At 39.9% G+C, this 57,671-nt stretch carries 49 protein-coding genes; 21 read left to right on the forward strand and 28 right to left on the reverse strand.

The window, feature by feature from the left end; all coding sequences use genetic code 11:
• Positions 1-353 precede the first annotated feature (353 nt).
• The 3 genes from purT to ACIPUA_RS22910 all read right to left on the reverse strand — a co-directional run bounded on the left by purT (position 354) and on the right by ACIPUA_RS22910 (position 3,679).
• Positions 354-1,532: a formate-dependent phosphoribosylglycinamide formyltransferase gene (gene purT / locus ACIPUA_RS22900; RefSeq protein WP_071548546.1), complete on the reverse strand. Its 1,179-nt coding sequence runs from the start codon at positions 1,530-1,532 to the stop codon at positions 354-356.
• A 102-nt stretch (positions 1,533-1,634) separates the two neighbouring features.
• A complete protein-coding gene (rarD, locus tag ACIPUA_RS22905) occupies positions 1,635-2,561 on the reverse strand; it encodes an EamA family transporter RarD (RefSeq protein WP_042848890.1) in 927 nt (308 codons plus the stop codon).
• Positions 2,562-2,731: 170 nt separating this feature from the next.
• Positions 2,732-3,679 (reverse strand): aminoimidazole riboside kinase, encoded by a 948-nt coding sequence (locus tag ACIPUA_RS22910; protein WP_042848892.1) that lies wholly within the window; start codon positions 3,677-3,679, stop codon positions 2,732-2,734.
• 185 nt (positions 3,680-3,864) lie between these two features.
• On the opposite strand from ACIPUA_RS22910, the gene ACIPUA_RS22915 reads away from it, so the two are divergent.
• Positions 3,865-5,319 (forward strand): glycoside hydrolase family 32 protein, encoded by a 1,455-nt coding sequence (locus ACIPUA_RS22915; RefSeq protein ID WP_449060196.1) that lies wholly within the window; start codon positions 3,865-3,867, stop codon positions 5,317-5,319.
• An 84-nt stretch (positions 5,320-5,403) separates the two neighbouring features.
• Here ACIPUA_RS22915 and ACIPUA_RS22920 read toward each other — a convergent pair whose 3' ends face one another.
• Complete coding sequence (locus ACIPUA_RS22920; protein ID WP_042848894.1) at positions 5,404-6,399, reverse strand: LacI family DNA-binding transcriptional regulator; 996 nt, start codon at positions 6,397-6,399, stop codon at positions 5,404-5,406.
• 469 nt (positions 6,400-6,868) lie between these two features.
• Here ACIPUA_RS22920 and ACIPUA_RS22925 point away from each other — a divergent pair, with 469 nt between their 5' ends.
• Positions 6,869-7,498 carry a response regulator transcription factor gene (locus ACIPUA_RS22925; protein ID WP_042848895.1) on the forward strand — a complete coding sequence of 210 codons (630 nt, stop codon included), beginning with the start codon at positions 6,869-6,871 and terminating at the stop codon, positions 7,496-7,498.
• Between the two features lie 621 nt (positions 7,499-8,119).
• Here the strand turns inward: ACIPUA_RS22925 and ACIPUA_RS22930 are convergent.
• The 3 genes from ACIPUA_RS22930 to ACIPUA_RS22940 form a co-directional block, all read right to left on the reverse strand.
• On the reverse strand, positions 8,120-8,761 hold the full coding sequence (locus tag ACIPUA_RS22930; RefSeq protein ID WP_449060197.1) for a helix-turn-helix domain-containing protein: 642 nt from the start codon (positions 8,759-8,761) through the stop codon (positions 8,120-8,122).
• A 211-nt stretch (positions 8,762-8,972) separates the two neighbouring features.
• Entirely contained in the window at positions 8,973-10,307 is a 1,335-nt protein-coding gene (gene rimO / locus ACIPUA_RS22935; protein WP_042848896.1) for a 30S ribosomal protein S12 methylthiotransferase RimO, read from the reverse strand.
• Between the two features lie 147 nt (positions 10,308-10,454).
• Complete coding sequence (locus ACIPUA_RS22940; protein ID WP_042848897.1) at positions 10,455-11,384, reverse strand: DUF7916 family protein; 930 nt, start codon at positions 11,382-11,384, stop codon at positions 10,455-10,457.
• 287 nt (positions 11,385-11,671) lie between these two features.
• Between ACIPUA_RS22940 and ACIPUA_RS22945 the strand changes: the two genes are divergently transcribed.
• From ACIPUA_RS22945 to efeB, 5 genes are all read left to right on the forward strand, one after another.
• Positions 11,672-12,229, forward strand: a complete 558-nt coding sequence (locus ACIPUA_RS22945; RefSeq protein ID WP_449060198.1) for an iron transporter — start codon at positions 11,672-11,674, stop codon at positions 12,227-12,229.
• Between the two features lie 86 nt (positions 12,230-12,315).
• Positions 12,316-12,651, forward strand: a complete 336-nt coding sequence (locus ACIPUA_RS22950) for a cupredoxin domain-containing protein (protein WP_042848900.1) — start codon at positions 12,316-12,318, stop codon at positions 12,649-12,651.
• Positions 12,652-12,662: 11 nt separating this feature from the next.
• Complete coding sequence (locus ACIPUA_RS22955; RefSeq protein WP_042848952.1) at positions 12,663-13,511, forward strand: FTR1 family iron permease; 849 nt, start codon at positions 12,663-12,665, stop codon at positions 13,509-13,511.
• A complete protein-coding gene (locus tag ACIPUA_RS22960) occupies positions 13,489-14,391 on the forward strand; it encodes an EfeM/EfeO family lipoprotein (protein WP_449060199.1) in 903 nt (300 codons plus the stop codon). Before ACIPUA_RS22955 ends, ACIPUA_RS22960 begins: the two co-directional genes overlap by 23 nt.
• Positions 14,392-14,402: 11 nt before the next feature.
• Complete coding sequence (efeB, locus tag ACIPUA_RS22965; RefSeq protein WP_048608123.1) at positions 14,403-15,677, forward strand: iron uptake transporter deferrochelatase/peroxidase subunit; 1,275 nt, start codon at positions 14,403-14,405, stop codon at positions 15,675-15,677.
• Positions 15,678-15,840: 163 nt separating this feature from the next.
• Here efeB and ACIPUA_RS22970 read toward each other — a convergent pair whose 3' ends face one another.
• From ACIPUA_RS22970 to ACIPUA_RS22980, 3 genes are all read right to left on the reverse strand, one after another.
• Complete coding sequence (locus tag ACIPUA_RS22970; protein WP_131680838.1) at positions 15,841-16,575, reverse strand: vWA domain-containing protein; 735 nt, start codon at positions 16,573-16,575, stop codon at positions 15,841-15,843.
• Positions 16,576-16,761: 186 nt separating this feature from the next.
• Positions 16,762-17,655 carry a hypothetical protein gene (locus ACIPUA_RS22975; RefSeq protein WP_042848902.1) on the reverse strand — a complete coding sequence of 298 codons (894 nt, stop codon included), beginning with the start codon at positions 17,653-17,655 and terminating at the stop codon, positions 16,762-16,764.
• A gap of 220 nt (positions 17,656-17,875) precedes the next feature.
• Positions 17,876-18,802 carry a LysR family transcriptional regulator gene (locus ACIPUA_RS22980; protein ID WP_449060200.1) on the reverse strand — a complete coding sequence of 309 codons (927 nt, stop codon included), beginning with the start codon at positions 18,800-18,802 and terminating at the stop codon, positions 17,876-17,878.
• A gap of 145 nt (positions 18,803-18,947) precedes the next feature.
• On the opposite strand from ACIPUA_RS22980, the gene ACIPUA_RS22985 reads away from it, so the two are divergent.
• Together ACIPUA_RS22985 and ACIPUA_RS22990 are read left to right on the forward strand one after the other, a co-directional pair.
• Positions 18,948-20,720, forward strand: coding sequence for an adenine deaminase (locus ACIPUA_RS22985; RefSeq protein ID WP_105880874.1), 1,773 nt, complete (start codon positions 18,948-18,950; stop codon positions 20,718-20,720).
• Between the two features lie 49 nt (positions 20,721-20,769).
• The gene (locus ACIPUA_RS22990) at positions 20,770-22,113 is read left to right on the forward strand and encodes an NCS2 family permease (protein WP_042848905.1); all 1,344 of its coding nucleotides are present in this window, start codon (positions 20,770-20,772) and stop codon (positions 22,111-22,113) included.
• Between the two features lie 115 nt (positions 22,114-22,228).
• Here ACIPUA_RS22990 and ACIPUA_RS22995 read toward each other — a convergent pair whose 3' ends face one another.
• From ACIPUA_RS22995 to mdlC, 3 genes are all read right to left on the reverse strand, one after another.
• On the reverse strand, positions 22,229-22,633 hold the full coding sequence (locus ACIPUA_RS22995; RefSeq protein WP_042848906.1) for a RidA family protein: 405 nt from the start codon (positions 22,631-22,633) through the stop codon (positions 22,229-22,231).
• 128 nt (positions 22,634-22,761) lie between these two features.
• Positions 22,762-23,526: an aminoglycoside adenylyltransferase family protein gene (locus tag ACIPUA_RS23000; protein WP_449060201.1), complete on the reverse strand. Its 765-nt coding sequence runs from the start codon at positions 23,524-23,526 to the stop codon at positions 22,762-22,764.
• Positions 23,527-23,644: 118 nt separating this feature from the next.
• Positions 23,645-25,270 (reverse strand): benzoylformate decarboxylase, encoded by a 1,626-nt coding sequence (gene mdlC, locus ACIPUA_RS23005; protein ID WP_071548554.1) that lies wholly within the window; start codon positions 25,268-25,270, stop codon positions 23,645-23,647.
• A gap of 773 nt (positions 25,271-26,043) precedes the next feature.
• Between mdlC and gltS the strand changes: the two genes are divergently transcribed.
• The 4 genes from gltS to ACIPUA_RS23025 all read left to right on the forward strand — a co-directional run bounded on the left by gltS (position 26,044) and on the right by ACIPUA_RS23025 (position 30,059).
• Complete coding sequence (gene gltS / locus ACIPUA_RS23010; protein ID WP_042848909.1) at positions 26,044-27,249, forward strand: sodium/glutamate symporter; 1,206 nt, start codon at positions 26,044-26,046, stop codon at positions 27,247-27,249.
• A gap of 247 nt (positions 27,250-27,496) precedes the next feature.
• Positions 27,497-28,405: a LysR family transcriptional regulator gene (locus ACIPUA_RS23015; protein ID WP_048608127.1), complete on the forward strand. Its 909-nt coding sequence runs from the start codon at positions 27,497-27,499 to the stop codon at positions 28,403-28,405.
• Positions 28,406-28,461: 56 nt separating this feature from the next.
• Positions 28,462-29,703 (forward strand): D-amino acid dehydrogenase, encoded by a 1,242-nt coding sequence (locus ACIPUA_RS23020; RefSeq protein WP_042848911.1) that lies wholly within the window; start codon positions 28,462-28,464, stop codon positions 29,701-29,703.
• A 2-nt stretch (positions 29,704-29,705) separates the two neighbouring features.
• Positions 29,706-30,059: a RidA family protein gene (locus tag ACIPUA_RS23025; protein WP_449060202.1), complete on the forward strand. Its 354-nt coding sequence runs from the start codon at positions 29,706-29,708 to the stop codon at positions 30,057-30,059.
• A gap of 118 nt (positions 30,060-30,177) precedes the next feature.
• Here ACIPUA_RS23025 and ACIPUA_RS23030 read toward each other — a convergent pair whose 3' ends face one another.
• Positions 30,178-31,188, reverse strand: coding sequence for an XdhC family protein (locus tag ACIPUA_RS23030; protein ID WP_449060203.1), 1,011 nt, complete (start codon positions 31,186-31,188; stop codon positions 30,178-30,180).
• A 9-nt stretch (positions 31,189-31,197) separates the two neighbouring features.
• The gene (locus ACIPUA_RS23035; RefSeq protein WP_042848914.1) at positions 31,198-31,761 is read right to left on the reverse strand and encodes a nucleotidyltransferase family protein; all 564 of its coding nucleotides are present in this window, start codon (positions 31,759-31,761) and stop codon (positions 31,198-31,200) included.
• A 195-nt stretch (positions 31,762-31,956) separates the two neighbouring features.
• On the opposite strand from ACIPUA_RS23035, the gene ACIPUA_RS23040 reads away from it, so the two are divergent.
• The 6 genes from ACIPUA_RS23040 to ACIPUA_RS23065 all read left to right on the forward strand — a co-directional run bounded on the left by ACIPUA_RS23040 (position 31,957) and on the right by ACIPUA_RS23065 (position 41,783).
• A complete protein-coding gene (locus ACIPUA_RS23040) occupies positions 31,957-34,752 on the forward strand; it encodes a xanthine dehydrogenase family protein molybdopterin-binding subunit (RefSeq protein WP_048608130.1) in 2,796 nt (931 codons plus the stop codon).
• A complete protein-coding gene (locus ACIPUA_RS23045) occupies positions 34,749-35,300 on the forward strand; it encodes a (2Fe-2S)-binding protein (protein WP_449060204.1) in 552 nt (183 codons plus the stop codon). Before ACIPUA_RS23040 ends, ACIPUA_RS23045 begins: the two co-directional genes overlap by 4 nt.
• Positions 35,297-36,532 (forward strand): cytochrome c, encoded by a 1,236-nt coding sequence (locus tag ACIPUA_RS23050; protein WP_042848917.1) that lies wholly within the window; start codon positions 35,297-35,299, stop codon positions 36,530-36,532. The genes ACIPUA_RS23045 and ACIPUA_RS23050 overlap by 4 nt, the downstream gene beginning before the upstream one ends.
• A 438-nt stretch (positions 36,533-36,970) precedes the next feature.
• Positions 36,971-39,889: a xanthine dehydrogenase family protein molybdopterin-binding subunit gene (locus ACIPUA_RS23055; protein ID WP_449060205.1), complete on the forward strand. Its 2,919-nt coding sequence runs from the start codon at positions 36,971-36,973 to the stop codon at positions 39,887-39,889.
• Positions 39,886-40,452 carry a (2Fe-2S)-binding protein gene (locus ACIPUA_RS23060; RefSeq protein ID WP_042848919.1) on the forward strand — a complete coding sequence of 189 codons (567 nt, stop codon included), beginning with the start codon at positions 39,886-39,888 and terminating at the stop codon, positions 40,450-40,452. Before ACIPUA_RS23055 ends, ACIPUA_RS23060 begins: the two co-directional genes overlap by 4 nt.
• A gap of 11 nt (positions 40,453-40,463) precedes the next feature.
• Positions 40,464-41,783 (forward strand): cytochrome c, encoded by a 1,320-nt coding sequence (locus tag ACIPUA_RS23065; protein ID WP_042848920.1) that lies wholly within the window; start codon positions 40,464-40,466, stop codon positions 41,781-41,783.
• 162 nt (positions 41,784-41,945) lie between these two features.
• Here the strand turns inward: ACIPUA_RS23065 and umoC are convergent, their stop codons facing one another.
• Positions 41,946-42,371, reverse strand: a complete 426-nt coding sequence (gene umoC, locus ACIPUA_RS23070; protein WP_048608137.1) for a lysozyme inhibitor LprI family protein — start codon at positions 42,369-42,371, stop codon at positions 41,946-41,948.
• A gap of 539 nt (positions 42,372-42,910) precedes the next feature.
• Between umoC and mutS the strand changes: the two genes are divergently transcribed.
• A complete protein-coding gene (gene mutS / locus ACIPUA_RS23075) occupies positions 42,911-45,478 on the forward strand; it encodes a DNA mismatch repair protein MutS (RefSeq protein ID WP_042848921.1) in 2,568 nt (855 codons plus the stop codon).
• Between the two features lies 1 nt (position 45,479).
• Positions 45,480-46,259: a tRNA isopentenyl-2-thiomethyl-A-37 hydroxylase MiaE gene (gene miaE / locus ACIPUA_RS23080; RefSeq protein WP_042848923.1), complete on the forward strand. Its 780-nt coding sequence runs from the start codon at positions 45,480-45,482 to the stop codon at positions 46,257-46,259.
• Positions 46,260-46,322: 63 nt separating this feature from the next.
• Here miaE and rpoS read toward each other — a convergent pair whose 3' ends face one another.
• The 12 genes from rpoS to cysG all read right to left on the reverse strand — a co-directional run bounded on the left by rpoS (position 46,323) and on the right by cysG (position 57,387).
• On the reverse strand, positions 46,323-47,309 hold the full coding sequence (gene rpoS, locus ACIPUA_RS23085; RefSeq protein WP_042848924.1) for an RNA polymerase sigma factor RpoS: 987 nt from the start codon (positions 47,307-47,309) through the stop codon (positions 46,323-46,325).
• A gap of 54 nt (positions 47,310-47,363) precedes the next feature.
• Positions 47,364-48,443: a murein hydrolase activator NlpD gene (gene nlpD / locus ACIPUA_RS23090; RefSeq protein ID WP_048608194.1), complete on the reverse strand. Its 1,080-nt coding sequence runs from the start codon at positions 48,441-48,443 to the stop codon at positions 47,364-47,366.
• Positions 48,444-48,755: 312 nt separating this feature from the next.
• The gene (locus ACIPUA_RS23095) at positions 48,756-49,382 is read right to left on the reverse strand and encodes a protein-L-isoaspartate(D-aspartate) O-methyltransferase (protein ID WP_042848927.1); all 627 of its coding nucleotides are present in this window, start codon (positions 49,380-49,382) and stop codon (positions 48,756-48,758) included.
• On the reverse strand, positions 49,379-50,140 hold the full coding sequence (gene surE / locus ACIPUA_RS23100; protein WP_042848928.1) for a 5'/3'-nucleotidase SurE: 762 nt from the start codon (positions 50,138-50,140) through the stop codon (positions 49,379-49,381). The genes ACIPUA_RS23095 and surE overlap by 4 nt, the downstream gene beginning before the upstream one ends.
• The gene (truD, locus tag ACIPUA_RS23105; protein WP_449060206.1) at positions 50,118-51,176 is read right to left on the reverse strand and encodes a tRNA pseudouridine(13) synthase TruD; all 1,059 of its coding nucleotides are present in this window, start codon (positions 51,174-51,176) and stop codon (positions 50,118-50,120) included. Before truD ends, surE begins: the two co-directional genes overlap by 23 nt.
• A complete protein-coding gene (gene ispF / locus ACIPUA_RS23110) occupies positions 51,142-51,654 on the reverse strand; it encodes a 2-C-methyl-D-erythritol 2,4-cyclodiphosphate synthase (RefSeq protein ID WP_042848930.1) in 513 nt (170 codons plus the stop codon). The genes truD and ispF overlap by 35 nt, the downstream gene beginning before the upstream one ends.
• 9 nt (positions 51,655-51,663) lie before the next feature.
• Positions 51,664-52,416 (reverse strand): 2-C-methyl-D-erythritol 4-phosphate cytidylyltransferase, encoded by a 753-nt coding sequence (gene ispD, locus ACIPUA_RS23115; RefSeq protein ID WP_071548561.1) that lies wholly within the window; start codon positions 52,414-52,416, stop codon positions 51,664-51,666.
• A 59-nt stretch (positions 52,417-52,475) separates the two neighbouring features.
• Positions 52,476-52,772 (reverse strand): cell division protein FtsB, encoded by a 297-nt coding sequence (gene ftsB / locus ACIPUA_RS23120; protein ID WP_042848932.1) that lies wholly within the window; start codon positions 52,770-52,772, stop codon positions 52,476-52,478.
• A gap of 161 nt (positions 52,773-52,933) precedes the next feature.
• Positions 52,934-53,542 (reverse strand): adenylyl-sulfate kinase, encoded by a 609-nt coding sequence (cysC, locus tag ACIPUA_RS23125; RefSeq protein WP_094301238.1) that lies wholly within the window; start codon positions 53,540-53,542, stop codon positions 52,934-52,936.
• 5 nt (positions 53,543-53,547) lie between these two features.
• On the reverse strand, positions 53,548-54,990 hold the full coding sequence (gene cysN, locus ACIPUA_RS23130; protein WP_042848935.1) for a sulfate adenylyltransferase subunit CysN: 1,443 nt from the start codon (positions 54,988-54,990) through the stop codon (positions 53,548-53,550).
• A gap of 61 nt (positions 54,991-55,051) precedes the next feature.
• Positions 55,052-55,960 carry a sulfate adenylyltransferase subunit CysD gene (gene cysD / locus ACIPUA_RS23135; protein WP_042848936.1) on the reverse strand — a complete coding sequence of 303 codons (909 nt, stop codon included), beginning with the start codon at positions 55,958-55,960 and terminating at the stop codon, positions 55,052-55,054.
• 14 nt (positions 55,961-55,974) lie between these two features.
• A complete protein-coding gene (gene cysG / locus ACIPUA_RS23140) occupies positions 55,975-57,387 on the reverse strand; it encodes a siroheme synthase CysG (protein ID WP_131680846.1) in 1,413 nt (470 codons plus the stop codon).
• Positions 57,388-57,671: the final 284 nt, after the last annotated feature.

Consider the following 57,671-nt stretch of genomic DNA (forward strand, 5'->3'; position numbering starts at 1 on the left):
ACTGGTCGTATTAACGTTAAATGGGGTGGTCAATCGGGTCAGTGTACCATTAACTATTCTGCATTAGACACGATTGCAGTTACTGCAGATTCGCCAGTAAGAACTTTAACGGCGGAATGCCAGTAGTCGCCTAAAATAAAAAAGTATAACCTAATGCAACAATTAAATTCTTTTTTAAAATTATGCAGGTACCGTCATATTAGTGCAAGCTTATGACTTATACCATTTATCAGAGAGATAACCACTGCTGCTTTACAACAAAATTTTTCCTTGAATAACCCTTCGTTATCATTTTAATTCTTAATAGTTAAAAGCTCATTCATATAATGTGAATGAGCTCTTTTTATTAGAAATCAACCTGATACTTTAACTTTATCAGCCGCAGTCTTAGCCATTTCCAATGCTTGTTCAATAGAATCAGCAACAGCTAAAGCAACCCCGAGTCGACGAGTTCCTGCTATTTCAGGTTTACCAAATAAACGTAACTGGATATCCGACCCAAATGCAGTATCAATATGACCAAATACTACATCGCTGCTATGCAATTCAGGTAAAATAACCGCAGAAGCACTTGGCCCATATTGACGAATTGCGCCTATTGGGTACCCTAGGAAAGCCCGAACATGTAAGGCAAATTCAGATAAATTTTGTGAAATTAACGTCACCATTCCTGTATCGTGAGGGCGGGGTGAGACTTCATTAAAAATGATCTCATCTGCGCACACAAATAACTCAACACCAAATACCCCATAGCCTCCCAATGCGCTAACTATTTTTTGGGCAACCTCTTGTGCTTTCCTCAATGCAATATCACTCATTTGTTGCGGTTGCCAAGACTCACGATAATCCCCTTTCTCTTGGCGATGACCAACAGGAGCACAAAAATGAATGCCATCAACTGCACTGACTGTTAACAAGGTGATCTCAAAATCAAAATTAACCATTTTTTCAACAATAACGCGGCCCTGTCCCGTGCGCCCACCTTGTTGAGAATATTCCCATGCTTGTTCTAATTCTGCTGCCGAGCGGATAACACTCTGCCCTTTTCCTGACGAACTCATGACTGGTTTTACAATACAAGGAAAACCGATTTTCTCTGCTGCAGTAATAAAATCCGCTTTATTTTCAACAAATTGGTAATTAGAGGTCGGTAAATGAAGCGTTTCCGCTGCCAAGCGACGTATCCCTTCTCTGTCCATGGTAAGAAAAACGGCTTTCGCAGATGGCACGACTCTTTGCCCTTGTTCTTCCAGTTCAACTAAGGTTTTTGTCGCAATAGCTTCAATTTCAGGGACAATAAAATCAGGTTTTTCTAAGGCAACAAGCTGTTTTAATGCTTCGCCATTAAGCATGTTAATTGTGTAACTGCGGTGAGCAATGTGCATAGCTGGCGCATTATCGTATCTATCAACAGCAATCACCTCAATGCCTAAACGTTGGCATTCAATAGCGACTTCCTTACCCAGTTCACCCGCCCCAAGCAACATGACTTTGGTTGCTGAAGCGCACAGCGCAGTACCCAATTGATTCATGATTAATGACCTTATCCGCAAAAATAATAAATGTGATTATATACGCAATCGTTTGCTTTTACTATCAAAGGAAACAAAGTTCATGAATGCTGAGCCTAGTATCTAGCCTAATGGTGTCTTATCACGCCCAGTAATAAAGGGATCTTTATGAGAGAACTTAGTATATTGCTTGCGCAAAATCGCTAAAATACAGAACATCAAACCAATCCATATTAATGAGAAGCTGACACCTTTTACCCAATCAAATAGCTCATTAAATAAAAATACCGCAAGTAAAAATTGGATTGTGGGTTCTATATACTGTGCTAAACCAATTACAGTCAATGAAGTTCTTTTAATTGCAGCCGTGAAAAATAGCAATGGGATAATCGTTACCGGAGCCGCTAGCATATAAAGAATTTTAACTTGCCAATCCCCTTCTGCTACCGCACTTAAACCATTTGAGTTTAACCACCAAGTTATTCCTATTGCTATTGGCAATAACCAAAGAGCTTCTAAAAATAAAGAAGTAATGACATCAAACCGAATAAATTTACGTATTAATCCATATATCGCAAATGCGCTCCCCATCACTAACGCTAGAATAGGTAGTTCGCCATACTGCCATATTTGATAACCGACACCGGCACATATAAAAATAACGGCCATTTTTTCAGAAAATACAAGTCGCTCTCTGAGAAAGATAACCCCGAGTAAAATTGAAAATAAAGGGTTAATAAAATAGCCCAAACTTGCCGCTAGAACTTGTCCATGAGTTAACGCATAAGTGAATGCAGTCCATGAAATAGCCATAATCGATGAGCTAAAGAAACATAAAACAATTGATTTTTTGTCAGCCCAGACTTGGCCCCATAAAGATTTATTCTTAATAATTAAACGAATAAAAAAAAGTATTGGTACTGACCAAATAAGACGTTCAGCAAGTAGTTCTAAAGGTTCGGCGCCAGGAAGTAAACGGTAAAATAACGGTGTTATACCCCATAGAATATAAGAAAAAATGGCAAGAGCCACTCCTGAACGCAGCAACATAGTTTACCCGCAATAAAAACTAATTAAGTGAAATTAGCTTCGTATCATACGCCAAAATATAGAAAATAAAACTGATTGCACCTCCAATATTGGTCGATTTATATCGAAGTAAATATAAATAAAAGAGGATTAGACAACCATCTTCTATTTACCTTCCATATAGATACTTTTCAAAGGATTTCTCTTTGGGATAATAGTGGTTGCTGTTGTATAAATTCGATTAATTCTTGTTGCGTTGGCGCTGCTGAAATCGCCCCTTTTTTAGTCGTTGCCAAAGCTCCACAAGCTGACGCTTGAGAAATAATTTTCATTAAGCTGTCGCCAGTATTTGACAAACCATATTGAGAAACTCCCGCAAGTAAACCCGCCATAAAAGCATCGCCAGCCCCTGTTGTATCAATGCTATCAACTAAATAGGCACTAACCGCTATAGATGTGTAGGACGTAAATACTTGACAACCTTTAGCGCCTTGAGTGACTATTTTTAAACTGGCAGGATACTTTTGTAATTTAGAAATCGCATCATCAAAACAGCTCTCCTTTGTTAGCCACAATAATTCATCATCCGATAGTTTTAAAATATCTGCTTGCGTTGCAAAAGTATCGATAACACAATGCATTTCATCGGGATCAGCCCACATTTGTGGGCGAATATTGATATCAAAACTCAGTAATCCCCCTGTTTGCTGTATATTTTTTATTGCTGTTGATAACGATGCCCGACAGGTTTCATGTACCAATGCTAATGAGCAAAAATGCAAAATATCATTACCAAATTTAGGTAAGTTTTTTGCAGTTAAAAATTGATCTGCTGAAGGGGAAACTAAAAAAGAAAATTCACGTTCACCATTTTCATGTAATGAGACTAAAACGGTACTCGTTTTATATTTGTCATCAAACTCCATCGCACTGGTATCCACTCCTAGTTCAAATAAGGTTTTCTGCATAAAATGCCCAAAAGCCTCTTCCCCTACCCTGCCAATAAAACCACTGTTTTGCCCTAAACGTGCAACGCCAGCGGCGACATTAACGGGGGCTCCACCAGCACAAGCTTCATATTGCATCCCTTTAAGGGGGAGCAAATCAATTACTGCATCGCCTAAAGCCCAGACTTTCATCATATCTCCTTTACTGACTACGTGTTTTTATTATCTATTAATGAATATATACATTACCTACTAATGAAATTTTCACTAGCAAACTGTTAACGTTAACATTAGTATAAATACATCATTAAAGAAACGCACGAGTTATCTCATCTTATTTATCCATTTCGGTATGGGGAAATAACTAAGGAAGCACAATGAAAAATCAACTTGAATTAGCGAATAACACCATTCAAACATCAAGAAAAAACCTAGATTTTCAATTCTATCCTCAATATCATCTCGCTCCTTTTGCTGGCTGGATGAATGACCCAAATGGGTTGATTTATCACCAAGGTCAATATCATGCTTTTTATCAACATCATCCATTTAGCGCTAGCTGGGGGCCTATGCATTGGGGGCATGCAACAAGTACTGATATGGTCCACTGGCAGCACCAACCTATTGCATTAGCACCTAGTGAAGAGTATGACCGTGATGGCTGTTTTTCGGGTTCCGCAGTTAGCCATAACGGTGAACTCTATCTGTTCTACACGGGTCATATTTGGTTGGGTAATCAAGGTGATGACAGCCAAATTATTCAGTCTCAATGCGTTGCGATTAGTACAGATGGTATTCATTTTGAAAAAAAAGGAGTTGTCATTCCGCCAATTGAAGGGTTTATGCATTTCCGTGATCCAAAAGTTTGGCAGCAAAACAATAAGTGGTGGATGGTGGTGGGTGCAAGAGATCCCCATAATCATGGTCAAATACTCTTATTTAGCACTTCAGACTTATTAAATTGGGAGCAAAACTACCAAGTGCTGGCTAAAACTGATGATAAGGGTGTTTATATGTGGGAATGCCCTGATTTTTTTCCTCTAGGGAAACATTTTATTGCTTTATTTTCACCTCAAGGGAAAAAAGCTGAAAAGTACCAATATCGTAATCTTTTTCAAAATGGTTATTTAGTCGGGAATTGGTCACCAAACTCCCCTTATACAATTACTCACCAATTTACCGAATTAGATTTTGGGCAGGATTTTTACGCACCACAAACTTTTTTATCGAAAGATGGTCGCCGTATTGCAATAGCTTGGATGGATATGTGGGAAAGTCATATGCCATCCCAAAAAGATGGGTGGTCAGGTTGTTTTACTTTACCCAGAGAGTTTACTCTTAATGAACAAGGCAAAATTATTTCTAGACCTATTGAAGAATTAAAGTCTTTACGGCAATCCACTACGCACTTACCCACAATAAATTTAGAAAAGAACACAACGGTTTTAGTGAATGAAGATGCCTCCTGTTGTGAACTAGAACTTATTTGGGATTTACAACAGAGCCCCGCGGAGAAATTTGGTTTTTGGATTGGTTACGGAGTGCAGTTTTATATTGATAACCAAAACCAACGATTAACCTTAATGCGCCATTATCCTGAATATACAATTAGTGATAGCCGCAGTGTTCCATTACCTGAAACCCAGCAGCTAAAAATACATGCTTTTGTTGATCGCTCCAGTCTTGAAATATTCATTAACGATGGTGACGTTAATTTTAGTTGCCGTATCTACCCACATGAAGGGGAGCGAGATTTAAAACTATTTGCAATAAATAACCAAGCAAAGTTAGAAAAAGCAACCTATTGGCATCTCGAAAAAGCTATCGTATAAGTAGAGAAGTTCTGTTGGGAATATTAAGAAACTGTTACTACACCAGTGGCCAACAACCTCTTGAAATAATTAAATATTCATATATTAAAATGAGTTACGTTCTAACAAGTCGCATGCAACGTATTGAACCCCATCTAACTGGCGTTCTTCTATAATATGTAAAGCGGCTTGTTGCCCCAATTGATAATGCGGTAATACCACAGTGCTTAATGGCGGGTAAAATAATTCCCCAACACCAATCATATTATCATAACCAAGCACCGCAATATCTTGAGGGATGCGTAATCCATGGCTAAGCAACACTTGATATGCTAAGAATGCAATGCGGTCGTTTCCACAAATGACGACATCAAAATCTGGTTTCTTATTTTTAAAGTGACGATTGATTAAATTTATAACATCCAAATAATGTTCATCACCTAGTTCTAAATGATATTGTTTTAAAGATTGTTTAGGTAAATTAGCATTATTCCACGCCGCCTCAACTGCTTCACTGCGAATTTTCCCAGCCAATGTTTCTTGTGGGATATAAAGACACAATGGATGGCGATATCCCTTATCAATTAAACGTTCAACTGCATTATATTGGCCATTAAAATCATCTGGTATGTAGGCCGGAAATTTATTTTCTTTATCTACACAATTAGCTAAAACAAGACGGTTATTATGTAGCGTTTCTGGAATAGAGACTTCTCGAAGCCCCATTGTGGTATAAATAATACCATCAGGACGTTGGGACAATAGTTGGCGAACCGCTCTTTCGCTGTCTTCACTTGATGTGATATTAACCACAAAACTGCTCCAACCAAATTGCCTTGCTGTTTGTTCTATTGAAAGGATCATTTCTACTGAAAATGGAGTTGTCGCTGTGTCGAGCGCTAAAACACCTACTGTAGAAATTTTTGAACTTTTCCCCCTTATCTTCCGAGCAGAAAAATCTGGGACATAATTAAGTGACTCAATAGCTTGCTGAACCTGTTTCAATGTTTCAGGTTTGAGCAAGCCAGGGCTATTAATTGCCCTTGATACCGTCATCAATGAAACATTTGCTAGTCGCGCTACATCTTTTAAAGAAGCCATTAAGTATATTCACTCATTAAAAAAGGTCGAGGATAAATTTTAGCATGTTAGATATAAAAAGCACCCACTGTTAATCAATCTAAAACAGGTATAAATACTTAACAAAACTTCGCTCAGCCCCACATTTTAGACTTTTTATGATTAGCTATTTGCGATATTATTGGAAGAACTTATAAATTTTTTATATATTTTGTTAGGGAAAAAACTCGTTAAACAAGTAAAACCACCTAATATGTTACATAACATTAATCGAATCTTACGCATTGACACAAACTTTAACCATTGTTTCTATTTTTATATTAAATTTAACTAGATGATATTTTTAATATAAATTAAGGTCAGTAATACATTAATAAAAAGAACAACGATCAGTAGAAAATATTACCGTCAAATTCATTTTTCGGTTTATTTACCTACGTATTTTATCAAATTAATATGAATATCAAATCAGTTTAACAGGAGTATGGTGATGAATAACACCATTCACGTAATCATAGATAGTGATAATGTCTTTAAGAATAAGCTGAAATTAATGATGGAATCTTTTGGTTTCCTCTTTAAATTTTATAATAACGAAGAAACATTTATGAGTAATTATACTTACCCTTTCGAGAACAATGTGAAAGAATGTATTTTATTATTCTTAAATAATGATGAGAACCGTATTAATAGATTAAACAATATAAGTAGCAATTTCGGCATTGTACCATTTATTGTACTTGCTGAAGAGCCTTCTATCAATCTGTGTCGCGAAAGCTTTAAATCTGGAGCTTTTGATTTTTTTCCTTTTCCTTTCAAAGACACTGAAATTTTGAATGCTATTAGTAATGCAACAGAACTGTTCGTCTCTATGCATGAAGAGCACAAAAAATATACCTATCTATCTGATAAGTTTGCTCGCCTCTCGACTAGAGAAAGAGAAATCATGGATATGATATTAGAAGGTAATACGAGTAAAGAAACGGCAGAAAAACTCTCTTTATCACCTAGAACTGTAGAGGTTCATCGCTCTAATATTTATACAAAACTAGGTATTAAATCACTTCCTCAGCTTATTCAAGAATACGACTATATCAATACCTATCCTAAACATATTTAATCTATATGATATGTTTCCTTTCTTATGTAAATTATTATTTCTGATGGTTTGATATTAAACCATCAGAAATTCTCTCCCTTAAAAATGATTAATCTATATAATCTAAGATAAATATAGATTAAAATCCTGTATATTTAAAAATAATAACTAAAATTTATAAATTACAGAAAAAATATAAATACACTATATTTGACTAAAGAGCCACTTAAGTTAATTAATAATTTCAGTCGTAATGATAACCTTCCGAATTTATCTAATAAGATGATAGAATTAAGCTTTATTAAGCTACTGTTCAAAAATATTTTATACAACATATTTTTATGAAATCTGTTGCTTTTTTGCTAACAATTCCTTCGAGCGAAAATATAAAAAAATAAAGCTTTTTACAACATACATACCTCAACTACTTCGTCATAATGAGCTTACTTTTTCATTTCTCTTTATCCCAATACATCTGATAGCAGTACAGGGAGGTAAGCTAAATATGCCTTTCCATACGACCGATCACAATATTGGCTAATTCTTTTGCGCTTCACTATTTTTATGGCTCATGACTGGCCATAAGAGTAGTCAGAAGCGCACTCTTTTTGGCTTTATGCAGTGATACAACTAGGCTATAGATTACTTATATTCTTTAATATTGATCTCATATTGTTTTAGCTTACGCCACAGCGTTGTTCTCCCCATATTGAGCACCTGATGCATCTGTTGGATTTTACCTTTACAGGCTTGCGCGACTTCAATAATCAATTCTTTTTCAACAGATTGAATATCCATGTTAGCAAAACGTTGTTCCCCTTTCGCTTCATACGGTATTTTCTGCAAATAATAGTGACACTTTAGTTTTTCACTTGCTTCTCTAGCAAGAGATTGAGCTAGCGCGAGCAGAAGATTACCGTTATCTCCAACGGTTGAAAAAGCCACGATCAGGAATAGTTCATCGGTAGGCCAATATACAGGGGCTAAATAATAGAATGTACCATGTAACTCAATTGGGCTGGCAAATAACCTTGTTCTCGCACCTTCAGTCATATCCCCTAATAATAGGTTTGCAATTTCAAAATCGCCTTTCGATTCATTACTTAGCCATAGCGTTTCGCCCTGCGTGCTAATGCATGAAACATCGATGTTGAAATTATATAATGGCGATAATCCATCCATGATGGTCCCACTAACAAGGTTCATCATAAAATCATAATCAATTGAATTATAATGATTAAATTTATTCGATATTGCTGTTGGAAATATTAAATGAGCCGACATAGTCATCCTTATTCTTCGATAAGAGTTATTTGATTATGTCAATTTCCCATTTAATTTTTATATTCTAGATCAAGTTATTTATTGATAGTTTTTTCACCATTGATCTACATCAATTTACCACACGCAATCGAATAGTTCGCCATCAATGAATAAAAATAGCCTGCTTTTTTTATCTTTAAGCAGGCTATAAAATGTACTAATCAATAAGTTATTAATCGGTAACTATCGAGCCCCATAAATCATATTCATCAGCATGTTCGACCTTAACTTTAACAATATCACCGGCCTTAACATTAAACTCACCATTTAGATAAACCATACCATCGATTTCAGGTGCATCCGCCATACTACGCCCAACAGCCCCTTCATCATCAACTTCGTCAATAATCACTAAAATTGTACTGTCAATTTTATCTTGTAAACGCTGCGTTGAAATTTGTTGTTGTAATTGCATAAAACGATGGTAGCGCTCTTCTTTAATTTCTTCAGGTACTTGATCCTCAAGCTCATTCGCTTTCGCACCTTCTACTGGGCTATATTTAAAGCACCCGACTCTATCTAGCTTAGCTTCAGCTAAGAAATCCAATAGCATTTGGAAATCTTCCTCGGTTTCCCCTGGAAAGCCAACAATAAAAGTCGAACGCAACGTTAACTCAGGGCAAACTTCTCGCCAACGCTTAATCCGTTCCAATGTCCTTTCCACTGCCCCAGGACGTTTCATTAATTTGAGGATTTTTGGACTAGCATGTTGCAAAGGTATATCCAAATAAGGTAATACTTTTCCTTCAGCCATCAATGGGATCACGTCATCAACATGTGGATATGGATACACATAATGTAAACGCACCCATACCCCCATAGAAGCAAGTTGTTCACATAAACCAACCATGCTGGTTTTTACTGGCTGCCCATCCCAAAACCCCGTTCTATGTTTAACATCAACACCGTACGCAGAAGTATCTTGTGAAATCACGAGTAATTCTTTTACGCCAGATGCAACTAAACGCTTCGCTTCATTTAATACATCACCAATTGGACGACTATCTAAATCCCCTCTCATTGAAGGAATAATACAAAAAGTACAGCGATGATTGCACCCTTCCGAAATTTTTAAATAAGCATAATGTTTAGGCGTTAGTTTAACCCCTTGTTCGGGAACTAAGCTAAAGAAAGGGTCATGTTCTGGTTTAGGGACATAGTGATGAACATGGTTTAGTACTTGTTCATAGCTATGTGGGCCTGTGATTTCTAAGACTTTTGGATGAACTTCACGAATTTGATTTTCTTTTGCGCCGAGGCACCCAGTCACTATAACTTTGCCGTTTTCGTTTAACGCCTCACCAATCGCCTCTAACGATTCTTGTACTGCGCTATCGATAAAACCACAGGTATTGACGATGACTAAATCTGCATCATCGTAACTTGGCACCACTTGGTAGCCATCTGTGCGTAACTCAGTCAAAATACGTTCTGAATCAACTAGGTTTTTCGGGCAACCAAGGGAAACGAAGCCAATTTTAGGCACCGAATTAGTATTTTGCGACATAACTCACTTCTTTTATTATTTTAGAAAAATGGGCGAAATTTTACCTGAAGAAGAAAAGGAATTGTATAAATTTTTAGCGATAATAATGAATTTTTAAAGCTAAAAGAGCCAATCAGAATAGCCCTTTTAACTAGAAAATAAATTGCACTAACGATTGATTGAACGGGCAATTCGCGAGTAAGTATGCCTAACACCACGGATCACAATACCATAATTTAAAATATTTTCTGGTAATGCAATTCCGTTGTAGCCCGAATCGCCAATATGATGTAAATCAGTCCCTGCCATTTTACACATTAACGCAATTTGCCTAATCGTTTGTAAGTCAGCTCCCTCTTGGGAGGTTCCAATTGCTGTCATTGTCATAACCCCTTGAGAATGACAATAACCAACCATTTTTTGTACAAATTCTAATGAAATCCCAGGGACGGTACCGGGCGCTGGTAATAAAATAATGTCAGCACCACTGGCAATAAATGCCCGAATATCATCTTCCGTAATTAATTGTTCAGCAGAAGCATTCAAAACACCCGCTGCATGCATTTTCCCTGTAATAAGAACAATATCTTCGCCTACCACGGCTTTAAGCTCTTTAAGGCTTTGGTTAATTTCTTCATTAGTAACACCGTTCCCGGGGTTGCCCGTTAGAACAATAATATCAGCCCCCATTTCTTTTAATTTCAGTGCATTTTTTACTGTTGCCAAGCGCCCTTCCGATATTTTCCACTGTGCATCTTGCGTTGGGTTATTAAACCCTGCTGGAACTGGTTCGAGGTTCACACCGATCGCCCGACCCGTTAAATGCTTAAGAGTGCGAATCACCGCCTCAGGAGCCGTTCCTTCTGGTAACCCTTGTAGAATAGGTTGATTAACATCAAAAACATTTAACAGCAAAATATCAGCACCTTGACTCGCGGCTAGCTCCGCATTCGTGACTGTCATTAATACGGGTTGAATAGTACCAATGGTTTCAGAAACCAATAGCCGCCCCTCACTGGCCTTAATTGACTCTAATAGCGTCTTTTTACTTAGCTTGGCAATCTCTGAGGCTGAACAATCAAGATAACGTTTTTGCATAGTTGTCCCTTTCTTTATCAATCAAAAGAATTTATTAAAAGAACTTTAACTAATTTCATAACAATCAGCGAAATATATCATGTATAAAATTATAAACTGCCTAATAGAACACATTATGAATAAGTTATTTTTTTAAGAATAATAACTTTTTCTAACATATAGATTTTTATAAAAAAAGTGTATTTTTACCCTTTTAATGCCTATTCCATTAAAAATTACTGCTTGTTTTTTACCAATAGTAATGATTATCATTACGACTCAATATTACTTATGGTAAGGACGAAATAATGAAACTCGCATACAAAGCTGCTGTTTCGGGTCTCACGCTATTTTCAATCGCTGCATTCGCTCAAGAATATCCACTTGGCCACCCAGTGATCAAAAATGGAATGGAAATCCAAGGGGTCTATTTACAACCCATCACAATGGATACTGAAGAAGGTCACCATGCAATGTCTCATTTACCCGCAGACAAAGCAGATGTTCATTTGGAAGCTGATATCCATGCTGTTGAAGATAATCCGAATGGCTTCGCCGAAGGCGATTGGGTCCCTTACCTAACAATCGAATATTCCGTTACAAAACTTGCTGATAAACCACAAACGCAAACAGGTACGTTTATGCCAATGGTAGCGAGTGATGGCCCTCACTATGGGGAAAACATCAAATTAGACGGCAATGGTAAATATCGTGTGGTCTACAAAATTTATCCACCTTCACACAATAAAGATGTTGCCTTTGGTCGCCATATTGATAAAGAAACAGGTGTCGCTCCTTGGTTCCAGCCTTTTGAAGTCTCTTGGGACTTTGACTACGCGGGTATTGGTCGTAAAGGTAGTTACTAATTTCTCACCAAATTAGTTAAGGGCTTAACCGGGGAATCTTTCCACGCAAGCCCTTTTTTATTTGCGCTTAAAATGGATAAGCCAAGATGAAAACAATACTGAGCTTTATACTGCTTATTGCTTGCACTATTACGCCGCAATATTCACTTGCGGCAGAAAAATTCACAGTCGAATTAGAAATGAAAAATGGAGACCTCATTCCTCGAGTGCTCGAAGTCCCCGCCAAAACAATTATTCGCATTAAAATCACAAATACGGGTACAGAACCTGCTGAATTTGAAAGTATTCAATTGAGAAAAGAAAAAGTTTTAGCGCCAGGCGCAAGTTCTGTTGTTGTCATTGCGCCGCTAAAACCAGGTACTTATAGCTTCTTCGATGACTTTCACCTTTCTCACCCGAAAGGCGAGATCATTGCTAAATAAAAGGATGTAACATGGGGCAAGTTCTCTTTGTTGTGTGGCGAGAAAGTTTTGAAGCGCTTTTAGTTATCGGTATCATCTATGCGTGGATAAAACGTCACCCTGATGCTCGTAATGGCATGAAATACCTATGGGGGGGCGTTGCCCTTGGGCTAGCAATGTCCATATTGCTTGCACTGCTTATCTATGGCGTATTTAACGTCCTCGATGATACAGGCCAATCATTGTTTATGATCTTTATGGAATTACTTGCCTGTGTTCTTATCGTCCAAATGGTTTATTGGATGAATAAACACGGTAGTTCTATGAAAGCAGAAATTGAGTCGGGGATTAACCGCAATGCTGCACACCATAACTGGTGGGGAGCTTCACTCATTATCGCCATCGCAATTGCCCGTGAAGGGAGTGAAATTGTGGTATTCCTTTCTAGTTTTATTATGTCATTAACAACCAATAATGCATCTGAATTCTTTATCGAAGTCGCTGGCGGAATAGCAATTGCTGCCCTGACCCTTTACGCTTTTTTATTGACCAATCGCTTAATCTCTTGGGCTATATTTTTCAAAGTTACAGGGGTGATCCTACTTTTCCTTGCATTATCACTTCTACTAAAAGGGGTGGAAGAAAGTGCTAACCTGCTGATTGAGTATGATTTTGCTATCCCCGAGTTTTTAATTTATCCCGCTTGGGATACTACCGCTTTACTGGATGATTCAGGTATTGCGGGGAATTTTATTTCCTCTTTCTTTGCCTATCGCTCACAACCGATATGGCTAAGTGTAATAACCTTTATTCTCTATTGGGTAATTGTGATACCGCTATTTGCAAGGAGCAAAAAAAATGTGCAGCTTGCTAAGGTATAAATTCAAATGCTTATTTTTTAGCTTAATATTAGGGGTCGTTGTTCCTTCATTAAGTTATGGCAAAGCACTAAGGTCCCCAGTACAGACTGGGGATAACATCATTATTGCTAAAGGGGATATCCCCACTCCAGAGAAATACCAAGATTCAATCCATACCTACATGAATTTTATCACTGCTGAATTAGCAGAAATGGTTATCCAGCTAGAGTTACTACAGCAAAATTTACAACAAGGGAAGCTATCGGCAGCTCAACACGCTTACATCATAGCCCATCAACACTACGAGACTGTTCGTCCAATTATAGTGTTATTCGGTAACACAGATAGAACCATTAACCCTAGGGCAGATTATTTTCTCGATAAAGAAAAAGACTATCGCTTTACTGGGTTTCATCTTGTTGAATACCAATTATTTGCTGCAAAAGATCCAACACAAGCATTAGCGGCTAATGAAGAGTTACTCATTAAAGGGCGCGATTTGCATAAACGAGTCACAACAGAAACTATTGAGATCCCTAAATTAGTACAAGCTTCCGCTGACTTTATTGAAATGATCCTAGAAACAAAATTAGAGGGTAAAGAAAATATCTACAGCTTATCTGATTTAACCGATATTGCTGCTAACTTAAAAGGTTCGCAAGAAATCATCAACGTTATTCAACCTTTTATTGAAAAGAATACACTTAAGCAATTACAAGAAAATACTCTACGGATCAATAAAATCATGCAGCCATATTATATGGCTGATAGCACATATCAACCTTATAGCCAGCTAAAACAACAAGACAAAATGGCACTTTATTCATTACTCACTCAACAAGCCGAAACTTTAGCAAAGTTACGGGCTCAGCTCGATGTTGATGTTTACTATAAATATTAAGGCATAAATTTATGCAAGCTAAACCTAGAAGTATTTTGCAAGCAACAGGAATGTCACGAAGAAATGCATTAAAAGCTTTCGCTATTGGTAGCGCGGTTTTAACTATTCCAACTTTAAAAGCTAAAGAAAAATTCGCTGATTGCCAACCCACTTACAATAAAGCGGTTAATTATCTTGGAGAACACCAAGCCGGTGTATTAACACCCGAGCCTAAAAATGCCTCATTTATCGCTTTCAATATTACGTCGAATACTGTTGAAGAACTACAAACTATTTTCGCTTTGTTAACCGAGCGCATTGCATACCTTACCCAACCACAAACAATACCTTCAACAGAAAATGATAAAATGCCTCCAGCTGAGTCCGGTATTCTCGGGACACATTTGCAACCTGACCTACTCACTATCACTGTGGCACTAGGAAACTCCCTTTTTGATAACCGATTTGGTCTCAACAAAATTAAACCTAAATACCTCAGTGAAATGACGAGTTTCCCTAACGATAGGCTAGAGAAAAAATGGTGTGGTGGGGACTTTTTACTACAAATATGTGCCAACAGCCAAGAAAGTGTTATTTATGCATTAAGGGATATTTTACGCCATGTATCTCCCTATTGCTTCCCATTATGGAAAATTGACGGTTTCTTACCTGCACGAGATATCGACAATCACTCGACTCCAATTAACTTGTTCGGTTTTAAGGATGGAACGGGCAATGCCCCCTCTTCTGATACATCATTGATGAATAAACTGATTTGGATAACAGATGGAAGTAAAGAACCTTCTTGGTGTGATGGCGGTACATACCAAGCCGTGCGCTTAATACGCTTCAATCTTGAATTTTGGGATAGAACGCCATTAGAAGATCAAGAAAACGATTTTGGACGTCATAAAGACTCCGGAGCACCAATAGGGATGAAAAATGAACATGATGACCCAGCCTTTGAAAAAGACCCACATGGCGATCGTATATTGTTTGACTCTCATATGCGCCGTGCTGAGCCTCGTAATCCTGAACGTTATACTGCCAAGCTTAGGCGCAGAAGTTACAGCTATTCTTTAGGCTTAACAGAGTCTGGTGCTCTAGATATGGGGCTAATCTTTGTATCTTTTCAACAAAATTTAAAAACGGGTTTTATTGATACTCAAAAACGTCTCAATGGTGAACCCCTAGAGAGATACATAAAGCCTTTCGGTGGTGGGTACTACTTCGTCTTGCCGGGGGTAAAAAATTCACAAGGTTATCTTGCTGAAAAAATGTTTACAGCATTAAAACAAACCAAATAAAGTGATTTAACTCTCCTATCATGTAAAAGGCCCCTCAGTAGTTAGACAATCAATTACTGAGGGGCTTTTACCATTTACAATTAATATTCTTAATCACTAGCCATTGGCTATATCACCTAAATATTATCTATTCATCACTGTTGTTTAGGCTTTACTGCATTTATTATTTTTGGCGTTCCTTCACATCCGCTTCAACTTCCTGTTTCCAATCCTCTGATATTGGTGCAGACATCTGCTTTGATTCAACCGCTTTATTGACAGCACGATAAGCTTTATCATATCCCGTACCATCTTGGACATACCCCGTCGCATTAGCACCTTTAATGCCAATGTTTTCAGCTTCAGAAATTGCGTCAATATTTGCACCTAAGAAAATAAAATCCCATTTATCTTCCGTTTCCGCTGATTTAATCATCGCTTTAATTTTAGCTTGAGAATATTTACGACTGCTATTTTCTTGACCATCCGTAATAATGATAAATAGAACATTATTATTTTTAGTCACTTTTCTATTTTCACGCATTTTTTCGATGCCTTCCCCAATTGCGTCTAATAGTGCGGTATAACCGCCAACTGGGTAATCATCCAGCGTTAAATTAGCTACTTTATCAATAGGTTCCCTATTGTAGAGCAGGCTTGTTTTATCATTAAATAGCAGTGTCGTAATGTAAGTTTTGGCTTTTTTGTCTCTATTTTCAGCAAGAACACTGTTATAGCCGCCAATAGTATCTGATTCGAAACCAGACATTGATCCACTTTTATCGAGAATAAAAACGAGATCTAAAACATCAGGTTCTTTCTTAATTTCGACAACTGATTTGCTACTTGCAACAGTAGTGAACAACAATAAAAATGCTGCTGATATAACAGCAAAAACAGATTGCTTTGATAGGTTCATTGCCGAGTTCCTTGGTATGGTTGATATAAAGACTTCCATATCCAATGTCTCTTTTCCTACTATTATTTCAAATAAGATTACTCTGCTTACTTAATAAGCTTTTTCTTAATTAAGAATGAGACGAACCATTACTAAATAATTAGCTCTTATGTGTAGAAATATCACTGTAATTAGAATAAGTTAAATTTACCTTACCCAAATACCATTTTCCCTGAGTAAATTAATTTGTTGGATAAATTCATTATATTTCACATTTTCAGAAACGGTATTAGATGCAGAACTCTGCGCATATTCATGAACTAATTCAGTTGTCGCTTGATAGAATTCTTCATTCAGCTTTTTATGTATATCAGCATCATCAGAATCTTTCAGCTTTCTAACCAATTTTACTAGTTTTTCTGCTTTTAATTGCACATTAGCATTAGCAAAATCAGCGGTGGGTTCTACATACATAAAATCTATATTCACGGAATCTAAAAAACCATGATGATTTTTCTGAGGTAATAGGTTTTTGTTATATTCATTTTTTATATATTGAATTAATTCAAGCTTATCAAAGCACTTAGATTTAATATTCCCATCTAAATTATCGTCATAAAGGGTAATTGACTCAGGAAATGCTTCCCCTACAGGGTAACTACATCTAAATATATTTGCATCAATGATCGTGGCATTTGAGCTTCGAATAGGCATTTCTAACTCATGACCATTAATGGTAACAGGGTAACTAGCAGGCTGAAACCTATTTTCTTTACCATCAACCGCATACACTTCAGATAAAGTATAATAAACAAACTGATTTGGGTTAATAATCCCACCTGAATTATTTTCAAAAACAAAAAAGTCAGTTATATGCCCTTTTTCATCTTCTAAATGATGTAACCCACTAGAAATTAAAATAACCCCTTTCCCATCCGGTAAAATATCATAACCTTTACCATCTAACTTAAAGGTCATTGTATCTGTACTAGGATTAGTGTAATAGAATTTACCTTTTCCATCTAACGCCTGAAAATCATCACAAGCAGAAATAGATATGACTGCGGCAATAAACCAAATAATTTTTAGGATGATTTTCATAATATTATTTCCAAATGATAATTTTATAGTTATTCTAAATAATCAGAATGTTACACCTGAATGAGGGGGGTTATCTCTCACTTTAAATATTACCAGCAATGCTAACAGTATATTATTAATTGATATTGATAAAAATAACTTTACGATAAGTGCTTTAACTAACTAATTTACTGTTAACTATCTATTTTGTTGCAATCAACACCCTAAAATAGTTTAAATATTATCCATTATGACCACGTAATACTTTTAATAATACTTGATAAACATCCTCCATCATTGGTGTAAGAGGCTGATTATTACGCATTAAAGCGACTGTACGAGTTAATTCAGGTTGCTGAAGTTGTAATACTTTCAGTTCAGGGTCACGTAAATGAACAGTATAAAGTTGAGGTAGGATGGCAATAGCTAGTTTAGAACGAACTAAACCATATAGAGTTTCAATATAATCAACTTGATAACGAATATTTAATTTGAGCCGATGGCTTTCTACTGTTGCAGCAACTAAACGTTGAATATTCCCTTTAGAAAATACAGCAATGTCGCGATTATTCAGTAATTTCCAAGGTAAATGAAATTCATTGTTCGCTAACCTGTCATCATGATGAATAACAGAAACAAAAGGGTCATCTTGTAATGGGGAAATACTCAGCTCTTGTGGAACTGAACTGTCTAGAACCCCTATGCCAAAATCAACTTCATGATTAATTATCTGGTTCACGAGTGAGTCATTAGTTTGATCATAAAACTCGGTTTTTAATCTAGGAAATAATTGGTTTAATTGTTCAGGAACAGATGGAAATACTAATGAACTCACAGAAGGAACAAGCCCTATACGCACTATACCATCACCACCATCCTCGATGATTTTTTGAATATCACTAAATGCACGATGCGACACACTGAGGATTTGCTGTGCATGAGGTAAAATAGCAGCACCTAGTTCCGTTAATGTGACTGATGATGCCGTTCGATTAATTAGCTTTCCACCTAAAACAGATTCAATTTGCCGTAAAGCACTACTAAGTGCAGGCTGACTTACAGCTAAACGATTAGCTGTTTCAGTAAAATGACGCAGCTTTGCCAAAGTGACAAAATACTGTAATTGTTTGAGCGTCAGTGCCGGCAGCCGTTGCCAAGGTTCTGTCATAATCGTTAATTGTCTGCAGATTGAATAATCATGGAATATTCATCCTATCATAACCTTCTCTTATAGCCTGATAAATTTTATCATCTTGGCAAACGTTTGCCTTGCTCATAAAGTAGCAACCATAAATCATATAAATGGTATTTTTATGAACATAACAGAGCAAACTCGGCGTAATGCTATTCAAGCCGCAAAAGGCAATATTCCTTTTGACCTTTTACTCACACAAGCCAATATCGTTGATATGGTAACAGGCGAGATACGCTCCGCAGATATCGGTATCGTAGATAATTTGATTGCAAGTGTCCACCCAACAGGTTCACGCACTGATGCAAAAGAAGTTCATGATTTATCGGGTTATTTTATTTCACCTGGGTTAATTGACACTCACGTCCATTTAGAAAGTTCTCACCTTCCACCAGCTCGTTATGCAGAAATCGTTCTAACTCAAGGGACAACTGCCGTCTTTTGGGACCCCCATGAACTTGCTAATGTATTAGGATTAGAGGGAGTCCGCTATGCAATTGACTCTAGTCGTAATTTACCTTTAGACGTTATGGTTGCTGCACCATCATCCGTCCCATCTACGCCAGGGTTGGAAATGTCGGGGGCAGATTTCGCAGGCAAAGAAATGTCAACTATGCTTAGTTGGCCTGAAGTGCGGGGGGTCGCCGAGGTTATGGATATGCATGGCGTACTCAATGGCAGCGAAAAAATGGAGGAGGTGCTGAATGCAGGGCTCCAATCCGGTAAATTAATAGAAGGGCATGCTCGAGGGTTAAAAGGTGCCGAATTGCAGGCTTACCTCGCGGCAGGCGTTACTTCAGACCATGAGTTAACTTCCGCTGATGACGCGCTGGAAAAACTCAGAGCGGGCCTTACTTTAGAAATTCGAGGCTCCCATCCCTACTTACTCCCTGACATTGTGAATGCACTGAGATCATTACCCCATTTATCATCGCAAATCACAGTCTGTACCGACGATGTTCCACCCGATATGCTGATAGAAAAAGGTGGTATTATCGCTTTACTCAACCTATTGATTGAATATGGCATGCCAGCAACTGATGCACTGCGCTTTGCAACACTCAATGCGGCTATTCGCTTACAACGTAATGACCTTGGTTTAATTGCCGCAGGCAGAAAAGCTAACTTCGTACTCTTTGACTCACTGACAACGTTAAAAGCACAAGCCGTTTATGTAGCAGGTAAAAAAATTGCAGAAAAAGGCAAATTAATACATGCCATTAGTTCTCCATCAGATATTTTACCACCTCGAGATACTATGCATCTTTCCCCAATTACCGCGGATGATTGCCAACTTAAAATTGATGGAGTGAATAACGGAATAGCTAGATTGCGGCATATCCATGGCGCCCGCTTTACTCAATGGGGAGAAGTTGATGTGCAAGTTACTAATGGCATAGTACAACTTCCTGATAATTTTAGTTTTATTCGCGTTCAGCACCGCCATGGGCGTCATGATGCACGACCACAGATTGCCCTGCTCGAAGGTTGGGGTGAATTACGCGGCGCCATCGCTACTAGCTATTCACATGACTCTCATAACCTTGTCGTGCTCGGTCGTGACCCACAGGATATGGCGATTGCCGCCAATTTATTGATAGAAAGCGGTGGAGGCATGGCCTTAGTCCAAAATGGACAAATTTTAGCCCATGTAGCTATGCCAATTGCGGGCATGTTATCGGATTTACCCGCCTCAGAACTCGCCGAGCAGTTCCGTCAATTACGTGAGTTAAGCCATAAAATTGCTGACTGGGAACCGCCTTATCGTGTTTTCAAAGCGATAGAAGGAACTTGTCTAGCCTGTAATGCAGGGCCACATTTAACCGACTTAGGATTAACAGATGGAACAACACGTCAACTTGTTGATGCCGTTCTTCATTTTTCCGAGCACTAATGACCTAAAAATACGAATATACCAAAAATAATGACAGGAGAGCCTATTAATGGCTGAAAATTCAATAAATACGCCAACATCAGGGAGTTGGTTAGAAAAACGCTTCGCATTAAAAGAACGCGGAAGTTCAATTAAAACTGAGTGTTTATCGGGTATCACGGGCTTTTTAGCTGCCGCTTATCTATTGGTGGTAATTCCTGGTTTATTAGCCGCGGGTGGAATGGATAAAGGCGCTGCAACAACAGGGACCATTATTGTCTTTGTGCTTGCCAGCTTATTAATGGCTTTTTATGCAAATTTACCTTTTATTGTGGGTCCTGGAATTGGCGGGTCGGTACTCGTTGGTATTACCCTAGCGGGCAGCGAAGGAATAGATTGGCAAATAGGGTTAGGTATTGCGTGCTGGTCTGGTATTTTATTTTTTCTGTTAACCAAATTCGGCTTACGTGAAGTAGTAACTCGTTCAGTACCCCAATCAATTAAACTCGGATTAACTGCATCAATTGGGCTTTTTGTTGCTGTATTAGGCTTTCGCAATGCTGGGCTAGTATTAGCCAATCCAAAAACTAATGCATTAATGTTAGGTGATTTCCTTTCACCGGGTGCTTTAGTTGCCCTTGCAGGTTTTTTTGTCGCTATCGCATTACAAGCGCGTAAAATTCCCGGTGGAATATTATGGGCCATTTTATTTGCGACTATTTTAGGTATTCCATTTGGTGTCACAAAACTACCTGAAAGTTTTATTGGTGTTCCTCATTCTATCGCACCAGTTCTTGGGCAAGTTGATTTAATTGGTGCGTTGAATATTGCATTTTTACCCTTCTTATTTGTCTTTTTTGCTGCTGAGTTTTTCTCTACCATGGGAACAACATTAGCCGTTGGCGGCGAAGCAGGTCTATTAGATAAAGAAGGTAATATGCCGAATATAAACCGCCCATTTATCGTTGACTCAATCGCAGCAGCATTAGGACCAATGGTCGGCATTCCAGCTGCAACAGCATTAATAGAGTCGTCGGCAGCCGCTGAAGCGGGTGGTAAAACAGGAATGACAGCTCTTGCCGCAGCATTTATGTTTTTATTAATGTTATTATTTACCCCTATTGCATTAATGATCCCAGCACAAGCCACCGCGCCCGCATTAATTTTGATTGGTCTAAATATGTTTAGTGGTCTACGTAAAGTTGATTTAGGCAACTTTACTGATGGGTTACCTGTTTTAATGATGGTGATGATCACCTTAATTGCCAATAGCTTTGGAACAGGGATTGCTGGCGGGTTGTTATTCTATATTTTAATTAAAGCTGTTGCTGGTAAATGGCGCGAGATCCCTATCAGTTTATGGATTCTAGCAGTCCCTCTCGTGTATTATTTCTCAACACTAGTAAAACACTAATACTCACTGAATGATAAAAAGGCCAGAGTTTAAATAATGACGTGCCTCCCAGAAATTGGTTACCCAATGACTGGGGTCAGCTCATAATCAGCGGCCTTTTTTAATTAAGCTAACACTAATTTAATACCGCTTGTGCTTCTATTTCTATTAGCCATTCTGGCAATGAAAGGCCTGTCACAATAATCCAAGAAGAGGCGGGAGGCATTTCACCAAACTTTTCTTTTAATGCATTTGTAATAGCAAGCTGCTCTTCGTCACTATCATAACCTGCTTTAATATAGATACGTAACATCACGACATGGGATAAATCCCCACCCGCTTCACGTAATACATGCTCAATATTAATCAGTGACTGAACTGTTTGTTCATACATCCCACCAGTTACAGTCTCTTGTTCAGCATTTACACCAACCTGCCCCGATAAAAATAATTGGCGTGTTCCACTCGTTTCTATTGCTTGGCTAAAGCCATACTGCAAAGAGTTAAATACCGTTTTAGGGTTAATTAATTTTTTTGTCATTTTTATCCGTTTTAAAATATCAACCAACTGTAAATTATAAAGAAAATTCTATTAAAGTATCTAAGTATCAGACAAATTCTATCTGTTGAAACAAATAACGTATTTAAAGCTACATATATTGATAAAGTTTATTTAAAACTATTCATGACACCGAGTTCCATAAACTTTGCTAGCTTCTGTATTTCAATTTTTTTCTTTATCCAATCAGTTGGGATGCCATTTAAGTAAGCCATTTTGGCACCTATTAGGATGGGTTGTAGTTCATCCGGAACCCGGTTTATGACCCAATCAACGGCTTTATCTTTTGTCACAAACTGCCCAGTTTCCATGGTTTTCCACATTCTAGCCAATGTCAGTAAAACATTTCTCTCATTACTGTCTAAAGATGACAATAAATTAGGGAGAGAATCTAACATCGCTTGCTTTATTTGCTGTTCATTAACAACAGGGAGTTGATATTCTTTTGATTGCCATAAACTAACAGCTTCTTGCTGTGCTTGCGCTAACATCAAAGTAAATTCAGGATCGTAAACTTGACCTTCCAACTGCCCTTGCTCAATACTTTGCCGTAACCATTCCCCATACATTAGTTCACATTTTGCTGGGTATGAAAGAGAGGCTAACTCGCCTGAAACAAAAACAGCTATTTCTAATGGCCGACGCCCTTGAGGATCGCTAGGATAAAGCCCAGAAATTACCATAAAATCAGAAACTAGTAGCGTTCTCTGGTCATGAGTCATTTCTTTATCAATGACAACTAATATATCAATATCACTTGCCGGCTTTAAACCGCCAGACACGCCTGAACCATGAAGGTAAACGGCAATCAATGAATCGCAAAGATGCCGTTGTAAAATCGACAATGTTTGCGCTACCTGATATGAATTTTTCATAACGCTCTAAAAACCTTTTTATAATGTTTTCTAACTCCACATGAGTGACGCTAATTTAGCTATTATTACAATAAAAGATAGGCAAAAATAGCCCCATTCTAGGGACTATTTTTGTTAATTAGATAAGTGGAGGAATAGACGGTAAAATAGGAACTTCAATCACCGTGGGTCCATTACGATTAAATGCTTCTTGGCAGGCTTTTTTGACTTCATCAACGGTTTGAGCCCTTACCGCGCTGCAACCGTATCCTTTACCCAATGCAACTATATCCAGGTTTGGAATATCAAGCCCCGGTACCCCCGGTGTTTTCTCAAGTACCGCAAATGATTTTAAAATCGCATACTCATTATTTTTAGGTATCACAAAAACAATCGGTAAATTATGTTGAGCTGCGCTCCATAAACCCTGAATAGAATATTGCATTGAACCATCACCAATAATTGCCATCACAGGACGATGCCGCCCACTGTCTCTCTCTGCTAGTGCAATACCAACACTCGCGGGTAAATTCCAACCTAACGAACCACTCGCAAATGTATAAAAAGAGTCGGGTAACGTTATCGGCCATTCTTGGTGTAACTCGCCTAAATTAGACGGGGATTCTTCAACAAGTACAGTATCTTCTGGGGAAACCTCTCTCAGAGCGCGGAATAACTGAGAGGCACTTAATATTTCCGAAGTGTTCTGAGTCTCTGCTGTAGAATGAGGAGCCATACCATGCGGTTGCTTAACCACTGTTTTAGCCATTTTTCTTGGCATCACCAATTGATGCAACCCTTCCAGCGCTAAAACGGCATCACTTAATAAACTATCACCAACAGGGGCTCTCCCCGCCTCAATAGGGTCATCTGTAATATGCAATAAGCGCATACCATCAGGGATATAGCTTCCCGCAACATAAGGGTAGTAGCGAAAAACGGGTGCACCGACCACAATAGCTAAATCATGACCTTTCAGTTTTTCTGATAATGGCTTTGTCGCAAAAGGCAATCCACCAGCATATAAAGGATGATCCTCAGGAAATGGAGGCCGTTCGGATGCAGGAGCAGACCAGACTGGTACATTGATTTTTTCAGCCAATTGAATAGCCACATCCCACCCTTGTCCCCTTGCAATTGCTGAACCGTAAATCAAAACGGGGTTTTCAGCGTTAGATAAAGCAGTTGCAAATTCCTGTAAACGAAGAGGATCATAACCAATACGCTCCGAAACTGAACGAACAGTTGGCATAGTCATTTGTGTCTCTTTATCCCAGTCATCCAGCGGAATTGATAAAAACACAGGCCCTGCGGGTGGTTGCAACGCCATAGCATAAGCCCGCATAAATGCAGCAGGGACATCTTCAGCACGTACAGGCTGATAGCTCCATTTCACCCACGGTTTCGGAAGTGTTTCGGGTTCGATATTTGTCAGCCAAGGTTCCATTAATAACATTTCTCTCGTTTGGTTGCCGGCAGTAATAATCAATGGTGTCCGGTTCATATAGGCGGTTAATATATTACTCATCGCATTACTTAAACCTGCTGATGTATGTACATTCACCATAGCAACCTTACGCATACCTTGAGCATAACCATCAGCTGCGGCAACAGCCGAAGACTCATGTAAAGTTTGGATGTAACGAAAATCACTCGGAAAATCTTTTAAAAATGTTTCTTCTGTTGAGCCTGGATTGCCAAAAACGGTTGTTACACCTAATTTACGTAATAATTCGAATGTTACCTGCCGAATGGTTTTTTTCATTTAAAACACTCCATAAAAATCATCATAACTAAGTGGGCTACCGAGTAATCTTATAAGCCTTGATCAAACTACATTCTCCATTGATTTACATAAGCTTTAGTAATACATCATAGCAAAAATTTTATTCTCACTATATTAAGAAAAAATAAGACTTTAAAATAAAAATGAGTGTCAACAATCTTTTATTAAGATAAAAAACAAATAGTTAAACTATTAACCTATTATGATAATAATAAAAAGATGCTGAAAAACACTAAATAACAATATACAAACAAAATTAAACTGTGATTTTTGTTAATAATAATGTTATTTATTTAATTCTAAGCCATAAATTTAAAACCGGTATTGTCACTATTTAAAATGCTAATTTTTTGATACAAACCTTATATTATTCATACAGATTACTATTTTGTTTTCTTACTAGTGGCGGTTTTCTTTTATGTCACACATCACACTTCTTATCATTCCTTTCGATTATCTCTTTACCTTTCTCAGATAAAAAAACACCTCATTTACACCATTATCATTACGATATAAAAACGGCACAAAAACAAAAAAAACCATAAAAACAAATAATTAGTGATATTCTCACAAAAATACTCAACGACGAAAAAAACAATATCTAAATAGTGTTATAGATCATGGTTAACTAAAAGTTATAGATACCCAAACAAAACTCATTGTTAAACAAAAGTTAAGCAAAGTAATTTAATTTGTCGCTAATGTTAAATAACAACAGTGAAAGTTCTGGTAAACTAACTTGAGGTAAAATAATGATCCTAGATGCCAGCTACACTTTATTAGTCGCTTGTTTGGCGCTATTGATTGGTATGTTTGTCGTTAAATACACACCATTTCTTCAAAAAAACCATATTCCTGAAGCCGTTGTCGGTGGGTTTATTGTTGCCATAATTTTATTAATCGTTGATAAAACAGTAGGTTATTCATTTACTTTCGATGCTTCACTACAAAGCATTCTAATGATCACCTTCTTCTCATCAATTGGGTTAAGTTCAGATTTTTCTCGATTAATAAAAGGAGGGAAACCTCTCGTTTTATTAACCATCGCAGTAACCATTTTGATTACCATTCAAAATACAGTAGGAATGGGAATGGCGGTTTTATTAAATGAAAGCCCATTTATTGGTTTAATTGCGGGGTCAGTGACGTTAACCGGTGGGCATGGTAATGCAGGAGCTTGGGGGCCAATACTGGCTGATAAATACGGTGTCACAGGTGCAGTTGAATTAGCGATGGCTTGCGCTACCCTCGGTTTAGTCTTAGGTGGGTTAATTGGTGGTCCTGTTGCTCGTCACTTATTGAAAAAAGTCACTATTCCAAAAGCCACTGAACTTGAAAAAGAAACAATTATTGAGGCTTTTGAACAACCTAGCGTTAAGCGGAAAATTAATGCAAATAATGTGATTGAGACCATTTCGATGTTAATTATCTGCATCGTCGCTGGTGGATATATCAGTGAATTATTTAAAGATACCGTGTTGCATTTACCTACTTTTGTGTGGTGTTTATTTGTTGGTATTATTATCCGTAATGTATTAACCCATGTATTTAAACATGAGGTTTTTGAGCCAACCGTTGATGTATTAGGCAGTGTCGCATTATCACTATTTTTAGCCATGGCATTAATGTCACTCAAATTTGGTCAATTAGCGAGTATGGCTGGGCCTGTTTTAATCATCGTTGCCGTACAAACTATGGTTATGGTGCTATTCGCTTGTTTTGTTACCTTTAAGATGATGGGTAAAGATTATGATGCTGTCGTTATTAGTGCAGGGCATTGTGGCTTTGGTATGGGGGCAACCCCTACAGCTATTGCCAATATGCAAACAGTTACCAAAGCTTTTAGCCCATCACATAAAGCCTTTTTAGTTGTTCCAATGGTTGGAGCCTTTATTGTTGATATTGCAAATAGCATCATAATTAAGATCTTTATTGAAATCGGTACTTACTTTACTTAACACGATAGTATAACTTGCGAGCCTATAACAAAAAGCTATAGGCTCGCTTCTCTGTTTCTTTTCAGTTACCCACGTTTCCCCTCAAAGACTATTGAACTTTACTGGTTCCTTTGCGCTAAGAAAAACTTGATTAGCGAAAAATAGAGTAATCGCTCACATTCATCGTAACAACGTGATGACTTATCCGGATTAATTTAAATGATTTCGCTAACATAGTGATATAGCGAAAAATAGTAGGTTTTATACAATGAAATTAAGGCATCTTGATATTTTTTATGCAGTCATGACCTGTGGGTCTTTAACTCGTGCAGCAGAAGTTTTACATATTTCACAACCAGCAGCCAGTAAAGCCTTAAAACATGCAGAGCAACAACTTGGGCTAGTGTTATTTCAGCGGATAAGAGGGAAATTGCTCCCTACTGATGAAGCCAATTTGCTGTTTGAAGAAGCCAAAGAAGTTTATCACAACTTAGAAAAGCTAAGAATTTTAGCACAAAACTTATCACGTAACCCTCAAGGTAAACTTGCTGTAGGGTGTCTCCCCAGCTTGGGGTTAAACCTCGTTCCCGAAGTAACGGCTCTGTTTATAAAAAAACATCCCAATATTAAACTGACCATAGGAACACATCACACAACAGATATTATGCAGTTATTAACTCAGCAAGACTTAGATATTGGCATAGGCTTCAACCTAAGTATTGAAGGTGGGATCACAATGCTGCCGATTGCTAATATTCCGTTGGTCTATGTAGACAGTAAACCACCATCACACTCACCTGTTTCTCTTATCGATATTGATCAACAGCGTTGGATACACCCTGGCTCAGATTCATTGGCTCAATTATTACAAGAACGCCATGAGTTTTTAGAGTCAAACATTAGCGTTCATACTTATCATATGGCAGCTGAATTCGTCCAAGCTGGGTTGGGGTGTAGCATCACCGATATTTTCTCAGCTGAGCATACCTTACCCGAATCAATGATTTACCCTCTCAAAGAAGATTTACAGCTCGCAGTCTCCGTCTTTCATCGCGCGGATAGACCATTAACGAAAGCGGCACAAAATTACGTCAATACATTGACGTTAACTTTGGAAAAAAGGAATAAAACAGTTAACCAAAAGTTATACTCTGGTAATGAAAACTCAATTGTTTAGTTAACCTATTCACCGTTAAATAATAACTCCTTAGTGATTATTGGTTATAGAATATTATGGCTAAACATGTGGTGATTATCGGTGCCGGTGTGATTGGACTAAGTACCGCATATGCATTAATTAAAGCGGGGCAAACTGTCACGTTAATTGAGTCTGAAACAGATGTTGGAATGCACACCAGTTTTGCAAATGGTGGTCAGCTTAGTTATCGCTATGTGTCCCCACTCGCCGATGCTGGTGTGCCTTTACAAGGTTTGCGTTGGATGGGGAAAAACGACTCGCCTTTAAATTTAAAGATAACCCCGTCTGTGCACCAATGGTCTTGGTTAGCACAATTCACATTAGCTTGTAACCGAAAAACCAATAGAATCAATGGAGACCATCTTTTACGCTTATCATTATTAAGCCAAAATATGATGAATTTATGGCGTCAAAAAGGTGATTTAGGCGATTTTGCGTGGGAAAAATCAGGCAAACTAATTATACACCGTGATTCGAAAAGCTTTCTAAAAGCCAGCGAAACCGCCGATAAACAATTCCAAAAAACATTAACACCCGCTGAAATCATCGAACTGGAACCCTCTTTAAAACATATACAGTCCCAATTAGTCGGTGCCATCTATGCCCCTGATGATGAAAGTGCTGATTGTTATTTGTTCTGTAAAAATCTCTTGCAATATTTGCAAACTCAACCGCAATTTAATCTTTGTTTACAACAATCAGTCCAATATTTCATTAAACAAGATAACCGTATTACAGGCGTAGCGACACACCAGGGAATAATTCAAGCCGATGATTTTATTGTTTGTGCAGGTAACGGCAGTCGTGAATTATTGAAGTCGCTCAAAATTAATGTGCCAATATTAGGTCTTAAAGGGTATAGCTTAAGTGTGAAATATCCACAAACAGAAAATACAGTACCTAAAATTAACGTGACTGATTACGGAAATAAGATTGTCTATGCCAAACTTAATGACCAACTCCGTATTGCTGCCATGGTCGATATTGGATATGACACGGCTGGCTTACGCGAAAATAGAATAAAAGCGCTCAAAAAAATCATAAAAAAAACCTTTCCTGAGCTACCACAAGTTGATAGCGCCGAAAGTTGGTTTGGTTTACGTCCATCAACACCTAAAGGACCCCCAATTTTAGGAAAAACTGCATACCACAATTTGTGGCTAAATATTGGTCACGGCAGTTTAGGTTTCACACTCGCTGCTGGTAGTGCAGAAATATTAACTAAACTTATTACAGAACAAAAATCACCTATTTCTTTAACTGGATTCACGAGGTAACTATGCTCATTAAACGTAATAACCCAAAACCACGCTTAGCTGATAGTGTTGAACATGCAGGCATTGTTTATTTATCAGGGCAGGTACCGAATGATTTAACTGGCGATATTACGCAACAAACTGAAGAAGTTTTTGCGAAAATAGATGCTTTATTAGCAGCAAGCAACAGTGATAAAACCCGTATTTTATCTGCTCAAGTTTGGATTAAAAATATGGCGAGAGACTTTTCCGCCTTTAATGCAGCATGGGAAAATTGGATGCCTGTAGAAAATAGCCCTGCGCGTGCAGCGGTTGAAGCTAATATGGCTCGTGACCAAGTACTTGTTGAGATTATGGTTATTGCTTCCCAGTCCTAATATACTTTAACTGTATACCTCGCTATCAATAAAAACAGTGAGGCCTAAAATTAAAGGCTCACTGTTTTTTCATCCAAGCCATGGTTAGGAAACTTTAGTTTTCAATATCACACGCTATTTAAGCCGTCGTCATCAACTTTTTCTTATCACATACCTGATTAGACAAATTCACCCCATTTTTATAAGCAACAATATCCGCCATAATAGCTAATGCTATCTCAGGGGGGGGTTTGCTCCCAATAGGAATACCAATAGGTGCATGAATACGCTTAATTTCATCGACTGACATACCGCCCGTCTCAACTAAACGCTCTCTTCGACGAGCGCTTGTTCTTACAGAGCCCATTGCACCAATATAGAATGCATCTGTATTTACCGCTTCCATTAATGTCAAATCATCGATCCGCGGGTCATGAGTTAATGAAACTATTGCACTATTAGGAGAACACCCCTTTTCTTCTAAATAACGGGCAGGAAATACAGGTATAGTTTCTATCTGAGAGGGAATTTGCTGCGAAAAACGTGATAACTCATCATTTCTATGATCACAAATAATCACTTCAAAGCCTAAAGTGAGTGCAAAATTAGCACAATAAGCGCCAACTGTTGAAATGCCAGCAATAATCAGTTTTGGGGGAGCTGCAATGTATAATTGAATATCGTGACCATCTCGTTCTATCTGTGTTGAAAACTCAATATCCTTTACCGTATTAATCACTCCGGGCTGCGGCAATGTCACTTTTTTGATAATTGCAGAATAACCCAATAATGCATTTTGAATTTCGATTAGATAATTAAGTGATTTTTCATTATTTGGTAAATATTCTATTAAAACATCTAAACTCCCCTCACAGGGTAAATTTACTTTGGCTTCGATGCCACCTCGCCCATAACGTACGACTTGGCTGCTATCCGTATATTCAGTCTGTTTAATTCGTTGAATAAAGTCTTCCTCAATACAACCTCCAGAAAGCGAGCCTGAATACTGACCATCACTTCTTGCAACCAAAAGAGAGCCAGGGCTTCTAGGTGAAGAGCCATAAGTATTCAATACGGTACATAGCCAGATAGGCCCTTCTTTTATCCAAACAACCGCTTGAGAGATAACAGAAACATCTTCACGCAACATATTTGCTCCCTATTTGTTATCAAAACTTGGATAGTCAATGTCCTTAATAACATTTTTATCATTTATATCCATTTCATAAACAACATTATGGTGTAATAGCGATTTTGCACCTTCATCCCCCGTCAATCTAATTAAATCTAAATAGTATTTAGCAGATATCCCCACAGGATGACCAGGGCACCCCTGATATATAGGTCTTACTAATGAATGATATTTTAATTCATTAGCTACACATACAAATAACTCACTATTTATATATGGCATATCCGCCAAATGAATCAACCACCCATCTAAGTGCCATGTTTCTTTAACACCTAATGCGATAGAATCACCCAGCCCATCACTATTTAACAATGAAAATGAAATGTTAAACTGTAAGCAATTATTAATAACATCAACATTATTTGGGCGAGTAACCACATGAATCGGAAGCCCACTACCCATTGAATTATATAAAGTTTTCTCAAAAACTGTTTGCTTATCAAGCACGAGATTTAATTTACTTCCTTTACCTCCAGCCTTTTGAAAACGTTCACTTTTTCCTGCTGCTAATATTAAAATGCCAATATTCATAGGTTACGTTATGTGTATATATATTTATTGCGTATCTCATAGATAAGGTATATTCAATAAGATAACAAGCTTTAGTTTTCATTAATTTGCTAATTATTAGTAGTTGAACAATAGTTAAATGGATATAGAATAAATATCAATGCAATTATAAAAATAAAAACACTGATACAGTAAAAATAAGTGTAAGGGTGTATTATGAGCAAAAGCAATGTCGAACTCTCCCGCAGACACTTTCTAAAATGTGCCGTTATTGCTGGGATATCTGTTTATTTAGCGCCTTTGTATAGCCGTGCCTTTGACGTGCTATTCGAGGAAAAAATCCTTCAATCTCCAGATTGGAATCCCGTAGATAAGCAAATAAAATTTCGAATTGATGGCTTTTCCAAAGTTCAAGGAGAAAAAGTATTTGCTCGAGATATACGCGCTCGCGATATCCCTCACTGGCCCAAAAAACAGGGTCATGCATTTCTACTTCGAGTTACTCAAGCCGATAAAATCTATCAAGGTTTTGACCTCAGTCGTCTTAAAGATGGGTTAATGCCTGATCGCCTTGTGACGGCAGCAGATTTAGAAAAAGATGGTGTCGCCTTCCCTGACTTTTATGGTGATGACATGTTGTTACCTACAGGGAAAACCCCCGCATATCTAGGTCAAGCGGTCGCTTTATTGATTTATCATGACTTCGCTAGATTTAACTTCGCGAAAGAAACGCTAAAATTCCGTGATGATATCATTCAATATGGCGCTTATACTGGCCCTCTCGAACGCAATCCTTGGGGAACTTACCGCGGTGTAAGAATTGGCGGAGAAACGCCTTATTCACCAGATGTATACTCTAGTCTAAAAGACATGCCAATTTCCCCTATCGGGATGAAAAAACATCTACCAGTTTGGCCCGAAGGGCGTGAAGGCGGAAAACTGGACGAAGAAGGCATGTTTTATGCTGATGAACTCGCCAAGCAGTTAGAAAACCCACCTGAAGATTGGCTAATTATTAAACGTAACTATTTCTCACAATCTATTGATACCGCAGCACTTGAGCCTGATAATGCTAATGGTTGGTATGATGCAAAAAACCAATCATTCCATTTAGTTATTCCAACTCAATCTCCTCAAGAAGTCGCAGCTTCGCTACCTGAGATGTTGGCAAAATCAAAATTTCCGATTAAACAAATTTTCTTACATCCTTGTTTTACCGTGGGTTATGGTTCCAAAGACCATGCACCATTTCCATACTATGGTGCTATGGCAACACTCTATGGTGATGGTGTACCAATTCGGTTAGCCAATGACCGCTATGAGCAATTTCAATCCAGTATTAAACGCCATGCTTTTGATATGGATTACACGTTAGCCGTTAATAAAAAAACCCACAAAATCGAAGCGCTTTCTGCATCATTCATTGGCGATGGTGGCGGGCGCTGTAACTTTACCCCTTCGGTTGTTATGGTCGGGGCAACTGGCGCCCAAGCAATCTACTACGTCCCTCGTAGTGATCTCTCAGCAGTCGGGATTGCGTCAAGGGCTGTAGATGCTGGCTCAGCTCGTGGCTATGGGACTTTGCAAGCAATGGCTGCCACCGATATGTTGATGGAAGAAGCCGCAAAATTACTGAATGCAGACCCTATAGAGTTTCGAATGAAAAACCTGATTAAATCAGGTATGAAAAATACCCAAGGCGCTATCCCTGGCGGCGCAATTCGTGCCGATGAAGTGCTATCCCGTTGCGCTGAGCACCCCATGTGGCTAGAAAGAGCCAAACGTAAAGCCGACTTTGAAGCAAAAAATAGTGGAAAACTATTTGGCACAGGTATTTCATGCGTACAAAAAGACTTTGGTACAGGAGCTGAATCTTCATTTGCCCGCGTCGAGCTAACTCCTGAAGGTAAAATTGCTATCTATCACAGTGGAGCGGAAATTGGCACAGGTATGTCAACCTCTCAGTCGGTGGTTTGCGCTAAATGGCTAGGTAAACCTGCAGAAGAAGCTCATTTTTCTGTCGTTGATTGGTCTGTATTACCGATGGTTTCGAGTGGTAATCCATTCGCTATGTCACAAGAAGAACAGGAACGCTTAGCACAGAACCCTCTTTGGACACCTAATTATTGTTCACCAGCAAGTGCGAGTAATTCCGCTTATTACTTCACTCAAAGTACGAATGAAGCCGCTCGATTAATATTCGAATATGGTTTATGGCCTGCTGCGATGTCTATTTGGCAAGAAGGTATTGGTAATGGACAAGCCGCTCCTCTCGTTGTTCGACGTGAAGATGCGCGTTGGGTTGAAAATGGCTTAACCGCTAATGGATTAGAAGTACTGAGTTTATCTCGCTTAGTTGAACGAACTTTCCAAATGGGTGGGGTTACAGGCGCCGTTTGCCACGTATTTAACCGCTGGCAATGGGCTGAAGCTGACTTCAAAATTAATGGTGAGACACGTCGTTTATACATTGATGGTCTTTCTTTACGCTTTGCAGATCAAGATTACCAAGTTTGGCATCGTGAAAAAGCCTATTATCCTGACACACAACGTAATAATGCAGGTGTCACCTACTACAGTGCTGTTGCTACACTTTCTGAGCTCTCAATTGATAAGGCAACGGGGCATGTTGAACTTCTAGATCATCATACTGTTGTTGAATGTGGCAACCTTATTGTACCTCAGCTTGTCTCAGGGCAGATCCAAGGTGGACTCGCGATGGGGATAGGCCACGCATTACACGAATATTTACCTCTCTATGAAGATGGACCGGGTAACGGAACATGGAATTTCAACCGTTATCATATGCCGTTAGCCAGTGATGTTGCCGTCTGGAAGCAGACAAATGAAATCCTACCGGGGCTTTCAGAAACAGATCCCCCTAAAGGTGTCGCAGAGGTCGTAATGATCCCTGTCGTTTCATCTATCGTTAACGCCATTGCTGACGCAACAGGACATCACTTCCTGCGCCTGCCAGTTCGCCCTGAAGACATCATAGAGGTAATATCATGAGCATAAATTTCCTTCCTCTCACCCTAACTATCAATGGCCAATCCTATGGACCGATAGATGTCCCTGCTGGCCTAATGATGATTGATTTCTTACATGAATACCTAGACCTAACAGGCTCAAGGCTCGGCTGTGGGCAAGGTATTTGTCACGCTTGTGTCGTGATATTAGACAACCCATCCGATACAAGTGAAGAAATACGAACCTGCATCACAGGGGCTCATTTTTTTAATAATAAAAGTATTCGCACAATTGAAGGCGCTGCAACTAAAGAAGAAAATGGCGACATTACTTTATCCCCAGTGCAACAAGCTTTTGTTGAACACTTTAGTTTTCAATGCGGTTATTGCACCCCCGGCTTTGTTAATGCTGCAACTATTTTTATTGAGCAACTGCAGAAAAACCCAATTGCCGAAGAAGATTTAGAAGAAGCGATTAAACAAGCCCTTAATAATCATATCTGCCGCTGTACCGGTTATGTGCGTTATTACGAAGCCGTACGCGATGTGGTCCTCAGTACTCCAGGGTTACTCAAGGAGACCATAAAATGATTAAACGCATTCTATTATGGCTTATAGCCATCATTGTTATCGTTTGGGCTGTGCTGTATTGGTACGAAAGCCGTACATTAGATGGCCCAGTGCAAAAAGTTACCGCGACAGCACAAGAAATCGAACGAGGCCATTACCTTACCCTTGCGAGTGACTGCGCTGCATGCCATACAAGTGCCAATGGCGCACCACTGGCAGGCGGTTTCCCTCTGGATACGCCATTCGGGACAATTTACAGCAGTAACTTAACGCCATCCGCTGATTTCGGTATTGGTCGTTGGACAAAAGACGAGTTCTATACCGCTTTGACTCAGGGTATTTCTCCCCCTAGCAAGCACCTTTATCCGGCCATGCCTTATACCTCTTATAAAGGAATAACGCGTGAAGATTCTGATGCTATTTACAGCTACCTCATGAGCCAACCTGCTGTCGATGTCGCTCCTCCTGAGAACGAACTGCCCTTTCCACTAAACCAACGTATGGCAATGATTGGCTGGAATTTATTGTTTTTTAACGATAAGCCCCTACCAAATAGTTCACAAGGTAGCTCTCCTGAATGGTTGCGAGGAAAGTATTTAGTCAATGTGTTAGAGCACTGCGCTGAATGTCATACTCCAAGAGGAAAACTTGGTGAAATGGATTTAGATAACTTTATGAAAGGTGGGTCTTTAGGCCGTTTTATGGCGCCAGATATTACACCTGAAGCTCTCGCAGCTCGCGGTTGGACAACAAAGGACTTGCAACAATTTTTTATGACCGGTATCGCTCCGCAAGGGTCTGCTTTCAGTGATATGCACCCGGTGATTTATCTTAGCTCACAACATCTCACACCTGAAGATAACAAAGCCATTGCGACCTATTTAATGGGCGACAACCCACCCGCAACTTCACCATTAAATATAGGTGAGGGTTCTCCACAGGGCCACCAAATTTACTTGGAAACTTGCTCTGGCTGCCATTCATACGATGGAGAAGGAAAACCTAATGTCGCTGTTGCGCTAAAAGGTAATTCAACGCTTCGTGATGTAGATAGTACTAATTTAATTAATACCATTTTGGATGGTTTACCTGAACAACCATTCCCAAATAACCAAAACATGCAAAGTATGCCTGGATTTGCAGGCCAACTTACAGATGAGCAAATCAGTGATTTGGTAAATTTCCTTCGGGTCCAATGGGGGGGACAACCCGCAGATGTCACCCCAGATAAAATTAAAGCATTACGTCAGTAACAACTAAAAAGCAGCTATCGAGCTTGTAGCAATATTAACAAGCTCGATAGTTCGCCACCAAATCAGCGCATAACAACCGATTCTATATCATTAAATACATGTTGATTTTATGTATTTATTAATAATATTCCATTTGATTTAATTAAATCATACCCCGATAAAACTCAGTGACTTTATTCAACACTGTCATATTAAGATGACTCTAACAATATTATTCACTTTCTTGAATAAATCCCTTTACTCATTCTTGATATACCTCTATAGATAACCTTACTATTTACATAATTTCTTATCTAACTTACTGAGCAATCTGATATTAATCATCAATTTTAGAATAGATATCATCGAAACAAAATAATATTACTATTAACAATTAAGATGAATTATTTATCTCCATCACTAATAAAATCTCCTAAGAATATAATCAGGGAGCACTAAATGTCGGGACAAATTTCTAGACGCAATTTTATCAAACTCGGAACCATTGCAGGTATTGCTGTTATGGTCGGTAAATTACCTTTTGCTAGTGCAATGGAGCTTGATTCAGATTCACCCCCAACAGATTGGATCGGTCAAAATGGTAAAGCTCGTTTTCGTTGGGACGGTGTGGAGAAGGTAACAGGACGCAAAAACTTTGCACGCGATTACCGAGCAAAAGATATTCCTGGCTGGCCTAAAAAACAAAGTTATGCCTTTATGTTAAAAGCAACAGAAGCGAATAAAACCTTTGAAGGCATCGACATTTCAATGCTAGGGCCAAATCTACAACCCGATAAAATTGTTTTGCAAGAAGACCTTATACGAGATGGTTTAAATATTCCTCAAGATACTAGTATGGGAAAAGGGTTCTATGGCACCAATATTTTAGTCCCTCTTGGTGAGACGCCCCCTATTATCGGCCACCCTGTTGCCATCTTAATTTATCAGGATTTTGATCATTTTAGTGCTGCACAACGAATGCTACGGTTTGCAACGAACACGGTAAAATACGGTGCCGTCACCGGCCCCAAACCGCCAGCTAACTATGGAGCAGCCCGTTACGTTCGCATTGGGGGTGAAACACCACTTTCCCCTTCCATTTTTTCTCCTTACCAAGATTCAGGAATTAAAGGCGGTTTTGATGGTAATACCCCCATTTGGCCCCCTTATGACCCTAAACATGCACTAACCATTCCACCCTTCATTCGAAAAGATCGCGGGGGTGGTTTTATTCAAGCCTTACACCAAGCAGAAAAACACCCGGATAAACAAGAAAAAGCCATGGATTATGCACGGCAAATTGAGCAAGAGGTCGAAGCTGCAAAACAGGACCCCAATAAATTTGTCATTGAACGCCACGGTTTTTCTCAGTCTATCGACCCCTGTGCTATGGAGCCAGATAACTGTAACACTTGGTATGATGCACAAACCAAAACACTGCATATTTTAACTGCGACACAATCACCTGCTGGTGTAGTAAATGCAGCAGCAGAGTTATCTAAAAACAATAAACACTTTTCAGTCGAGAATATTGTGCTATTAACTGGCTCTACGGTAGGTTATGGCTCAAAAGACTATTCGGTTTTCCCGTTCTATTCTATGGTGGCAAGTTTCTATGCCGATGGGCTACCAGTACGTATGGCAAACGACCGCTATGAACAATTTCAAATGGGGATGAAACGCCATTCCATTGAAATGGATGTCACCATTGTGGGTGATAAAAAAACGGGTAAATTTGATGTATTAAAAGGTACTTATAACTGTAATGGCGGAGGTCGTGAAAACCTTTCCGTTGCCGTATCTCACGTTGCTGTCCGTGGAGCCCAATCGATTTATTATTTCCCTAAATCGGACTTAACAGCCTTAGCAATGGCGACCCCTGCAGTTGAAGCCGGCTCTATGCGTGGTTTTGGGTCATTACAATCTATGGCGGTCACCGAGTTAATGGTCGATGAAATCGCCCATGATCTTAACATTGACCCTATCGAGTTACGCCGCCGTAACGCTATTTTAGAAGGTTATCCAAATACTCAAGGTGGTGTTATTGCAGGCGATCCTCGCAATGTAGAAATGTTAAACCTAGCAGAAAACCACCCAATTTGGGTCGAACGTAATAAAAATAAAGCAGAATATGAAGCAAAAAACCTGGGGAAACTCTACGGTGTTGGTTTTGCTCAAGTACAACAAGTTTACGGCTCAAGTGGCGTTCCTACTATCCTCTCCCTAGAATTTGACGCCAATGGCAAACTCACCATGCGCCATTGTATGCAAGAAATTGGTACTGGCGGCACAACCGCACAACAAGTGATGGTATGGCAAGCGCTGAGTAAAGCCCCTGATGTTGTCGAGTTTGGCGTCACTGAATTTGAGGAGTTACCCCTTAAAACCAGTTGGGCAGACCAGAAAAAACAAGATGAGTTATCTAAAACTGATCCTTATTGGACGCCCGCTCTTATCCCTGATATGAGCTCATCTAGTGGCGTTTACTACATTGGTTTTGGTACTCGCCAAGCCGGGCATTTTCTATTGGAAAACACACTCTGGCCTGCCGCAAAAAGTATTTGGAGTGAAGGTCCTGGTGGTGGAGCTTTCAATGGCTTAAATGTCGAATTCGCAGATATCCGAGTAGGGCCTGAAGGTATTGGCGGCGGAGGCATGAAACCAATTCCCTTCGACAAACTTGCAAAAAGAGCCCATGAAATGGGGTTAATTACAGGCGTCGCCGTACATGGATACTCAAGCTGGCAATGGGCTCGTGCAGAATTTGATATTCCTACTGTTGGCTTAAAAAACCTCCCTCTTGATGCGATATCTGTACGTTATGGTGATGGTGCATCACAAAAATTGAAAAAACAAATGACAACAGGCGGTTATCATTTCATTAAACGTAATATTGCCTACTACCCGCCGACACAGCGCGCAAAAGCCGACCCGACTACAGTGACGCCCGCATCCTGTTTAGTTGAGCTAAATGTCAATACCATGACTGGCGAAGTCGAGATCATGCGTCACCATATGATTATGGACCCCGGCACTATGATTGTACCTGAATTAGTATCTGGGCAAATCCAAGGTGGCACCGCAATGGGGATTGGTCACGCATTAATGGAAGAGCTCCCGTTATATGAAGATGGCCCCGGTAATGGAACATGGAATTTTAACCGCTATGTTCTGCCTCGAGCTAAAGATGTCGCCGTATGGCAGCAAACCATTGATTACTTACCGCCCCTTTCTGAGACCTCACCACCAAAAGGTATGGCTGAACTTGGAATGATCCCCATCTTACCAGCGACTAGTAATGCATTAACCCACGCTACAGGCAAGCGTTTCTACGAATTCCCGATTACGGTTGATAAAATTAAAAAGGCCCTCTCATGAATATCAAAAATGCCGTTCCGATTATTGAGCGCAAGCCATTAACACTGACCATTAACGGCAAAAAAATTGGTCCTATTGATGTCCCTGTTGGTATGCCAATGATTGAATTTTTACATGAATATTTAGACCTCACTGGTACTCACTTCGGCTGTGGGCAAGGGATCTGCCACGCTTGCACCATCATGGAAATTCAACCCGATGGCTCAACGATTGAAAGCCGCACCTGCATCTTTGGTGCTCATTACTTTAATCATAAAAATATTGTCACCATCGAGGGGCAAGCTAAACTTGATGAACAAGGCAACGTCATTGAATTAACACCAATCCAGCAAGCCTTTATCGAAAACTTCTCTTTCCAATGTGGGTATTGTGCCCCTGGTTTTGTCACTGGCGCGACGGTATTTCTTGATAAGCTCAAGAAACACCCAATTAAACGCGCAGAGCTAGAACATGCAATAGAAGAAGCTCTCAACGAACATATTTGCCGTTGTACCGGCTATGTACGTTATTATGAAGCGGTGAGAAAAGTTGCTCTCGACACCCCCGGCTGTGTAATAGACTAAGGGGAAAGACAATGACTAAATCTAGCTCCATACGTAAAACGTTCTATATCATCATCGTAATATTCATAGCGCTTATGCTTGCTATCCTATTCGGTGCATTTCGAACCTCAAGTATCGCAACTAATATCGATAAACCACTGACCTCAGAAGAAATCGCAAAATTACTGCCTAGAGGCCAAGAATTGGCAACAGCAGGAGACTGTTTTGGTTGTCATTCTTTGCCTGAGGGGCCGCTAGCGGCAGGAGGACGAGCCATTGAAACGCCATTTGGGACCATTTATTCCACCAATATCACCCCCGACAAACAATTCGGCATCGGTAACTATACGCGTGCCGATTTCCATCGAGCATTAAAAGACGGTATTGGCAAAGAAAGAGGGAACCTCTATCCTGCGATGCCTTTTGTCTTTACACATATGACAACATCAGAAGATATTGATGCCTTATATGCTTATGTGATGTCACTTCCTCCCATGGCGGTGCCAAACAAAGAAAATACAGGGGTTTTTGTCCTCCCAGTTCGTCCGTTTATGAACTTTTGGACACTACTGAACTTCCCGAAACGAAATGCACCACATGACCCGCAACGTTCTGCCGAATGGAACCGCGGTGCTTATCTTGTCGAAGGGTTAGCTCACTGTGGCGCCTGTCATTCACCACGTAACCTTATGATGGGCGTAGAGTTTTCACGTTCACTTCAAGGTGGGGAGGAAGCAAGTTTGGCAATTCCTAATATTACTGCCGCAGCACTGTCTAAGCATGGTTATGATACTGCCTCACTAAGCCAATTTTTACTCACAGGTAACGCACCACAAGGCTCTGCTTTTGCAGATATGAGCACTGTCACACACTTTTCCACTAGTCAGATGAAAAAAAGTGATGTCGATGATATGGCTATTTATTTAATGACCAATAAACAAGGAAAAGTACTTGGCAAAAAAGAGCCGCCAGCTCCACTTCCTGAAGCTAATAGCCAACAAATGGCTGATACCGCAGGGACTATGGAGCAAGGGCGTCTGATGTATATGTCGACCTGCGCAGGCTGTCACGGCATCACAGGGGAAGGCGTTCCTAATGGCATTCCAGCCTTAAAAGGTAACGCTATTTTAGCAATGGATAGCCCCGAGACTTTTATAAGTGTGGTATTAACCGGTATCCCGACAACAACGTTCCCTAATGGCCAACGTATGTACGCCATGCCAAGTTTTGCAGATGATTTAACATCACAAGAGATAGCCGATTTAATTTCATGGGCGCGAGCCGAATGGGGAGGACAAAGTAACCCTGTTACCGTTGAGCAAGTTGAAAAGCTGAAAAAGGCAGCGCGATAACCAACAAAGCCCCTTAATACGAACTTAAGGGGCTCAAATTGCCAGTCATAAGGGTGAATTCCCATATTGGATACATTTCTTATCTTGTTTATCGCAACCATGACGAAAGCAATTTACTGCCATATGCATAAAAAACTTAAGGCACCCCGATAAGAACAACTTTTATGGGTTAAGCGCTTCAATTCGTGAGTAAGTTAGCTGCACTTTACACGCTAGCATTACATCCCCCATTCCGGTTCCACCGAGTAATGCATCTGCCTGACGTTGGCACTCACTAACTCTAAATGCAAGGAAATCATCCTGCGATTTTTTTAATGATGTAATCGCCTGTGTCGTCGCAGATGAATTCAACTGTTTTAGATGTGTTTCATTGTCGGTAAGTGCTTGCTTCATTAGCTCATCGGCTTTATCTAATTTACTTTGCAAACAAGCTTGAACCGCAGTTCGTGGAGCATCTGCAATTTGCTCATAGCATTCTTTGAGAGGGCCCTCTGTGACTTTAGTATCTGGGGTAGCATCAGCATAAGAGAATGCCGGTATAGCAATTGCCGTAGCGATAATTAGCGCTTTTGATGTGCTAAATTTCATGAAAACCTCTCAATTCGTATATGAATTAACTTTTTAACCCATTCTAATATTAAGGTCTACACAAGTACCTGATTTATGGATTAGTCTTAGTTATTTTTGTAAACCTATATTTAAGCGATTTTTCGTAATAAATCCATTCTGGATAAAGGTCAGCGCCCATCCATAACCAGTTGATTAACATTAATAAAAAATATTAGCTGAGATTTATCGTCTACAAATAACCATATAGATTAAATTAATTTAGCTAGCAAAGCTAACTCCTTCCTCTAATATAATTCTAAACTAAATTGTTCTTGAATATAAAACAATCATAAGATATTCACCGGATCAACATCCCGAGAGAATACACACATTTCAGAGCTTTTATTTCCCAATACTGTTGCCCCTGCTCATAACCACGTCATACTATAGCGAATTATGCGACATGTACTTTTATCTACACTCATTTATTACGATCTGTGGTATTTTATTACCTGAATACAATCTTCGAATAAACTCACAGAATTTAGTTAACTCAATACGTTAGAACAGACAATATTATGACTGATAAGCAAAGTTTCGAATCCCACACCCCCATGATGCAGCAGTATTTAAAACTAAAAGCACAACATTCAGACATACTGCTGTTTTATCGTATGGGTGATTTTTACGAACTCTTCTTCGATGATGCAAAAAAAGCCTCTCAATTATTGGACATCTCGCTCACTAAACGCGGGCAATCTGCGGGGCAACCTATACCAATGGCTGGGGTTCCTCACCATGCCGCCGAAGGCTACTTAGCCAAATTGGTGCAAATGGGTGAGTCTGTCGCAATTTGCGAACAAATTGGCGACCCAGCAACAAGCAAAGGGCCGGTAGAGCGCCAAGTCGTACGCATTGTCACCCCCGGCACCATTACTGATGAAGCTCTTTTAAATGAGCGGCAAGACAACTTACTGGCCGCGGTTTGGCAAGACCCACAAGGTTTTGGTTATGCCACTTTAGATATTACCTCTGGGCGTTTTATTATTAGCGAAATTGCCGACGAAGAAGCACTGCAAGCTGAACTTCAGCGCACTCGCCCTGCTGAGTTACTGTACCCAGAAGACTTCGCTAGCATGTCACTTATTGAACATAATAAAGGGTTACGTCGTCGCCCATTATGGGAATATGAACTCGATACGGCAAAACAGCAGCTTGGCTTACAGTTTGGTACCAAAGACTTAGTCGGGTTTGGCGTCGAAAATGCCCACAAAGCCCTTCGTGCAGCAGGCTGTTTACTGCAATATGTGAAAGATACACAACGTACTTCGTTACCCCACATTCGCAGTATTGTGATGGAAAAACAAAATGATAATGTCATTTTGGATGCAGCAACTCGTCGAAATTTAGAGATCACACAAAACCTAGCCGGCGGTACAGAAAATACCCTTGCCGCAATTTTAGATATGTGTGTCACCCCAATGGGTAGCCGCATGTTAAAACGCTGGCTGCATACACCTTTAAGAAACATTCAAGTCTTGAATAACCGCCAGCAAGCTATTGGGGCTCTACAGGAATGTGGTTTTGAACTGCAACCTTTTTTACGTCAAATTGGGGATTTAGAACGTGTATTGGCCCGTCTTGCGTTACGTTCTGCACGGCCTCGTGACTTAACGCGCATGCGCCATGCTTTCCAACAATACCAAGATATTCATCAAATCTTGGGGCAATCCAATAGCGCCTACTTGCAAGATTTACAACAACGGATTGGCCAATTTGACGAACTACAAGCGTTACTTGAAAGAGCCATTATCGATGCTCCGCCAGTCTTAGTTCGTGATGGCGGCGTCATCGCCCCAGGGTATAACAGTGAACTCGATGAATGGCGTGCACTCGCAGATGGTGCTACAGATTACCTAGATAAACTGGAAATTCGCGAAAGGGAAAAACTGGGGATAGACACACTTAAAGTTGGTTATAACGCGGTGCACGGGTACTATATCCAAGTCAGCCGAGGTCAAAGCCACCTAACTCCAATCCACTATGTTCGTCGTCAAACCCTAAAAAATGCAGAACGCTATATTATTCCTGAATTAAAAGAATATGAAGATAAAGTACTGACATCAAAAGGGAAAGCGTTAGCAATTGAAAAAGCATTATATGATGAGCTATTTGATATGTTACTTCCTCATCTTGCTGAATTACAAACCAGTGCAGAAGCACTAGCTGAGCTAGACGTATTAGCAAACCTTGCTGAACGCGCAGATACTTTAGGCTATGCTTGCCCACAACTCACTGAAAAAGCAGGTATTCAGATTACTGAAGGCCGCCACCCAGTTGTTGAGCAAGTACTGAGTGAACCCTTTATATCTAACCCTCTATCACTGTCACCGCAGCGTCGCCTACTGATCATCACAGGGCCAAATATGGGTGGTAAAAGTACTTATATGCGCCAAACTGCATTGATCACATTGCTAGCCTATATCGGTAGCTTTGTGCCTGCGAGTAAAGCGGTTATTGGTCCAATTGACCGGATCTTTACCCGTGTTGGGGCTTCTGATGACCTTGCTTCTGGCCGCTCAACCTTCATGGTTGAAATGACTGAAACAGCGAATATTCTCCATAATGCAACTGAACATAGTTTAGTATTAATGGATGAAATAGGACGAGGGACTTCCACCTATGATGGGCTTTCACTCGCTTGGGCTTGTGCTGAAAACTTAGTGAATAAAATCAAAGCAATGACATTATTTGCTACCCACTATTTTGAGTTAACTACACTGCCAGAAAAGCTCGAAGGTGCTGTCAACATCCACCTTGATGCCATTGAACACGGTGATACTATTGCCTTTATGCATAATGTCCAAGATGGTGCCGCCAGTAAAAGTTATGGCCTAGCAGTAGCCTCTCTTGCTGGTGTCCCTAAGGATGTCATCAAGCGAGCTAAACAGAAATTGAAAGAACTTGAGGTTATCTCCAATAATGCCAATACCAGCCATGTTGATAGTGCGCAACTTAGCTTCTTAACCACAGAAGAAGCCGAGCCCTCACCCGCACTAGCGGCATTAGACAGTATTGACCCGGATAAACTCACACCTCGCCAAGCCCTTGATTGGATTTATCGTTTAAAGGACATGAATATATAACATGAATGAGTATCAACAATTACTGGCGCCAATCCGCCAGTTTTTGCAATGTGAAACACCCGATGCTTGGGTGCAAAAAGCATGTTTACCTGAAAGCTTACCCATTATTTTAAAAGACCACCTATTATGCGAACTAAAAGCCGCGCAAAGTGCCATGTTTTTAATTCGCAAATATGCGGTAGATAAGCAAAGTGCTACTGTATTACTTGAATGGTTTAAACCCTATGAAGCATTCGCTTATGATCGAATTGGCGATATATATACGTTAAAAAATAAAAACCAAATTTCCAAGCAAATACTCGCGAAAAAACAATCGCCTTATAGCCAAGACTTAATTGATAAAATGGTATTGCTTATCAAAGAAGAGCTTCACCATTTTTATCAAGTTCTTGAAATTATGCACCAAAGGAATATTCCCTATGATGGGATAACCGCAGGGCGTTATGCAAAAAGCTTATTTAGCTATATTAGCCCTCATGACCCTAAAACCTTGGTTGATAAACTCATTATTGGTGCTTATATTGAAGCCCGTTCATGTGAACGCTTTGCGAAACTGGCACCTTATTTAGATGAGCAACTGGCTAACTTTTATATTTCATTATTGCGTTCTGAGGCACGTCATTACCAAGATTATTTACACTTAGCGCAATTAATTAGCAAACAGGATATCACTGAACGTATTAATTACTTTGGTATTATTGAAGCTGAACTAATTTCTACCCCTGATGATGATTTTAAGTTTCATAGTGGTGTACCAATCACTTTAACTCGTGCATATTGATATAAAAAAATCCCTATAAACTTTCATCTATAGGGATTTTGAATAACTAACCTAGTTAGTGCTCTACATGTTGAATAATGCTTCTAATGTCAGCTCTTCACCATGTAAAATATCTTTTAACCGCCTTAAACCTTCGACTTGGATCTGACGAACCCTTTCTCGAGTGAGCCCAATTTCGCGCCCAACCTCTTCCAGAGTTTCTGCTTCATAACCTAAAAGCCCAAAACGTCGTGCTAAAACCTCCCTTTGTTTTGGGTTCAATTCAAATAACCATTTAACAATATTCTCTTTTAAATCATTATCTTGAATTGTATTTTCTGGACCTGAATCATTATCATCAGACAATACCTCAAGCAAAGATTTTTCTGAATCCCCTGCAATTGGAGTGTCAACAGACGTAATACGTTCATTTAAGCGCAACATCCGGCTGACATCTTCGACAGGTTTATCTAACTGTTCAGCGATTTCTTCAGGGCTTGGCTCATGGTCCAGCTTTTGGGCTAATTCACGTGCAGTACGAAGGTAAATATTGAGTTCTTTAACGATATGAATAGGAAGGCGAATTGTACGAGTTTGGTTCATGATAGCACGTTCTATCGTTTGACGTATCCACCATGTTGCATACGTCGAAAATCGAAACCCTTTTTCAGGATCGAATTTCTCAACAGCACGGATCAACCCAAGATTCCCTTCCTCGATCAAGTCGAGTAAAGCAAGACCTCGATTATTATAACGGCGAGATATTTTTACAACTAAACGAAGATTACTTTCAATCATGCGTTGACGCGACGCAAGATCACCGCGCAATGCACGCCTTGCATAAAAGACTTCTTCTTCAGCTGTAAGGAGCGGTGAGAATCCAATTTCACTGAGATAAATTTGGGTGGCATCCAGAACACGTTGGTTTGTGTTCTGGAGTAAATCCATTTCTTCATCCTGCTCTGAAACTAGATCCTCTTCTTTAAACTGACTCTCATCAAATGCATCATCTAAATTGCTTTCGTCGAGGTCATTATATAACTCGTTAACTTTCAGCGAACTTTGGCTCATCAGTGACTCCTACCCTTGATAATGCGGACAGAATGTCAAAGCATTCCGCCCAGTTTATCGCTGCGGCAAATAGCGCAACGGGTTTACTGATTTTCCCTTGTAACGAATTTCAAAGTGTAATCTAACCGAACTTGTTCCAGTACTACCCATGGTGGCTATTTTTTGACCTTCAGTGACATCCTGTTGATCACGCACAAGCAACGTATCGTTGTGTGCATAGGCACTCAAGTAGTCATCGTTATGTTTTATAATTATTAGATTTCCATATCCACGCAAAGCATTACCTGCGTAAACGACTTTTCCTGGAGCAGCAGCAAGTACAGCTTGACCACGAGAACCTGCAATATCTATCCCTTTGTTCCCGCCTTGAGCATCTGAGAAACTTTCAATCATTTTCCCATCTGCCGGCCAACGCCATTTTATTGACGAATTATTTGTACTACTAGCTGCGGTTGAAGCAGTTGTGGTCGTCGGAGCTGTTGTCGTCGTTGAAACTTGCGTTGCAGGTTTCTTATTATTAGGCAACATCTTACCTGTAGTTTGACCACCACTATTTTCAGGATACGCATTAGTTGTTCGAAGATCAACCGGTTGCTGATGACTATTTGATGAATTTGAGGCTAATTGAGTGCTCGAGTTCACATTTGTGTTACCAATATTAATAACTTGCCCTACATTTAAGCTGTATGGCTCAGGAATATTGTTTCGAGATGCTAACTCACGGAAATCATTACCCGTTATATAAGCAATGTAAAATAGCGTATCACCGCGCTGAACAGTATAACTATTACCGCTATAACTGCCTTTTGGTATATTGCCGTAGTCACGGTTATACACAATACGCCCTTCTCCATTGGTCGTAACAGGCCCTGAAGATGAAGTACGACTAACCGGTTGTGTATTGGTATTACTTGATAAATTTGGGCGTGCAGACGGCATTGCCGTACTCACCCCCGTATTTGATGACGATACGGGTGCCACTCTTTGCGTCGTTGGCTGGCGAGATTGGCTATCATTCACACTGGAAATAGGTGCTGCCGTATGATAAGGCGTGGAACAGCCTGCCAATAGTGCTCCGCTAAATGAAAAGATGACTGCCCATCGAATTCTGCTTATAGGGCTAACAATTTTCATGCTTCTTCTCCCGTGAAGAAAAATCTGACGTGACAATGCAAAATAATGTCAGTAATAGAGATACCATAAAATATTTCACTTATTAAAACAGAAATACAAAATAGTGAACAAGTTAAATATATCAAAAATATAACAATTTGAGATTATGACTCAATAGTTTGAGCCTATTATCCAATTTAAGAGGGTTAAACTATCATATTTAGAATAGTTTTACTGCTATTTGAGTTAATGAAGTATTCGCAATAGTATTTATGTAGACTAATGATACAAAATTACCCAGTGCGGTGATGGATAAATACCATTGCAAATAGATTAAAGAAGGTCACCCGCAACTAATGGAACAAAACGCACTTTCTCGATGACATTAGCATGGTAATCATTACCACGACGGGTAATGAGCTTTAAAGATTGTTCTTTATCTCCAACAGGTAAAACCATCCGCCCACCATCTTTCAATTGCTCCAGTAACATGGTTGGCACTTCAGTCGGCGCAGCTGTCACAATGATAGCATCGAAAGGGCCCTTTGATTGCCACCCTTCCCAACCATCACCATGGCGAGTTGACACATTATGTAAATCAAGCTGTTTTAAACGCCGCTTTGCGGACCATTGCAAACTTTTCACTCGTTCAACAGAGAAAACATGCTCAACTAAATGAGCAAGTACTGCCGTTTGATAGCCAGACCCTGTCCCTATTTCAAGCACCTTGTCATTCGGTGACAAAGACAGCAAGGCGGTCATTTTAGCCACTATGTATGGTTGCGAAATAGTCTGACCATAGCCTATCGGCAATGGAATATTATCGTAGGCTTTATGTGAAAGAGCTTCATCCACAAAGCGTTCTCGAGGCACGAGTGAAATTGCGTCTAATAGGCGCTCATCGTGAATTCCCTGTTGGCGTAATTGAGCCAAAAGATCTTTCATGAGCCCTGTTATCATTTTACTAGCACTCCTGATTTTTCTAGCCATTCTTCCACTAACGTGTGCGTTTTATAGGCTGTTAAGTCAACTTGCAATGGGGTTATCGAAACATAGCCATGTTGTACAGCTTCAAAATCGGTCCCCGGACCAGCATCTCGAATTTCACCAACAGGGCCTAGCCAATACAGCATATTACCTTTCGGGTCTTCTAAGCTATATACCTCAGATGCAGCATGCCGGCTTCCACAGCGAGTCACTTTGATACCTTTAATATCCTCATAAGGAATATCAGGTACGTTGATATTTAAAATATTACCCGCACGCAGAGGGCTCTTTTGCAGCAACATCAAGATATCACATGTTACCCTTGCCGCACTTTCATAATGAGTATCCCCATCTAATGACACGGCAATCGACGGTAAGCCTAAGTGACGCCCCTCAGTAGCCGCAGCGACTGTACCTGAGTAAATCACGTCATCCCCCAAGTTCGGCCCACAATTGATACCTGAGACCACAATATCAGGCCGTGGGCGCACCACTTTATTTACCCCGATATACACACAATCTGTTGGCGTGCCTTCTTGTACCGAAAGGTCACCATTACTTAACGTTTGAATTCTCAAAGGCTTATCTAATGTTAGTGCATTCGACGCACCACTGCGATTGCGGTCTGGGGCAATCACTTGAACATGATAATATTGGCGTAGCGCAGCCGCTAGGGTTTGGATACCCGGTGCATTTACGCCATCGTCATTACTCAATAAAATCTTTAGCATCGGCATTATCCTGCCCATTTTGATTGATAATTTCTCTTACTACACTTGTCGCAAAACTACCTGAGTTTAAGAAAAATGTTAGCTTTACTGTCGTGTTATCTAACCATTGCCACTGCAATCCCTGAGGCTTGATAATAACGGCTCTTCTCACCAAAGATGCGCGTTCACTTTTCATTAAAGCCATAAATGGCTGATAATCTTCTAAGCAATGAATTTCAAACCCTAATGCGTCATCTTGCGAACCTAACTCGCCATCACCAGGAAGAGGGGCAGTAATACTTAACTCTGTTGATAACACACGTTCTTGCAGTGTTAATAACTCATCCGAAGTTGCAACAAACCAACTCCCCCGCCCCGTTAGTTGTAATGCATCCCCTAATAGCACTTGATGTACCGTATTATTCGCAATACGTTCACTCGCAATATGGTTAAACATTGCACTGCGAGCCGCAGAAAGATAAAAACTGCGTTTATTCCGCTCACGAACATGAATCTCTTGGTTTGCCCAACGTAATGCTTGGGTCAGATTCTGCCCACCACGACCAAAGCGCTGCTCACCAAAATAATTAGGTACTCCAGATAATGCGACTTTTTCTAAGCGTTGTTCAACATCTTTCGCATCTGAAATATCACGCAAAGTGATTTCAAATTGATTTCCTTTCAAGGAACCAATACGTAATTTCCGTTTTTGCCGTGTAGTGGCAAGCACGCGGCATCCTTCAAGCTGCCATGCAGAAAAATCTGGCGTTACCTTACCCGGCATTTGTAAGCAAAACCACTGCTCAGTCACCGCATGCCTATCTTTTAAACCTGCATAGCTGACAGCTCTAGCTGAAATTTTAGCAAACTTTGCTAATTGCTCAGCAACAAACAGCGTATTACACCCTGTTTTTTCGACACGAACCATGACATGTTCGCCTTCACCATCGAGCTCAAAGCCTAAATCTTCTTTGACAATAAAATCTTCAGGAACACTTTTTAGCGTGCCAGAAGACAACGGCTTACCATGCAGGTACTGAACATTCATTGCTTTCATTACTATTATCTTTGACTAAAAGAACAACCGCGGCGCAGGCAATGCCTTCTTTACGCCCCACAAACCCCAACTGCTCCGTCGTCGTGGCTTTCGCATTAACATCATCCATATGACATTCAAGGTCTTCAGCAATATTGACCCGCATTTGAGCAATATGCGGCAACATTTTAGGCGCTTGAGCCATAATGGTAATATCAATATTACCAATACGATAACCTTTAGCACGTACATGACAAAAGGCTTCCCTTAGTAACACACGGCTATCAGCCCCTTTAAATGCAGGGTCAGTATCTGGAAATAATTTACCGATATCTCCTAACGCAGCAGCACCGAGTACTGCGTCAGTTAATGCATGCAATACAACATCACCATCTGAGTGCGCGAGTAGGCCTTGCTCGTAAGGGATGCGCACGCCACCAATGATGATAGGGCCTTCACCACCAAATTTGTGTACGTCAAAACCGTGTCCGATTCTCATTTTTTTTCCTTAATTGTTCATTCTTGAAAGATAAAACTCCGCCAAGGTGAGATCTTCTGGGCGTGTCACTTTTAGATTATCTGCGCGCCCCGGAACTAATACCGGTTGATAACCGCAATATTCAAGTGCAGAGGCTTCGTCTGTGATCACTGCATTTTCTTTCAAGGCTTTACTTAGACAGTCCCGTAATAATAATAGCGGGAAAAATTGTGGTGTCAGCGCATGCCATAGAGCCTCACGTTCAACAGTATGGTCGATTAACTGGCTGGCTTTTAAACTGCGTTTCATGGTGTCACGAACAGGCGCCGCGAGTATCCCACCACAGCAGTTTTGTTCTGTTGTTAATTGAATAATTTTATTTAAATCTGACTGGTGGAGGCAAGGACGAGCAGCATCATGGACTAACACCCAACAATTTGAGAGTTCAGGTTGCGCCGCTAAAAAATTGACACCGGCAAGGACCGAATCTGCACGTTCCTTTCCACCAATAACCGCAGTAATTCGAGGGTTTGTTGAAATAGCTAGCTGCTGAAAATATTCATCTTCTGAGCTTAGTGCAATGATAATATGTTTAACATTATTATTTGCTAGCAATGCACTCAGTGTATGTTCAATGATCGTTTTGCCAGCCACCCGTAGATATTGTTTGGGGCAATCGGCATTCATGCGGCTCCCTATCCCTGCCGCAGGAATTAGCGCAACAATTTGAGGGTCATTGTTTTGTAGGGCTCGGGTTTGTGGGGTATTGTCTGGATTTATCATTATTAGATTCTTACATCAGAAATAATCAGGCTAATGGGCATACCATTTTTGCATCGTTATTATTGTGTGGATTTTTGGTTATTACTTTCTTTAACCACCCGATAAAAAGATTCCCCAGGCTTGATCATCCCAAGCTCACTACGAGCTCGTTCTTCAATCGCATCCTGCCCATCATTTAAATCATTAATTTCCGCAAATAGCTGTTCATTACGCATTTTCAAGCGCGAGTTAACAATTTCCTGAGCAGCAACATCATCTTTGACCTGTACGTAATCATGTATGCCGTTCTTACCTAACCATAAGGAATATTGTAACCATGCTAATATCGCGATTAATAGTAGCGTTAATTTACCCATCTTGCCCCCTGAAATGATTTGCTAATCATCCCATAACTCAACGAATGACGCTACTGTGATACTAAAATAGTGATAAAAAGTCAGAATAAGTCTGGTTTAAATGCACTAAATATTCCCTCTTATTTTACCATTTAATAAAAAAGAGGGATATTTAAAGGCCATTAATAATCCACTTGAATGATTTGATTGCGCAATAATAACGCAATAATTTGAGAAAGGGAGTCTGAAATCGGTTGTTGACCATTAAGCTGTAGCTCCGGATATTGCGGGGCTTCATAGGGGGAGTCAACCCCTGTAAACTGCTTGATTTTACCTTCTCGGGCTTGTTGATATAAACCTTTTGGGTCGCGCTGTTCACAAATACTGACAGGAGTATCAACATACAATTCAAAAAATTGGTTCGGCTCAAATAAATCGCGCACCTTTTGCCGATCATGTTGAAACGGGGAAATAAATGCAGTAGCAACAATTAAGCCTGCATCTACCATTAATTTAGCCACTTCCCCGATCCGCCGGATATTTTCTTGCCGATCCGCTTCGCTAAAACCTAAATCACGACATAACCCGTGGCGAACATTATCACCGTCCAATAAATAGGTTTTATTCCCCATTGAAGCTAATTGATGTTCTATCGCCCCTGCAAGGGTAGATTTCCCTGAACCCGATAACCCTGTAAACCACAATACTGCACCTTTGTGCCCATTATTGCTTTCCCGTAGCTGTCGAGTCACAGCATGTTGATGCCAAACTATATTATTTGCTTTTGTCATCATAGTTATTTTCCACCAAGAACATCACGAGCGCCCCAATGCGGAAAATGACGACGAACTAATTTATTTAATTCAATTTCAAATTCACTAAATTCACTAGTTGGCTCAAAAATAGGGGCTTGTGTCTCGCGAACTAGCCCTGCTCCTACGGTGACATTAGTTAACCGGTCAATCAGGATCATACCGCCAGTATCCGCATTACGCTGATAATTTTCTAACAATAGCGGCTCATCAAAAGAAAACTCCACTAAACCTATTCCATTTAGAGGTAACTCTGTGGCAACTTTTTGCGTTAAATTATTCACATCAACTTGATATTGAATATTTTCAACCTTGGCTCGACTACGCTTACCAGCCACTTTTATATCGAGTTGCTGCCCTTGGACTAAAGGCTGCTCAGACATCCACACAACATCAACTGACGCATGTTGTGTCGCTTGTAAGGTTTCATTTTCTGCAACCAATAAATCACCGCGGCTAATATCAATTTCGTCCGCTAAAACGAGCGTGATAGCTTCCCCCGGAATAGCAAACTCTTGTGGACCAGAAAAAGTCACAATCTGTTTAATTTGAGATGTCGCCCCCGACGGTAAGACTTTAATGTTTTGCCCTACCCGTACAATACCTGACGATAACGTTCCACTGTAGCCTCGAAAATCTAAGTTTGGACGATTAACATACTGCACTGGAAAACGCATTGCCTGTTCTACGGCCTTTTGTTCCACTTGAACATTTTCTAAAATCGATAATAGTGTTTCGCCTTGATACCAAGGTAAGTGATGGCTGCTATTCACAATATTGTCGCCATCAAGCGCTGAAATTGGCACAAACCATACATTCAATTCAACGGGTAATTCTGTTGCAAACTGTTGATAATCCTGTTTAATTTTCTCAAATACAGCTTCGCTGTAACCCACCAGATCCATTTTATTTACGGCGACAACAAGATGGCGTATCCCCAACAAAGTACTGATAAAGCTATGGCGTCGAGTTTGCTCTTGTACCCCTTTTCTCGCATCGATCAACAAAATAGAAAGTGAACATGTTGATGCGCCTGTCGCCATATTACGCGTGTATTGCTCATGACCAGGTGTATCGGCAATAATAAATTTGCGTTTTTCCGTGGAAAAATAGCGATAAGCAACGTCGATGGTGATCCCTTGCTCACGCTCTGCTGCGAGCCCATCAACCAATAACGCAAGATCCAGTTTTTCGCCTTGCGTACCTATACGCTTACTATCACTTTGCAGTGTTGAGAGCTGATCTTGATAAATTTGGCGGGTATCATGCAGTAAACGGCCAATTAAAGTACTTTTGCCATCATCTACATTGCCACAAGTTAAAAAACGTAATAACCCTTTTTGCTGCTGAGCCAGTAAATAAGGTTCCACACCACCTTGCTGCTCAATTTGATGTGCAATTGATTCGTTATAAACGGCCTGTGCCATGATTTTTCTCCTGACCTTACGTATTGACCCTGACGTTATGTATTAACCTTCCCCACAGGCCTTAAAAATAGCCTTGGCGTTTTTTCAGTTCCATCGATGCTGACTGGTCGCTATCGATTAACCGCCCTTGCCGTTCACTGGTAGTAGAAACCAACATTTCTTCAATAATTTCAGGCAGGGTTTGCGCATTTGATGGTACGGCTCCCGTAAGAGGCCAGCAGCCAAGAGTTCGAAAACGTACTGTTTGCTGGCGAATAACTTCCCCCGTTTGTAAATCAATACGGTCATCATCAACCATCAACAAGGCCCCTTCTCGTTGAATAACAGGCCGCTCTTTTGCAAAATACAATGGAACAATATCGATATTTTCCAAATAGATATATTGCCAAATATCGAGTTCAGTCCAATTTGACAGTGGAAATACACGGATACTTTCACCTTTGTTTATTTGCCCATTGTAATTATGCCAAAGTTCTGGGCGTTGGTTTTTCGGGTCCCAACGGTGAGATCGGTCACGAAAAGAATAGATCCGCTCTTTTGCTCGGGATTTTTCCTCGTCTCGTCGTGCCCCTCCAAATGCCGCATCAAAGCCATATTTATCTAAAGCCTGCTTTAGCCCCTCGGTTTTCATGATATCGGTATGTTTTGCACTGCCATGTACAAATGGGTTAATCCCTAATCTTTCCCCTTCAGGGTTACGATACACCAATAATTCAAAGCCATATTTCTGTGCTGTTGCATCACGAAACTCATACATTTCGCGAAATTTCCATCCTGTATCTACATGCAACAAAGGAAAAGGTAATTTCCCAGGGTAAAAAGCTTTCCGAGCTAAATGCAGCATGACAGACGAATCTTTTCCAATAGAATACAGCATCACTGGGTTAGCAAATTCGGCGGCAACCTCTCGAATAATATGAATACTTTCTGCCTCTAACTGCTGTAAATGAGTCAATGTTTTTTCGTTCACAAGCGCCTCCTAAATTAAGCCAATTCCAGTACAGCACTGCGCCAACTGATATCTTCAGTTTGTGTGCCAAACCATGCTAATTGTTTATGTAATGCCGCAACTTCACCTATCACGATCAAAGCGGGTGATGGTGCTTGCTGTGCCAATGTTTCCAGCTCAGATAAACTACCTGTAACCACTTTTTGCTCACGCCTTGTCCCACAACCTACAACAGCGACAGGGGTATCACTCGCTCGCCCAAATTTAATCAGTTGTTCACTAATATTGGCTGCTTTTACTGTGCCCATATAAATTGCTAAGGTTTGTTGACCACGAGCAAGTGCCTGCCAATCCAAATCAGCGCCATTTTCACGACAATGCCCAGTAATAAATGTAATACTCTGAGAGTATTCCCGATGCGTCAGCGGGATCCCTGCATAAGCAGTTGCACCAATCGCCGCGGTCACCCCTGGTACCACTTGAAATGGGACCCCTGCCTGAACAGCAACTTGTAGCTCTTCACCTCCGCGACCAAAAACAAACGGGTCCCCCCCTTTAAGGCGAACAACTTTTTTGCCTTGCTGAGCAAATTTCACGATCAATGCGTTAGTTTCTTCTTGAGAAACACTGTGATTGCCAGCTCGTTTACCCACACAAATTTTGTCGGCATCACGACGTACCAATTCCAGAATTTCCTCACTAACAAGGTGATCATATAAAACCACCTCGGCACTTTGTAAAACACGCAACCCTTTTAACGTAAGTAACCCCGCATCACCGGGCCCGGCTCCTACAAGAATTAACTCACCATGGTTATCGGGTTCATAAAGTTGGCGTTCTAATTGCAACTCTGCTTCGCTTAATTGGCCTTTTTCAACTAGTGATGCAAAGCGCCCACTAAAACTTTTTTCCCAAAAGCGCTTTCTTTCCCGCATATTGACCAGCGTTTCTTTGACTTTACCGCGCCAACGCCCAGCAATTTCAGCCATTTTCCCCAAAGAAGCAGGAAGCATTGTTTCCAATTTTTCTCTCAATAAACGGGCTAAAACGGGTGCTGTTCCCCCAGAGGAAACCGCCACAATCACCGGAGAACGGTCAATAATTGAAGGAACAATAAACGAGCATAAAGGTTGATCATCCACTACATTGACAAAAATTTTTCGCTCATTAGCATCGTAAAAAACGGTTTCATTAAGTTTCGTGTCATCCGTCGCCGCAATCACTAAAAAAGCGTCATCCAATAAAGAAGAGCGATATTCCTCAGCTAACCAAATAACATGGTTTTGTTGGCACTGAGCTTGTAATTGAGGACATAACGACGGGGAGATAACCACAAGTTGAGCTTGTGCTTTGATGAGCAATTCAGCTTTGCGTGCAGCCACTACGCCACCGCCAATCAACACTACTTTGCGCGTACGCACATCGACAAATAACGGTAAATAATCCATCTTGCTCACCCATCTTTATATAAACTTATTATATGAAATATAAAATTGACTATATGGTGTAAAAGTTAAGGTTTGAAATGCTAAAAAAACATGACTTGTAACTGAAAGGAATAAGCCAAATATTCATTAACTAGCAAAAAATAAAGACCAAAAGTATCAAATCAACCAAACTTAACTAAAACTTTATTTTAAATTTAGTTTTATAAAAATTAAGGGATATCTATTTTTTAAATAAAAGTATCCCTTTGTAATTAAACAAATATTTTATTAAATCTATAACTATT

The sequence above is a fragment of the Providencia sp. AGC89 genome (assembly GCF_053543535.1).

What these genes read in the sequence shown, in the direction of transcription:
- purT (WP_071548546.1), bottom strand. Translation starts at nt 1,532, where the DNA reads ATGAATCAATTGGGTACTGCGCTGTGCGCTTCAGCAACCAAAGTCATG.
- rarD (WP_042848890.1), bottom strand. Translation starts at nt 2,561, where the DNA reads ATGTTGCTGCGTTCAGGAGTGGCTCTTGCCATTTTTTCTTATATTCTA.
- ACIPUA_RS22910 (WP_042848892.1), bottom strand. Translation starts at nt 3,679, where the DNA reads ATGAAAGTCTGGGCTTTAGGCGATGCAGTAATTGATTTGCTCCCCCTT.
- ACIPUA_RS22915 (WP_449060196.1), top strand. Translation starts at nt 3,865, where the DNA reads ATGAAAAATCAACTTGAATTAGCGAATAACACCATTCAAACATCAAGA.
- ACIPUA_RS22920 (WP_042848894.1), bottom strand. Translation starts at nt 6,399, where the DNA reads ATGGCTTCTTTAAAAGATGTAGCGCGACTAGCAAATGTTTCATTGATG.
- ACIPUA_RS22925 (WP_042848895.1), top strand. Translation starts at nt 6,869, where the DNA reads ATGAATAACACCATTCACGTAATCATAGATAGTGATAATGTCTTTAAG.
- ACIPUA_RS22930 (WP_449060197.1), bottom strand. Translation starts at nt 8,761, where the DNA reads ATGTCGGCTCATTTAATATTTCCAACAGCAATATCGAATAAATTTAAT.
- rimO (WP_042848896.1), bottom strand. Translation starts at nt 10,307, where the DNA reads ATGTCGCAAAATACTAATTCGGTGCCTAAAATTGGCTTCGTTTCCCTT.
- ACIPUA_RS22940 (WP_042848897.1), bottom strand. Translation starts at nt 11,384, where the DNA reads ATGCAAAAACGTTATCTTGATTGTTCAGCCTCAGAGATTGCCAAGCTA.
- ACIPUA_RS22945 (WP_449060198.1), top strand. Translation starts at nt 11,672, where the DNA reads ATGAAACTCGCATACAAAGCTGCTGTTTCGGGTCTCACGCTATTTTCA.
- ACIPUA_RS22950 (WP_042848900.1), top strand. Translation starts at nt 12,316, where the DNA reads ATGAAAACAATACTGAGCTTTATACTGCTTATTGCTTGCACTATTACG.
- ACIPUA_RS22955 (WP_042848952.1), top strand. Translation starts at nt 12,663, where the DNA reads ATGGGGCAAGTTCTCTTTGTTGTGTGGCGAGAAAGTTTTGAAGCGCTT.
- ACIPUA_RS22960 (WP_449060199.1), top strand. Translation starts at nt 13,489, where the DNA reads ATGTGCAGCTTGCTAAGGTATAAATTCAAATGCTTATTTTTTAGCTTA.
- efeB (WP_048608123.1), top strand. Translation starts at nt 14,403, where the DNA reads ATGCAAGCTAAACCTAGAAGTATTTTGCAAGCAACAGGAATGTCACGA.
- ACIPUA_RS22970 (WP_131680838.1), bottom strand. Translation starts at nt 16,575, where the DNA reads ATGAACCTATCAAAGCAATCTGTTTTTGCTGTTATATCAGCAGCATTT.
- ACIPUA_RS22975 (WP_042848902.1), bottom strand. Translation starts at nt 17,655, where the DNA reads ATGAAAATCATCCTAAAAATTATTTGGTTTATTGCCGCAGTCATATCT.
- ACIPUA_RS22980 (WP_449060200.1), bottom strand. Translation starts at nt 18,802, where the DNA reads ATGACAGAACCTTGGCAACGGCTGCCGGCACTGACGCTCAAACAATTA.
- ACIPUA_RS22985 (WP_105880874.1), top strand. Translation starts at nt 18,948, where the DNA reads ATGAACATAACAGAGCAAACTCGGCGTAATGCTATTCAAGCCGCAAAA.
- ACIPUA_RS22990 (WP_042848905.1), top strand. Translation starts at nt 20,770, where the DNA reads ATGGCTGAAAATTCAATAAATACGCCAACATCAGGGAGTTGGTTAGAA.
- ACIPUA_RS22995 (WP_042848906.1), bottom strand. Translation starts at nt 22,633, where the DNA reads ATGACAAAAAAATTAATTAACCCTAAAACGGTATTTAACTCTTTGCAG.
- ACIPUA_RS23000 (WP_449060201.1), bottom strand. Translation starts at nt 23,526, where the DNA reads ATGAAAAATTCATATCAGGTAGCGCAAACATTGTCGATTTTACAACGG.
- mdlC (WP_071548554.1), bottom strand. Translation starts at nt 25,270, where the DNA reads ATGAAAAAAACCATTCGGCAGGTAACATTCGAATTATTACGTAAATTA.
- gltS (WP_042848909.1), top strand. Translation starts at nt 26,044, where the DNA reads ATGATCCTAGATGCCAGCTACACTTTATTAGTCGCTTGTTTGGCGCTA.
- ACIPUA_RS23015 (WP_048608127.1), top strand. Translation starts at nt 27,497, where the DNA reads ATGAAATTAAGGCATCTTGATATTTTTTATGCAGTCATGACCTGTGGG.
- ACIPUA_RS23020 (WP_042848911.1), top strand. Translation starts at nt 28,462, where the DNA reads ATGGCTAAACATGTGGTGATTATCGGTGCCGGTGTGATTGGACTAAGT.
- ACIPUA_RS23025 (WP_449060202.1), top strand. Translation starts at nt 29,706, where the DNA reads ATGCTCATTAAACGTAATAACCCAAAACCACGCTTAGCTGATAGTGTT.
- ACIPUA_RS23030 (WP_449060203.1), bottom strand. Translation starts at nt 31,188, where the DNA reads ATGTTGCGTGAAGATGTTTCTGTTATCTCTCAAGCGGTTGTTTGGATA.
- ACIPUA_RS23035 (WP_042848914.1), bottom strand. Translation starts at nt 31,761, where the DNA reads ATGAATATTGGCATTTTAATATTAGCAGCAGGAAAAAGTGAACGTTTT.
- ACIPUA_RS23040 (WP_048608130.1), top strand. Translation starts at nt 31,957, where the DNA reads ATGAGCAAAAGCAATGTCGAACTCTCCCGCAGACACTTTCTAAAATGT.
- ACIPUA_RS23045 (WP_449060204.1), top strand. Translation starts at nt 34,749, where the DNA reads ATGAGCATAAATTTCCTTCCTCTCACCCTAACTATCAATGGCCAATCC.
- ACIPUA_RS23050 (WP_042848917.1), top strand. Translation starts at nt 35,297, where the DNA reads ATGATTAAACGCATTCTATTATGGCTTATAGCCATCATTGTTATCGTT.
- ACIPUA_RS23055 (WP_449060205.1), top strand. Translation starts at nt 36,971, where the DNA reads ATGTCGGGACAAATTTCTAGACGCAATTTTATCAAACTCGGAACCATT.
- ACIPUA_RS23060 (WP_042848919.1), top strand. Translation starts at nt 39,886, where the DNA reads ATGAATATCAAAAATGCCGTTCCGATTATTGAGCGCAAGCCATTAACA.
- ACIPUA_RS23065 (WP_042848920.1), top strand. Translation starts at nt 40,464, where the DNA reads ATGACTAAATCTAGCTCCATACGTAAAACGTTCTATATCATCATCGTA.
- umoC (WP_048608137.1), bottom strand. Translation starts at nt 42,371, where the DNA reads ATGAAATTTAGCACATCAAAAGCGCTAATTATCGCTACGGCAATTGCT.
- mutS (WP_042848921.1), top strand. Translation starts at nt 42,911, where the DNA reads ATGACTGATAAGCAAAGTTTCGAATCCCACACCCCCATGATGCAGCAG.
- miaE (WP_042848923.1), top strand. Translation starts at nt 45,480, where the DNA reads ATGAATGAGTATCAACAATTACTGGCGCCAATCCGCCAGTTTTTGCAA.
- rpoS (WP_042848924.1), bottom strand. Translation starts at nt 47,309, where the DNA reads ATGAGCCAAAGTTCGCTGAAAGTTAACGAGTTATATAATGACCTCGAC.
- nlpD (WP_048608194.1), bottom strand. Translation starts at nt 48,443, where the DNA reads ATGAAAATTGTTAGCCCTATAAGCAGAATTCGATGGGCAGTCATCTTT.
- ACIPUA_RS23095 (WP_042848927.1), bottom strand. Translation starts at nt 49,382, where the DNA reads ATGATAACAGGGCTCATGAAAGATCTTTTGGCTCAATTACGCCAACAG.
- surE (WP_042848928.1), bottom strand. Translation starts at nt 50,140, where the DNA reads ATGCTAAAGATTTTATTGAGTAATGACGATGGCGTAAATGCACCGGGT.
- truD (WP_449060206.1), bottom strand. Translation starts at nt 51,176, where the DNA reads ATGAAAGCAATGAATGTTCAGTACCTGCATGGTAAGCCGTTGTCTTCT.
- ispF (WP_042848930.1), bottom strand. Translation starts at nt 51,654, where the DNA reads ATGAGAATCGGACACGGTTTTGACGTACACAAATTTGGTGGTGAAGGC.
- ispD (WP_071548561.1), bottom strand. Translation starts at nt 52,416, where the DNA reads ATGATAAATCCAGACAATACCCCACAAACCCGAGCCCTACAAAACAAT.
- ftsB (WP_042848932.1), bottom strand. Translation starts at nt 52,772, where the DNA reads ATGGGTAAATTAACGCTACTATTAATCGCGATATTAGCATGGTTACAA.
- cysC (WP_094301238.1), bottom strand. Translation starts at nt 53,542, where the DNA reads ATGACAAAAGCAAATAATATAGTTTGGCATCAACATGCTGTGACTCGA.
- cysN (WP_042848935.1), bottom strand. Translation starts at nt 54,990, where the DNA reads ATGGCACAGGCCGTTTATAACGAATCAATTGCACATCAAATTGAGCAG.
- cysG (WP_131680846.1), bottom strand. Translation starts at nt 57,387, where the DNA reads ATGGATTATTTACCGTTATTTGTCGATGTGCGTACGCGCAAAGTAGTG.